Source organism: Streptomyces sp. O3, from assembly GCF_054788135.1.
This window is the reverse complement of record NZ_JBTVYK010000011.1, coordinates 1-57,671: the sequence shown is the minus strand read 5'-3', so window position 1 is coordinate 57,671 and position 57,671 is coordinate 1. Positions and strand designations below refer to the sequence as shown.

Below are 57,671 nucleotides of genomic sequence, written 5' to 3'. Positions count from 1 at the left end.
GTCGGCCTCGTCGAGGACGAGCCCGCGGATCTGGCTGAGATCCAGCTTGCGCTGACCGGCCAGGTCGAGCAGGCGTCCGGGGGTGCCGACGACCACGTCGACGCCCTTCTTGAGCGCCTCGACCTGCGGCTCGTACGCGCGGCCGCCGTATATGGCCAGGACGCGCACATTGCGCACCTTGCCCGCGGTGAGCAGGTCGTTGGTGACCTGCTGGCAGAGCTCACGGGTGGGGACGACGACGAGCGCCTGCGGGGCGTCGGTGAGCTGCTCGGGCTCGGCGCGCCCGGCCTCGACGTCGGCGGGGACGGTGACGCGCTCAAGGAGCGGCAGACCGAAGCCGAGCGTCTTGCCGGTGCCGGTCTTGGCCTGGCCGATGACGTCCGTGCCGGAGAGGGCGACGGGGAGGGTCATCTCCTGGATGGGAAAGGGGGACGTGATGCCGACGGCTTCCAGGGCTTCGGCTGTCTCGGGGAGAATCCCGAGCTCTCGGAACGTAGTCAGGGTGCTGCCTCTTCTGTGAGACGCGGCGCGAGGCGAACGCAGGGGGTCGTGACCGTGCCGCCAGGTGCGGAGAACACGCGTCCGGCCGCATCTCGCGAGGCCGGATGGCGCGGGACCACTGCCGTCGCTCGAGCGCTCGTGCCGCTGAGGGTCCCTCCTGTGGGGCACGCGGGGAACGCGCGCCGCCCGGAGGGCTGTCGGGTCGGAGCCGATCGGGCCACCGACCGGGCATCCTCATACGGGATGGCCCACCGATGTGCACGGCACACTCCTCCGGCGGGCGCTTTATCACTGTACCCTGGATCGGCGCAGGCATGTCGGCCGAATTGGTCACGTTGTCGTCGTCACAGTCACTGACCAGGTACTTCCAGGCCGTGGACCGCGGGCTATTGTGCGGCTATGGGAACGCCTGACAACGCTACGGACGCAGCCGCCGCACACACCGGGATCGCCGCCCAGGACTGGGCGACGGCGTCCTCTGAACCGCAGTACCGCGCGGCGGTGGTGGATCTGCTCGGGGCGCTCGCGTACGGCGAGCTGGCGGCCTTCGAGCGGCTCGCCGAAGACGCCAAGCTGGCGCCGACGCTCGCCGACAAGGCGGAGCTGGCGGCGATGGCGTCGGCCGAGTTCCACCATTTCGAGCAGTTGCGGGACCGGCTCGCGAAGATCGACGCGGAGCCGACCGCGGCGATGGAGCCGTTCGCCGCCGCGCTGGACGACTTCCACCGGCTGACCGCGCCGTCCGACTGGCTGGAGGGCCTGGTCAAGGCGTACGTCGGCGACTCGATCGCGAGTGACTTCTACCGTGAGGTCGCGGCCCGCCTGGACTCCGACACCCGAGCCCTGGTGCTCGGGGTGCTGGACGACACGGGGCACGCGAGTTTCGCCGTGGAGAAGGTACGGGCGGCCATCGAGGCGGACCCGCGGGTCGGCGGGCGGCTCGCGCTGTGGGCGCGGCGGCTGATGGGCGAGGCGCTGTCGCAGGCGCAGCGGGTGGTCGCCGAGCGGGACGCGCTGTCGACGATGCTGGTCGGCGGGGTCGCGGACGGGTTCGACCTGGCGGAGGTCGGCCGGATGTTCTCCCGTATCACCGAGGCGCACACCAAGCGCATGTCAGCGCTGGGCCTGGCGGCGTAGCGCCCTGGCCGTCAGGCCGTGGCTGATCGTGAGCGGTGGAGGTTTCCGGACGGGCGCAGCAGCAGCGAGATCAGTGTCACCGACAGGGCGAGGGCCCCGATGAGCGTGGCCACCGGCGATGTGGTCACGGCCGAGTGGGTGATGAAGGCGCCGAGCAGCGCACCGGTGGCGCCGGTGGCCAGGACCAGGGAGCGCGCGGGCAGCCGGTTCGGCAGCCTGCGGGCCGCGAGCCAGGCCAGGGCCAGGCCGAGCAGTACGGAGCCGAGCGCTTCCAGGATCATGAGCCCTCCCGTGTGCGGCCGAGCGTGCGTCGTCGGATCGTCCTAGCCCGTCTTACCCGGAGTGGGCGGAACGCAACCATCCGCACACAACGCGTGGGAGCGGCCCGGTGGTTGAACCACCGGGCCGCTCCCATCGCTGCCTGCCGGACCCTTCACCGGGCCGCGGCCCGACTCAGAGTGCGCTGAACCCCACCTTGCGCGCGGTCGGCTCGCCGAGCTCGACATACGCGAGCCGGTCGGCCGATACCAGGACCTTGCGGCCGTGGTCGTCCACGAGGGAGAGCAGCTCGGACTTGCCGGTGAGCGCCTCGGACACCGCCTTCTCGACTTCCTCGGGAGCCTGTCCGCTCTCGATAACGATCTCGCGGGGCGCGTGCTGCACGCCGATCTTGACCTCCACGGCTATGTCCCTCCGACGGTCAGTCTGTGCGCGGCCGTCCGCGCCGTACATGCGACACATTAGCCCGGTGAGGGGACCCGCCAGCCCGCGGCACCGCACGCTGGCAGCGAACACCCCCGCGGAATACCCGGCCGCGGGCCGGCCACGGCGCGTGCCGAGGCCGTGCCGAGGGCGCTCAGCGCTGCTCAGCGCTGCTCGGCGTTGTGTTCCGCGCCGTGCAGCGGGAAGCCCGCGATGCCGCGCCAGGCGAGCGAGGACAGCAACTGCACCGCCTTGTCGCGGCCCACCGTGCTCTCGCTGTGCAGCCAGTACCTGGCCACCACCTGCGAGACCCCGCCGAGCCCGACCGCCAGCAGCATCGCCTCGTCCCTCGGGAGCCCGGTGTCTTCGGAGATCACCTCGGCGATCGCCTCGGCGCACTCCAGGGTGACCTTCTCGACCCGTTCGCGGACCGCGGGCTCGTTGGTCAGGTCCGACTCGAAGATCAGCCGGAAGGCGCCGCCCTCGTCCTCGACGTAGGCGAAGTAGGCGTCCATGGTGGCGGCGACGCGGAGCTTGTTGTCCGTCGTCGACTCCAGCGCCGTACGCACCGCCTGGAGCAGCGACTCGCAGTGCTGGTCGAGCAGGGCCAGATAGAGCTCCAGCTTGCCCGGAAAGTGCTGGTAGAGCACCGGCTTGCTGACGCCCGCGCGCTCGGCGATGTCGTCCATCGCGGCCGCGTGGTACCCCTGGGCGACGAAGACCTCCTGGGCCGCGCCCAGGAGCTGGTTGCGGCGGGCCCGGCGCGGCAGGCGCGTGCCCCGCGGGCGCGCTGCCTCTGTCTGCTCGATGGCTGTCACGCCGCCTCCCACTGTGGTGAACTTCGGATGTGCGGTGAGCGCCGCTTCGCCATCGTACTTTTCGGTAACCGTGGCGTGTGCGGTGCGGACGCAGAATATTTCACGCGGCCGCCGTGTGCGGGCGCGTCTCACATGCTCGGACGGGGTCCGCGGTGGTACTCAGCGGTAGTCGTCCTCGTCCAGCTCGACCACCCTGGCCTGCTCCGCGGCGTCGGCGGGGTTGGCGGTGCTCGGGTCGTAGTGGGGGAGCGGTTCGTCCTGGTGCTGCCGCAGCTCGGTGTGCTGCTCGGCGGCGTCCGCCTCCGGGGTCTCCGCGGCTACGGTGTCCGCGTCGTCCTCTTCCTCGAAGGTATCCGGATCGGTAGGGTCGACGGTCATGGCTCCCGCTCTCTTCTCTTGGCGTGGAAGGAAAGGGGGCCGGGGCGTGGGCCCTCTCCTCCGAGCCTAGGAGACACCGGTGCGGGGCGCTACGCGATCTGTGACCGCGAACACGTGAGCTATCGCGTGATCGTCTCGTAACATTGCCCGCATGTCTTCGACCGAGCAGCCGGGAGCCCTGACCGCCACGGCCACCCGAGAGCCGCTTCCGGTCCGGGTCGCGGAGGGGGAGCGGCTGCGTTCGGTCACCCTGCCCGGACTGACCCTGGCCGTACGATCCAGGCCACCGGCCCGCTCCGGACTGCCGCCCGCGCTGTATGTGCACGGGCTCGGCGGGTCGTCCCAGAACTGGTCGGCGCTGATGCCGCTTCTTGAGGACGCGGTGGACGGCGAGGCGCTCGACCTGCCGGGCTTCGGCGACTCGCCGCCGCCGGACGACGGCGACTACTCGGTCGCCGGGCACGCGCGCGCCGTCGTCCGCTATCTCGACGCGTCGGGCCGCGGTCCCGTGCACCTGGTCGGCAACTCGCTGGGCGGCGCGGTCGCCACGCGGGTCGCCGCGGCGCGGCCGGATCTCGTACGGACGCTGTCGCTGGTCTCGCCCGCGCTGCCGGAGCTCCGGGTGCAGCGCACGGCGGTGCCGACGGCGCTGCTCGCGGCGCCGGGGGCCGCGGCGCTCTTCGCGCGGCTCACCAAGGACATGACCGCCCAGCAGCGCACCCGCGGGGTGCTGGGGCTCTGCTACGGGGATCCGCGGCGGGTCACCGCGGAGGGCTTCGCGAACGCGGTGCACGAGATGGAGCGGCGGATGCGGCTGCCGTACTTCTGGGACGCGATGACGCGTTCGGCGCGGGGCGTCGTGGACGCGTACACGCTGGGGGGACAGCACGGGCTGTGGCGGCAGGCCGAGCGGGTGCTGGCGCCGACGCTGCTGGTGTACGGCGGGCGGGACCGGCTGGTCTCCTTCCGGATGGCGCAGAGGGCGGCGCGTGCCTTCCGGGGCTCGCGCCTGCTGACGCTGCCGGACGCGGGGCATGTGGCGATGATGGAGTACCCGGAAACGGTGGCCACGGCGATCCGCGAACTCCTTTCCGACGCCGGCGAACCGGGCTTCGGCGCGGGCGCGGGAGGCTGAGCGGCGGGTGGGACGTCACAGGCGCGGGGCGACGAGCACGGGTGACACCGGGGGGATGCCGGTAGTACCGGTGGACGGCGCGGCACGCGGCGCGCGCCGCGCGGAGGGTCCGGGCGGCCAGGCCGACCCGGCCAATCCGGCCAATCCGGCCAATCCGGCCGATCCGGCCGATCCGGCCAATCCGGCCAATCGGGGTCCGGGCAAGGGCCGCCGCAGGCGCGGCTCGCGCCCCCCGGAGAGCGCGTCAGGGCCGGGGGCTCCGTCCGTACCCGCGCCGGGCGGGACTCGCGGGCCGTCCGCCCCACCGGGAACTCCGGCGCACGGCGTCCCACGAATACCGGACCAGACCGGCCCCACGCCGCCCCACCAGACGACTCCGGTCCACGGCACACCGGACCTCCGCGATCCGGGCACCCCCGCGCACGGCGTGCCGGGATTCCCGGACCCAGGTACGTCCGCCCACGGCGCACCGGACCTCCGCGATCCGGGCACCCCCGCCCATGGGGTGCCGGGTTTCCATGATTCGGGTACGCCTGCTCATGGCACACAGGGTTTCCATGATTCGGGCACGCCCGCGCACGGCACGTCGGGCCTCCGGGGCCCAGGCGCGCCCGCGTACGGCACGTCGGGTTTCCCGGACCTGGGCACGCCCGCGCACGGCACCCCAGGTTTCCGGGATCCGGGTACGCCCGCGGGTGGCGTGCCCCGTTTTGTTGACTCGGGGGCCGCTGCGCGCGGGGTTCCGCAGACGCGGGGGGCCGCGGGGGTGCGCGGTGGGCATCCGGAGCAGCGGGAGGCCGGTGGCGGCTGGGGCGCCGTCGGCGCACCCCTGGCCGGGCCGCCCGGCGCGGCGCACGCGCGAATACCCGGCCCGCGGCGGGAGTACCTCGCGGCGTTCGACGACGACCCCGCCACCGCTGACCCCGACCCGTACGCGGCCGTCACCGCCTGGGACTACGGCGTACCCGACCAAGACGGCCGAGGCCGCGGCCGCGCGGGCGTGACCGCCGCGGGGCCCGACGGGCCCGACGGCCCGCACGGCGGCCCGAGCCGCGCGCCGTCCGCCGACGGCCTCGCCGCACCCCGCGGCGGCAAGGGCCGGGTGTTCACCGGCCTCGCGGCCGCCGCTGTGACCGTCGTGCTCGCCGTCGTGGTCGCCGGACAGGCGGCCGACGAACCGTCCGCCGACGGACCGTCCGGCGACACCCGGACACAGGCGCAGACGCGGACACAGACGTCGGACGCCGACGACTCCGCCGCGGGGTCCGACGGCCAGCCGGACCCCGACGGCTCCACGGCCGCCTCGTCCCCCGATGCCTCCCCGGCGAAGCCGTCCCCGGCCACGTACGAGGAGAAGATGGGCGAGAAGAACCCCATCGACCCCAAGCTGAAGGGAAGCGGCGAGTTCGAGGCGATCGGCGGGCTCGACAAGGCGCCGGGCAAGGGCCGGAAGTTCCGCTACCGCGTCGACGTCGAGAAGGGCATCGGGCTCGACGGGGAACTCTTCGCCACGGCTGTGCAGAAGACCCTGAACGACGACCGCAGCTGGGCGCACGGCGGCGGCCGCACCTTCGAGCGGATATCCAGCGGGAAGCCGGACTTCGTCATCACGCTGGCCAGTCCGGGCACGACCGGCGTCTGGTGCGCCAAGTCCGGGCTCGACACGACCCAGCAGAACGTGTCCTGCGACTCCGCCGCCACCGAACGCATCATGATCAACGCCTACCGGTGGGCGCAGGGGTCTCAGACGTACGGCGACGCGATCCACGCCTATCGCCAGATGCTGATCAACCACGAGGTGGGCCACCGGCTCGGCTTCGGCCATGTGAACTGTTCACGGGACGGCGCGCTGGCCCCCGTCATGCAGCAGCAGACGAAGTTCCTGTCGCGTGACGGCATCACCTGTAAGGCCAACCCCTGGGCCTATCCGGGGCGCTGAACCACCCGTCCGCCCGTCCGTCCGCCGCACCTGTCCGCCGCACCTCCAAAGGGAGGCCCGTGCCTGACGTTCCGTGACGAATCGCCTGTCTAGCGCGACAGAACGCGACCTGCGCGGGAAAGTTACGAGCGTTCACCCCTTTTGGTGGTGCGACGGACAACCGTCCGTCGCGCCACCGCCCGTACCGCTTACGTTCTTCCCGCTGCGGGCGACCGGACCAACGGTGGCCCCCCATACGGGAGATCGGGGGTGTACGAGTGCGCATCGGACTGCTTACGGAGGGTGGCTACCCGTATGTCACGGGTGAGGCCAGACTCTGGTGCGACCGGCTCGTGCGCGGGCTCGAACAGCACGCGTTCGACGTCTTCGCACTGAGCCGGAGCGCGCACCAGGAAGAACAGGGCTGGGTCGAACTCCCGCCCCAGGTTCACCAGGTGCGTACGGCTCCGCTGTGGACGGCCGAGGACGACGGCGCCGCTTACGGCCGCCGCGAGCGGCGCAGGTTCCGCGAGCACTTCGGGGAACTCGCGGCCGAGATCTGCGCCGTCGAGGGCCAGGCGGACCGTTTCGCCAGCGCGCTGTACGGGCTTGCCGACCTCGCCCGCGACGCGGGCGGACTGGCCGGGGCGCTCCGCTCCGAGACCGCCGTACGCGCCCTGGAGCGCGCCTGTCGCGCACCCGGCGCGCCGCGCGCCGCGCGCCAGGCGCGGGTGCCGGACCTGCTCGCCGTCGCCGGGCTCCTGGAGCGTGCGCTGCGGCCGCTCTCGCTCGACTGGTACGAGGACGCCGACGGCGGCCTCGGCGGCGTCGACCTGTGCCACGCGGCGTCCGGCGGCACGGCGGCGCTGCCGGGGCTGCTCGCCGGGCACTTCGCGGGGGTGCCGCTGCTCGTCACCGAGTACGGGGTCCAGCTGCGCGCCCAGTACCTGGGCGCGGCGGGCGAGTTAAGCCCCCCGGCCCGTGCGCTGCTGGCCGCCTTCCACGGGCGGCTGGCCGCCGAGGTGTACCGCGAGGCCGCGATCGTGACGCCCGGCAACACCCATGTCCGGCGCTGGCAGGAACGCTGCGGCGCGGACCGCGGCAAGCTGCGTACGGTCTATCCGGGCATGGCGGCGGCCCGCTTCGCCGACGTCGGCGAGAGCGGGGACGCGCACGACCCCGACACGCTCGTCTGGGTCGGTCGGGTCGAGCCGGCGAAGGACCTGATCTCGCTGCTGCACGCGTTCGCCGAGGTGCGCAGGGCGGAGCCGGGGGCGCGGCTGCGGATCGTCGGCGCGCCGGCCGACGGCGGCGACGCGGCGGCGTATCTCGCGCACTGCAAGGGGCTGGCCGCGCAGCTCTTCCCGGACGAGGCGGACGGCGCGCACGCGGTGGGCGCCAACCCGGTGTCGTTCGACGAGGTCGGCGGCCCCGAGGTCCCGGACCTCGCCGACGCGTACGCGTCGGGCGGTGTGGTGGTGCTGTCCAGCGTGGTCGAGGGCTTTCCGATCAGCCTGGTCGAGGCGATGTTCTGCGGGCGCGCCACGGTGTCGACGGATGTCGGCGCGGTGGTCGAGGTCATCGGCGGCACGGGGCTCGTGGTGCCGCCGCGCAATCCGCGGGCGCTCGCCGACGCGTGTGTGGCACTGCTGCGCGACCCGGAGCGGCGGGCGCGGCTCGGTGCGGCGGCACGCGCGCGTGCCGTCGAACTCTTCACGGTCGAACAGAACGTCGAGGCGTATCGCGGCATTTACCTGGAGATCGTCGCGAACTGCCCGGTGCGGCGCGACGCGGTGGACGCGGCGGGAGAGCCGCTGCCCTTCGCGCACCCGGCCGAGTCCCATGTGCCGGGCCGCTGGGCCGCGGCCAGGGGCACCGCCCGACACCTCCGCCCACGGCGCACACCACAGCCTCCAACCCCTCCCGGCCCAAGCTGGGCGACGGCCCAGGCCGAGCTGGCGGGCGCGGCGGACCGGGACACGCCGGTGGGTGTGGCGGACCGGGGCGAGCTGGCCGGTGTGGTGGACCGGGGCGAGCCGGTTGGTGTGGCTGGCTGTGGTGGGGCAGGTGGTGTGGCCGTCGCCGCGGGGGTCGGCGCTGGCGCGGAGAAGGGGGAGTCATGAGCGGCAGGTCTTCCGTCGGCAGGGCCGCTTCGGACGCGCCGTCGACGCCCGTCAGCCCAGAAGCCTGGGGCGCCCACCCCGACGAGCCGCCCCGCGAGCCCGTGCCGCCGCGCACCTCGCGAGACGCCCAGCGGGGCACTCGGCAAGGCACTGACCGACGCACCCCACAGGGGATACCGCGGGAGCCGCTGCGGGCCTCCTCGCGGGGCGTGCCGCAGGACACCGGGCGAGACGCGTCGCAGGCCGCGCCGCAGGAAACCGGGCGAGATCCCTCGCCGCACGACCCTGGGCAGGGCACGGCGCGGGGCGACGGGCGCGGCGTCTCGCAGGGAGTGGCGCGGGAGGCCGGGGCGCGTGGGGGCAACTTCCGCGGGCGGGCGGGAGTGGACCCCGTGAAAGTCCTGATGCACCGGCACCGCGAGCTGTGCGCACGCGCCGTCGACCCCCTGGAGATCGCGGCCGGTCTTGAGGCGCACGGTGTGACCGACAGGACCGCCGCGCGGTTCCGGCACCGGGACGTCTTCTCGCTCGCCGAGGAGATGTACGCGCGCGTACCGCGCGACACCCCGCCCCTGACCGACGTACCCCTGACCGACGCGCGACCCGCGTACGGGCCCAGGACCGCCGGAACACCGCGCGCCCCCGCCGCATGGGCGGCCCTGGCGCTGCTGCCGGGGGCCGTCTGCGCGGCCGCCGTCACTCTGGAGCGGCTCACCTCGGGCCACGCGCGCGTCGCCGTGATCCTCGTCGGCGCGCTCGCCGTCGCGGGCGCGCTCCGGCTGGTCCTGCGGCACGGACCGCTGCGCGCCCGCGGGCGTACGCTGCCCGCGACCCGGTGGTGGGTCTGCTGGCTGCTCGGGTACGCGCTGCTCGGCGACGGGCTGCTGCGCGCCGCGCTCACCGGAGACCTGGCGGACCCCTGGCCGATGCGGCACACGGCCGTGCTCGGGCTCGCCCTCGCGGTGGCGCCCGCGGCCTGGTGCGCCCGGCTCTTCGGCGTCCGCGCCGAGCGCAGGCTCGCCGTGAGCCGAGGCCTGGCGGACTTCGCCACGGCCGTACGACCCGTGCTGATCGGCGTGTTCCTGCTCTTCCTCGCCGCGCTCGCGACCCTGCTCCAGCTCACCGGCCGCCTGCTCGGCCAGGGGCAGGGCCACGGCGGCGTCCCGCTCGCCGCGTTGACGCTCGGCGCGCTGCTGCTGCTCGCCCGACTGCTGACCGCGCACGGGTTTCCGGGCGCACCGGCCGCCGCGCTCGGCGGCGTCTGCGCCGCCGAGGCCCTGACCCTGGCCGCGGCCGCCGCCGGGCAGCTGCCCGCGCTCGCGTTCCTCGCCACACCGGTCGACACCGCCGTACAGACCTGGGGCACCGGTGTGGTCCCCGCGACGGCCTGCGGGGCCGCGGCGCTCGCGCTCCTGGTCCACGCGGCCCGCACCCTCACTCGGGCGTCGGCCCACGCGCACTCGGGGGCGACCTCGTGAGCCGCCCCCGCTCTCCCGAACCCCCCAGTTCCCCACCTCCCACACCTCCCGCGGGGCCGACACCGCGGGCGCCCCGCGAGACCCCACGGCACCACCCCGAAGGAGAAAGCACGCGATGACCGCCCTTCCCCCCGACCACCGCCGAGACACCGCCCAGGGGGCCGTCCGATGAGGGTGCTGCTGCTCGGAGCCAACGGATACCTGGGCCGCTTCGTGGCCGACCGGCTGCTGGCCGACCCGGCCGTGCAGCTCACCGCGCTCGGGCGCGGCGACGACGCGGACGTACGTTTCGACCTCGCGGGCGGCAGCCCCGGCGCGCTGACCCGCTTCCTGGACGCCGTACACCCCGGCGTCGTCGTCAACTGCGCGGGCGCGACCCGCGGCGGCGCCCGCGACCTGACCCGGCACAACACCGTGGCCGTCGCCACCGTGTGCGAGGCGCTGCGCCGCAGCGGCTGCGGCGCGCGCCTGGTGCAGATCGGCTGCGCCGCCGAGTACGGGCCGAGCCAGCCGGGCTCGTCGACCGCCGAGGACGCGGTGCCGCGCCCCGGCGGCCCGTACGGCGTCAGCAAGCTCGCCGCGACCGAGCTGGTGCTCGGGTCGGGCCTGGACGCCGTGGTGCTCAGGGTGTTCTCGCCCGCGGGCCCCGGCACCCCCGCGGGCTCCCCGCTCGGGCGGCTCGCGGAGGCCATGCGCCGCGCCATGCAGTCGGGCGACGGCGAACTCAAGCTGGGCGGGCTCGGCGTGCAGCGCGACTTCGTGGACGTACGGGACGTCGCGCGCGCCGTGCACGCCGCCTCGCTCTCGGCCGCCCAGGGCGTGGTCAACATCGGCTCCGGGCGCGCCGTACGGCTCCGGGACGCGGCCGCCGTACTGGCCAGGGTCGCGGGCTTCGGCGGCGCCCTGCACGAGCTGGACGTGCCCCAGGGGCGCGGCCCGCTCGGACACCCGCGCGCCGCCGAGCCCGAGCACGGCGGCCCGGCCGTCTACCCCTACCCGGACGGCTGCGGCAGCTGGCAGCAGGCGGATGTGCGCACCGCGCGCGACCGGCTCGGCTGGCGTCCCCGGATCAACCTCGAAGAGTCGCTCGCCGACATCTGGATGGAGGCCGCATGCCGCATCTGATCTCCCCGGCCACATGCCGCCCGGCCGAGTCCGAGTCGGCGGTCGGACTCGGCGTACCCGGCTACGCGCACCCCCTGGTGGCGCCGGTCGAGTGGGCCGCCGCGACGGCCAGGGCCGCGGTCGACACCACCCACTGGGTCGTGCTGAACGTCGCGGGCGGTTCGCCGTCCGGGGCTGCGGGCGGGTCGGCGGGCGGGCCTGGTGTCCGCCCCGACCCGCACTGCCTGGAGGCCGCCGGGCGGCTCCGTAACGCCGGGGTGCGGGTCCTGGGCCAGCTCGACCTGGCGTACGGCGCCCGCCCCTTCGGCGACCTGGTACGGGACGCGCACCGCTACCTCGACTGGTACCGGCCAGGCGGCTTCTACCTGGACCGCTGCCCCACCGAGCGATCCGCGCTGGCCGACGTCCACCGGGTGACCGCGACCCTGCGGGCCCTGTGTGACGACGGCCACCTGGTGCTCGGCCACGGGACGCACCCGTACCCCGGCTACGCGGAAGCGGCCGACCAGCTGGTGACCTTCTCCGGCGGCTGGTCCGACTACCGCTGGTCCCAGGTCGCGGAGTGGACCGCGGCCCATCCGCCGGAGCGCTTCTGCCACTTCGTGTACGGAGTGCCGCGCGGCCATCTGGAGGAGGCGCTGCGGATCGCCCGCTGGCAGGGCGCGGCCACCGTCTACTTCACCGACCGCACCGACTGGGGCGGAACCGTCGACCCCTTCGCGGCACTGCCCGGTTACTGGGACGAAATCGTCTCGCGGATCGGACGGTGTGTCTCGGAATGAAGGAGGGTGTGGCAGCGTTACAGCCAGAACAACTGTTCCGAATACCGACCAACGGAGCCCCCGTGTCGCTGCCACCCCTGGTCGAGCCAGCATCTGAGCTCACCGTCGACGAGGTCCGCAGGTACTCCCGCCACCTGATCATCCCGGATGTCGGGATGGACGGGCAGAAGCGGCTGAAGAACGCCAAGGTGCTGTGCGTCGGCGCCGGCGGCCTCGGCTCGCCCGCCCTGATGTACCTGGCCGCGGCCGGTGTGGGCACCCTGGGCATTGTGGAGTTCGACGAGGTCGACGAGTCGAACCTGCAGCGCCAGATCATCCACAGCCAGTCGGACATCGGCCGCTCGAAGGCCGAGTCCGCCAAGGACTCGGTCCTCGGCATCAACCCGTACGTCAACGTGATCCTTCACGAGGAGCGGCTTGAGGCCGACAACGTGATGGACATCTTCGGGCAGTACGACCTGATCGTCGACGGCACGGACAACTTCGCCACCCGTTACCTGGTCAACGACGCTTGCGTGCTGCTGAACAAGCCGTACGTCTGGGGCTCGATCTACCGCTTCGACGGTCAGGCCAGCGTCTTCTGGAGCGAGCACGGCCCCTGCTACCGCTGCCTCTACCCGGAGCCCCCGCCGCCGGGCATGGTCCCGTCCTGCGCCGAGGGCGGCGTACTCGGCGTGCTCTGCGCCTCCATCGGCTCCATCCAGGTCACCGAGGCGATCAAGGTGCTCGCCGGGGTCGGCGACCCGCTGGTCGGCCGCCTGATGATCTACGACGCCCTGGAGATGCAGTACCGGCAGGTCAAGGTACGCAAGGACCCGGACTGCGCGGTCTGCGGCGAGAACCCCACCGTCACCGAGCTCATCGACTACGAGGCCTTCTGCGGCGTCGTGTCGGACGAGGCGCAGGAGGCGGCGCTCGGCTCGACGATCACTCCCAAGCAGCTCAAGGAGTGGATCGACACGGACGAGAAGATCGAAATCATCGACGTCCGTGAGCAGAACGAGTACGAGATCGTCTCGATCCCCGGCGCCCGGCTGATCCCCAAGAACGAGTTCCTGATGGGCAACGCCCTCCAGGACCTGCCGCAGGACAAGAAGATCGTCTTGCATTGCAAGACGGGTGTCCGATCCGCGGAAGTCCTCGCGGTGCTCAAGTCCGCGGGCTTCGCCGACGCGGTGCACGTGGGCGGCGGCGTGATCGGCTGGGTCAACCAGATCGAGCCGGACAAGCCGATCTACTGAGCCTCGGCAGCCTCGGCGGTTCGTTGAGCTGAACGGAAGGGTCCGGCCCCCGCGGGATGGGGGCCGGACCCTTCGTCGTACCGCGTCCCGCTACGAGCAGGTCTTGCCGTCGGCCGGGGCCTCGCCGTCCAGCAGATGCCGGTCGACCAGCTTGGTGGCGCAGGAGTTCACGCCGTACGTGCCATGGCCCTCGCCCTTGACGGTCACATGGATGCCGACGCCGTCACCGAGCGCGTCGGCCATCTTCTGCGCGCCCTCGTACGGGGTCGCCGGGTCGCCGGTGTTGCCGATGACCACGATCGGGGCGGCGCCGTCGGCGCTCACCTCGGGGGTCTTCCGCTCCCCGTCGACCGGCCAGTCCGTACAGCCGATCAGGCTCCAGGCCAGCGCCTCACCGAAGACGGGGGACGCCCGCGTGAACTCCGGCAGGCGTCGCTTCACGTCGTCGACCGTGAGGCGCTCGTTGGAGTCGGCGCAGCGGATCGCGGCGCCCGCCTCGTTGCTGTTGTCGTAACGACCCTGCTCGTCGCGGCCGTTGTAGAAGTCGGCGAGCAGCTGGAGCACATTGCCGGTGCCCGCCGTCATCACCTCGGTCAGCCCCTGGGTGAGGTACTGCCAGGACTCCTTCGAGTACAGCGACGCGGCGATGCCCGTGAACGCCTGGCCGTGGGTGAGCTTGCGGCCGTCGTCGGTCGGCAGCGGCTCGTCCTCCAGGCGCTTGAGCAGCGCCGCGACGTCCTCGCTGGTCGGGTAGGCGTGCGGTCCTGGCGACTTCAGATAGTTGTCCAGGGCCAGCTGGAAGCCCTTGGCCTGGCTGAGCGCCCCGGCGACGGTGTCCGCGGTCGGGTCCACGACGGCGTCGAAGACCGTACGGCCGACGTTCTCGGGGAACAGGTGGGCGTAGACGCCGCCGAGTTCGGTGCCGTAGGAGATGCCGAAGTAGTTGAGCTTGTCGTCGCCGAGCGCCCGGCGCATCAGGTCCATGTCGCGGGCCGTGTCGGTGGTGCGGACGTACGGCAGCACCTTGCCGGATCGCTTCTCGCACTGCGCGAAGTTCTTCTTGTTCTCCGCGAGGCCCTCGCTGATCTCGGCCTCGGTGCGCGGCGGACCCTCGTCGGCGGCGGCCTGCTTCTCGATCTCCTTGTCGTCCACACAGTCGACGGCGGCGCTCTCGCCCACCCCGCGCGGGTCGAAGCTCACCAGGTCGTAGCGTTCGTTCAGGGTGTCGTACTCCTCGGCGGCCAGCGGCAGGGTGGCGACTCCCGAGGCGCCGGGGCCGCCGAAGTTGAAGACCAGCGAGCCGATGCGCTCGCCCTGGCCGCCCGTGGCCTGCTTGCGGATCAGCGCGACGTCGACGGTCTCGCCGTCCGGCTTCTCGTGGTTGAGCGGAGCCTTCATGGCAGCGCACTGCCAGTCCTCGCCGGGGGCCTCGCCGCCGCCCTGGGCGACGGACGGGGCGGGGCAGTCGGTCCACTTGAGCTCGGGCTTGGCGCCGGACGCGGAGCCGGACCCGGACTTGGGCTTGGACTCGGACGCGGACGTGGAGTCGGTGGAGGTGGCTTCGGGGTCATCCGATCCGCCGGTACAGCCCGCCAGCAGGGCGGCGGCCAGGAGGGCGGCTGCCCCCGTGCGTATGGATGGGCGGATGGGCATGCCTGCTCCTGCTTTCGGCTGAGGTGTGCACTGAGGGTACGAGCTGAAGTGTGAACTGAGGGTGAACTGGGAGTGTGAGCTGAGGGTGTGAGCTGGGGTTTTCGAGTGGCGCGGCGTCGCGGGTCAGCCGCAGACCTTGCCGTCCTCGGGGATCTCGTGGTCGAGCAGATAGCCGTCTACGGTGTCGTTCACACAGAGGCTGTTGCCGTACGCGCCGTGTCCCTCACCCTTGTTGGTGAGGTGGACGCCGACGCCGTCACCGAGTTCGGCGGCCATCGTCCTGGAGCCCTCGAACGGCGTGGCCGAGTCGCCGGTCGTGCCGATGACCAGGATCGGGGCGGCGCCGGGCGCGCTCACCCGTGTGGTGTCGTGCTCCCCTTCGACCGGCCACTCATGGCACCAGCCCGCCGTGTCCCAGCCCAGGAAGGGCCCGAACACCGGGGAGATCCGCTCGAACTCGGGCAGCAGCTTCCTGGCCTCGGCGGGCGTCGGGCGCTGCTTGGTGTCGGAGCAGGAGATCGCCCGCTGAGAGTGCTGCGCGGTGCCGTAACGGCCCAGGGAGTCACGGTCGTTGTACTGATCGGCCAGCTTGAGGAGCGAGCTGCCGTCCCCGTCGCGGGCCGCGTCCAGGGCCTTGGTCAGCGTCGGCCAGTAGTGCGGGGAGTACAGGGCCTGGACGATGCCGGTGGTGGCGAGGTTCTCGTTCAGCTCGCGGCCGTCCGAGGCCGGCAGCGGCTCGCGGTCGACGCGGGCCAGCAGGTCGGCGATCTCGCGGGTGCCGGTCTCGGGGTTCGCGCCGGTGGACTTCAGATAGTTGTTCAGGGCCCGCTGGAAGCCCCTGGTCTGGTGCTTGGCGTGGCCGACCATGTCCGCGTTCGGGTCGACCACGGCGTCCAGGACCATCCGGCCGACGTTCTGAGGGAAGAGGTGGGCGTAGGCGCCGCCCAGCTGGGTGCCGTACGAGAAACCGAGGTAGTGCAGCTTGTCGTCGCCGAGTACCTGGCGCATCAGGTCCATGTCGCGTGCCGCGTCGGTGGTGCGGATGTGGCCCAGTACCTCGCCCGACTCGCGGGCGCAGCCCGCGCCGAAGTCCGCGGCGTCCTTGAAGTACGCCGCCTCTTCGGCGGGCGTGTCCGGGGTCAGGTCGACCTCGGTGTACGCCTGCTCCGTGTCGGCGTCCGTGCGGCAGTGCACGCCCCGGCTGGCGGCGACCCCGCGGGGGTCGAAACTCACCAGGTCATAGCGGGTGTTGAGCTTCTTGTAGCCGGGGCCGAACAGCGGCAGCCGCTCGACTCCCGAGCCACCGGGTCCGCCGAAGTTCAGCAGCAGCGAGCCTATGCGGCCGGACGGCTCGGTGGCCTTGGTGCGAATCAGGACGATGCCGATGACGTCGCCGTCGGGCTGGTCGTAGTCCAGGGGCGCCCGCATCGTGGCGCACTCCCAGCGGTCCTGGAATCGCTGGGGGGACTCGGGCGGCTCGCAGCGGCCCCAGTCCAGCTTCTGGCCGGTGAGGGCGGCGGGCAGGTTCGAGGCCGTCCGGCCGTCCGCGGAGGGCTTGGCCGCCGAGCTGGTGCCCGGCTTCGTCCCCTTCTCCCTCTCCCCGCCGCTGGAGGCGTCGCCGCCCGTACAGCCCACGGCGAGTACGGCCGCCGCGAGCGCCGCGGCGGCGGCGCGCAGGCCCCGTACCGGCCGCACCGGGCGGGACCGGCCCGTCGCGCCTGTCGCGCTCGCGTTGTCCGTCATGAACGACTGCCCCCTCGATGGCCGGTCCGATCATCTTACGGCGCGGTGGGTGCGGGATTAGGTGCAGACGGTTCCGGGCGACGGGGTCTCGCCGTCCAGCAGATAGCCGTTCACGGCGTCCTGGACGCAGCTGCTGCCGCTGTCGTACGCGCCGTGCCCCTGGCCCCGGTAGGTCAGCTCGACCCCCACCTTCTCGCCCAGCGCCTCGGCCATCTTCCGCGCGCCCTCGTACGGGGTGGCCGGGTCGCCGGTGTTCCCGATGACCAGGATCGGCGCCGAGCCGTCGGCGCTCACGTCGGGGTGGTCGGCGGCGCCGTCAACCGGCCAGCCGGAGCAGCCGAGCATGCCCCACGCCATGTAGTCGCCGAAGACCGGTGACGCCGCGCGGAACTCGGGGAGCTTCGCCTTCACGTCGGCGACGGTGTACCGGGCCTTGGCGTCCGCGCAGCTGATGGCCGTGTTGGCGGCCTGGATGTTGCTGTAGGTGCCGTCCGGGTTGCGGCCGTTCAGGGCGTCGGAGAGCGTCATCAGGATGCGGCCGTCGCCGTCGTACGCCTGCTCAAGGCCCTCGGTCAGGTACTCCCAGAAGTCCTCCGAGTACAGCGACTGGGCGATTCCGCTGGTGGCGGCGGTCTGCGTGAGCTCGCGCTCCCCGCTGCCGGGCAGCGGGGAGGCGTCGAGGTCGTCCAGGAGCTGGGAGATACGGTCCTGCACATCCTGGGCGGAGTCGCCCACCGGGCAGTCGTCGACCCGTGCCGTGCAGTCTTCGGCGTAGTTCTCCAGGGCCCGCTGGAAGCCCTTGGCCTGGCCGAGCGAGGCCTGCTCGGGCGTCTGCGTCGGGTCGACGACCGCGTCGAACACGGCGCGGCCGACGTTCTCGGGGAACAGATGGGCGTAGACGCCGCCGAGTTCGGTGCCGTACGAGATGCCGAAGTAGTGCAGCTTGTCGTCGCCGAGTACCTGGCGCATCAGGTCCATGTCGCGTGCCGCGTCGGTGGTGCGGACGTACGGCAGGACCTTGCCGGAGTTCTTCTCGCAGGCCTCGCTGTAGTCCCGTACGCCCTCGATGAGGGTCTTCTCCTCGGTGCTGTCGTCGGGTGTCGCGTCCTCCTGGTTGAGCGCGTCCAGCTGCTCGTCGTCCTCGCAGGTCACCGGGGCGCTGCGGCCGACCCCGCGCGGGTCGAAGCTCACCAGGTCATAGCGGGAGCGCAGCTTGGCGTAGCTCTCGCCGAAGGCGGGCAGGGTGGCCACCCCCGAGCCGCCGGGGCCGCCGAAGTTGAACACCAGGGAGCCGATGCGGTCCTGCTCCCGCCGCGCCTGAGCCCGGATCAGGGCGATGTCGATCGTGTCGCCGTCGGGCTCGCCCCAGTCCAGCGGGGCCTTCATGGTGGCGCACTGCCACTCGCCGCCCGCGGGCAGCGGCTCGGGGGCCTCGCCGCCGCCCTGCGCCGAGTCCGGCGCGGGGCACTCCTTCCAGGACAGGCTCTGGGACGGCAGGTCGCCGGGCCCGTCGTCGCCGCAGGCGGTGAGGGCGGCGGTCAGCGACAGCAGGAGCGCGGCGGCCAGGACGGCGGTACGGGGGCGGGGCGCGGGGGCCGGTGCGGGGGCCGGTGCGGGCGGCGGCGGGGTCGGCATGGCTCCATCCTGCGGGCGCGCCTGGCGGGACGCGCGGGGCGACGGCCGTAAGGGTTATCCCTGGGTTCCGCCCGCACGGCGGGCCTGGGGCCGGGTGCGGGTGCTGGGCCGAGCGCGTGCCCGGAGCCTGGGCGTGAGCCCGGACTCCGAGCGCGGGTGCGGGGCCGGGTGGGGGCTTAGAGGGCGACCAGGGTGATCTCGGTGGCCTTTACGCTCACCCAGACCTCGACGCCTTCCGCGAGGCCCAGTTCCGCGGCCGCCGACGGGGTGACCTCCGCGACGACTTCCGGGACCGCGTCGACCAGTACGCGCAGGCGGCCGCCGTGGGCGGCGAGTTCGCGGACCACACCCCGCCATACGTTGCGCGGGCTGCCCGAAGGGCGGTCGCGGTGCACGGACACCGCCTCGGGGCCGACCACGCCCATCGCGGGTGAGCCGTCCGCGAACCTCTCGTCGCGCGCGGTGGCGATGACCAGCTGGCCGCCGCCGGTCAGTTCCAGGCGGTCCGCGCGTACCGTGCCGGGCCAGGCGTTGCGGCCCAGCATCCGGGCCACCCAGGGGGAGCCGGGGTGCCGGGCGACCTCGGGGGTCTCGGCGTACTGGACCGGGCGGCCGTCCTCCAGTACGAGGACCCGGTCGGCGAGGGACACCGCCTCCACCGGGTCATGGGTCACGATCAGGCAGACGCCGGGGAACGCGCCGAGATGCGCGCGCAGGGCGTGCCGTACGCGGGCCCGTGTCGTCTGGTCGAGCGCGGCCAGCGGTTCGTCCAGGAGCAGCAGGCGGGGGCGCGCGGCCAGGGCTCGGGCCAGGGCCACGCGCTGGGCCTGGCCGCCGGACAGCTCGCCGGGCCTGCGGTGCGCGAGATGGCCGACGCCGAGCCGGTCGAGCCAGCCCTGTGCCGCTTCGCGCGCGTGGCGCTTGGGCACGCCCTGGGCGCGCAGCCCGTAGGCGGTGTTGGCGAGGGCGGTGAGATGCGGGAACAGGGCGCCGTCCTGCGGAACCCAGGCGATCTGGCGACGGTGCACGGGGAGGCCGTCGACCCGGAGCGAGCCGAGCCGCAGCGGGCGGGCGTCGGCGCGCGGGGTGAGGCCGAGCAGGGCGCGCAACAGGGTGGTCTTCCCGGCGCCGTTGGGGCCCACGACGGCGATGGTGGTGCCGGGGGCCGCGGCGAGCGACAGCTGGGTGTGGCCGGTGACGTCGGCGGTGAGCGGCCAGCCGTCGGCGTCGGCGTCGGCGTCGGCGTCGGTGTCGGCGTCGGCGTCGGTGTCGGCGTTGGTGTCGGCCGTGCCCGGCTCGGCCTGGGCGGCGGGACCGGCCGCGGACTCGGCCGTGGATCCGGTGGCGGGGTCGTGGAACTCGTCGGCGGTCGCGTTCGTTTCACCGTGCGTACGGGGCGTGGCGCCCGCCCCGCCGCCAGCGTCAGCCAGCCCCCCGCCACGGCCGCCGCGCCCGGTCCCGCCGCCGAGCCAGCGTCCCCGCAGGGCCACCAGTACCGCCGTAGCGACCACCAGCAGCAGAAGGGAGACCGCCACCGCGCCGTCCGGGTCGTTCTGCAGCAGCAGATACACCTGGAGCGGCAGCGTCTGGGTCGTGCCGGGCAGGTTCCCGGCGAAGGTGATCGTTGCGCCGAACTCCCCGAGCGCACGGGCCCAGCACAGCGCCGCGCCCGCGATCAGTCCGGGCGCGACCATCGGCACGGTCACCGTGCGGAAGGTCCGCAGCGGTGACGCGCCCAGGGACAGCGCCGTCTCCTCGTACCGCTCGTGCAGGGAGGCGATCGCCCCCTCCAGGCTGATCACCAGGAACGGCATCGACACGAAGGAGGACGCGACGACCGCGCCCGCCGTGGAGAACGGCAGCGTGACGCCCAGGTCGGCCAGGTACGGGCCGAGCAGGCCGCGCCGTCCGTACCCCTGGAGCAGGGCGACGCCGGCGACCGTCGGCGGCAGCACCATCGGCAGCATCACCAGGACCCGGACCAGCGCCTTGCCGGGGAACTCCACGCGGGCCAGCAGCCACGCCAGCGGCACCCCGAGCAGCAGCGAGAGCCCCAGCGCCCACCCGGACACCACCAGCGAGAGCCCCAGCGCCTCGGTCACCTCGGGCGAGGTCAGCCGCTTCGGCAGCGAGTGCCAGGGGGCTCCGGCGAGCACGCCCGCGAGCGGCAGGAGGAGAAAGACGACCGCCAGCACGCCCGGCAGCGCGAGCGCCAGCGGCGCCCGGTGCCGCGCCCGGCCGCGCGCCCGGCCCCGCGTACGGCCCCGCGTACGGGATGGGCGGGGCGCGGTGCGGGACACGCGGGCCTTGGCGGTCACGGGGTCTGGAACCCCGCGTCACGCAGCAGCCGCTGGGCCGTGTCGGATGACAGCCACGTCACGAAGTCGGCCGCGGCGTCGGTGTTCCGGGAGCCGGTGAGGGTGGCCGCCGGGTAGGAGGCGATCGCGTTCTGGTCGTCGGGGACGGCGACCGTGGAGACCTTGCCCCCGGCGGCCGCCGCGTCGGTGGCGTAGACGATCCCGGCGTCCGCCTCGCCGAGCGCCACCTTGCTCAGCACCGCCCGGACGCTCGGCTCCAGCGACGCGGGCCGCGCGTCGACGCCCTGCGCGTCGAGGATCTGCCGACTGTAGCGGCCGACGGGCACCTCGGGGGCCGCGAGTACGACCTTGAGCCCGCTCCTGGCCAGGTCGGAGACACCGGTGATCCGCTCCGGGTTGCCCAAGGCGGTGGCGAGCGTGAGCCGGTTGCGCGCGATCACGGTCGCCGGGCCCGTCTCGGACTTCAGCCCGTCCATCGTCGCGGTGTCGGCGGTGACCAGCGCGTCGGCCGGGGCCCCCTGGCGGACCTGCGCGGCCAGCTCCTGCGAGCCCGCGAAGGAGAACGCGACCTTCGTGCCGGGGTGCTCCTTCTCGTACGCCGCGCCCGCCGCCTTGAACACGTCGGTGAGCGAAGCCGCGGCGAGCACGGTCAGCCGGATGCCGTCGGCGCCGTCCGCCCCGGCGTTCCGCTGGCCGCCGCACGCGGCGAGCGACGGCAACAGGGCGGCGGCCGCCAGAACGGCGACGATGGTGCGGCGCATGGGGACTCCCCGATCAGGCGCGGTACTGGTCACGCGCGGTACTGGTCACGCGCGGTCGATATGGACATTCGTCGACTTCACCCTCGCCACCGCCTCCATCCCGACCTCGAGCCCGAGCTCCTCCACGGCCTCCCGCGTCAGCAGCGAGACCAGCCGGTGCGGACCGGCCTGGATCTCCACCTGGGCCGCCACATCGCCGAGCCGCACGGCCGTGATGATTCCGGGGAAGGCGTTGCGCGCGGAGGTGTAGGGCTCGTCGTCGCCCTCGTCCGTCTGCCGCGCGAGCGTGACGGCGTACGCCGCCAGGTCCGGTCCGTCGATCAGCCGCCTGCCCGTGTCATCCCTGCGGGTCGGGATCCGCTCGGCGTCGGCCCAGCGCCGGACGGTGTCCGGGCTGACGCCGAGCAGCCGGGCCGCCTGCTGTGTGGTGTAGGACCGCATGTGCGGCAATGTAGGCACGTCGACATCGCATCTGCAAGGAAGACTGGGCGATGCTCCTCGCGGATGCGATGGGAATCGTATGAAGCTACAGTGCGCCCTTGCGGGTCAGATGGTTGAAGAACAGCCACCCCGGCAGCACCGGCAGCCACAGCGTGAGCAGCCGGTACAGCAGCACCGCGGGCGCCGCGACCTCCTTGGGCAGCCCGACCGCGACCAGGCCGAACGTCAGCGTCGCCTCGACCGCGCCCACACCGCCGGGCGTCGGCGCCGCCGACCCGAGCGCGTTGCCCGCGAGGAACACCACGGCGACGCTGGCGAGACTGAGCGACACCGTGCCCTCGGTGGAGAACGCCTTGACCGAGGCGTGCAGGCACATCACGAACAGGCCGGTCAGCAGCAGCATCCCGCCGATCCCGGCGAGCAGCTTCTGCGGCCGCTGCAGCACGTCGAGCATGCGCGGCACCACACCAGCGAACAGCGACCGCACCCGAGTGACCACGAACTTCCGCAGGAACGGGATCGCGGTCACCACGAGCACCAGCACCGCGGCGGTCAGCAGCCCGGCGATGACCGTACGGGACGGCGCGAAGTCCGGGGTCTTCTCGGTCCCGGTCAGATAGCCGAAGGTCAGCAGCAGCACGATGTGCGAGCCCAGCCCGAAGAGCTGCGACGCGCCCACACTGGCCACCGCGAGCCCGGAGCGCACTCCGGCGCGCTGGAGGAAGCGCGTGTTCAGGGCCACGCCGCCGACCGCCGCGGGCGCCACGATCTTCACGAACGACCCGGCGACCTGCGCGGCCACCGCGCGCAGGAACGACACCCGCTCCGGTACGAAGCCCAGCAGGCTCAGCGCCGCGGCGAAGTACGTCAGCGCCGAGAACCCCGCCGCGGCCGCCACCCAGCCCCACTTGGCCTCGGCGAACAGCTCGTTGAAGTCGATGTCGGTCAGCTGCGTGAGCAGGAAGTACGCGCCGAACGCGCCGGCGATGAAACTGATCAGGGTGCGCGGCTTGATCCGCTCCAGCTGGGCGGGCTCGACCGGCGCCTGCGGCTTGATCCGCAGCACCTGGTGGCGGATCTGGGTGAGCAGGTCCTCCTCGCGGGCCTCGCTCAGCGCCGCGTCCATGGCCCGCTTCTCGGCCTGCTTCTCCGCCTTCAGGGCCTTGCGGTCGAGGGCGCCGTGCTCGTCGGCGCGTGCCTGCTTGGTCCGGTTGGCCGCCGCCAGGACCGCCTCGCGTTCCCGCTGCGCCCGCTCGCGGCCCAGCCTGCGCAGCGTGGCGCGGGTGTTCCGGGACAGGGCGAGCGGCTGGAGCAGCGGCATACAGTCGGCGACCGTGTCGGGGCCGAGCACCGCGACCGCCGCCGCGGCCGCGCGCTCCGCTCCGGTGCGCAGCCCGAACGTGGTCAGCAGCTGGGCGGTGTCCATGCGCAGCAGCAGGTCGCCCGCCGCGATCTCGCCGCCGCGCAGATCGGTGATGATCACCTTGCCGGAACGATCCACCAGGATCGCGTCGCCCTCCAGCCTGCGATGCGCGATCCGCCGCGACTGCAGCGCCGCCACCTGTCGCCAGGTGTCGCGCATCAGCCCGTCGGTGAGCTCGTCGTCGCCCAGCTGGTCGAGGGAGCGGCCGCCGAGGTGCTCGTACACCAGCATGACCGCGTCCGGGCCCAGCTCGGAGGTCGCGATCAGCTTGGGCGCGTTGGCGCCGGCCGCGATCGCCGCGTACGCGAGCAGCGCCTCCTGCTCCAGGGCCTGGCGCAGCGACTGCAGACTGCGCCGGGTGGTGATGCCGCGCAGCGTGAGCCGCCGCCAGACCCGGTAGAAGAAGCCCTGCGCCTGCTGCTCCCGGTCCACCACGGTGACGTCCAGCGGCGGCCCGTCCTCCAGGGTGACGAAGTACCGCCTGCCCCGGTCGCCGAGGTCGGGCGCCTGCGGCAGGTCCTCGGCGCGTACCGCGCTCACCGGGTGGAAGCCGACGTGGCGCAGCCCGGCCAGGAGGTTCTGTCCGGTGGGCCGGACGTTGGGGGAGCCGACCGCGTACAGCGTGCCGTAGGCGACGGTCCAGCCGATCAGCACCGTGAGGACGATCGAGAACGGCGTGGTGTAGCCGACGATCAGCATCGACACGGCGTCCAGCAGCAGCACCGTCCACAGCAGGATGCGCCAGCGCGGCCTGCGGGCCATCCCGACGGCCGTCATATAGGCGATGACGGGCGCGAGATAGCCGTGCACCGGCGCGGTCAGCTCGCCTACGGCGCCGGTCGGCGACTGCTGGGTCAGCGCGTCCTGGATCGCGGCCGGGGCGCTCTCGGTCACCCACAGGTCCGTGGCGAGCGTCACGCCGTGCGCGAGTACGGCCGCGAGCACGCCGTCGGCGATGCGCAGCCCGTCCCGTTTGATCAGCCGCTCGATCGCGAAGGCCACCGGGACCAGCAGCACCGCGATGCTGGAGGCCAGACCGGCGAACTTGCTGAGCAGGTCGGGGGCCCGTCCGGTGCCCTTGGTGATGTCCTCTTCGAGGCCCGCGGCGGTGCCGTGGGCGAATCCGGCGATGGCCAGCACCAGGGCGATGCCGAGGATGCCGACCAACATCCGCATCAGGTCGGACGGGCGGTGCACGCGGGCGGGCAGCAGCGGCTCGTCGCGGTCTACCTGGTCGACGGGCCTGTCCGCCGGGTGGGGCTCGGGCGGGTCTGGGCGCGACAGAGCGTCAGGAGTGCGCTCGCCGTCGCGAGTGCGCCCCTCCTGTGTGCGTTCTGTCTCTTTTTGCTTTCGTATCACCAGTCACCGCCCGCACGATGGTGGCACGACCGCTCGCCGGACGTGGCCCCGAGGGGGCGCGCGAGCGGCGCGGTGTGCCGCGCGCCACACCGGAGAATCCCCGGCGAGGCTGCGGCAAGATAGGCCAGATGAGCGAAAATCGCGGGCCGGAGCCGCCTGGACTGCCGGAGTACGCGGATCGCGTCCTGGAGGTCGCGGAGCTGATCCCGGCCGGGCGTGTCATGACGTACGGAGACATCGCCGAGTGGCTCGGCGACGGCGGCCCACGGCAGGTGGGGCGGGTGATGGCGCTGTACGGCGGGGCCGTGCCATGGTGGCGCGTGGTCCGGGCCGACGGCGTGCCGCTGCCCGGCAACGAGCGGCGCGCCCTGGAGCACTACCGCGCCGAGGCCACCCCGCTGCGCACCACAGGCGACGGCGGACACCGCATCGACATGCGGCGGGCGCGCTGGGACGGCGGCGGCGCGGGGCAGCAGGCTCACATATGACAGCTTCCGCCATCCCGCCCCCGTACGGGCGACCGGTGGCCCGTACGAGCGATGCGCCGCGCGACGTTCCGGGCGATGCGCCGCGCGATGCGGCGAAGCCCCGCGCCCGACCCGTCGACTGGCGTAGCGTCGCACCCGGCGGTCACGTCGCACCCACCCAGCACACCCACCAGGACGCGAACCACGTGAGCTCCTCAACTTCCACTCGGCGCCTGCCGCGCCCCTCGATACGGCAGGGGAACCCCGGCGCGTACCGGCTGGTGCGTACCCCGCCGGTTCCGGAGAGCCCCCCTCGTCTGGACGCGGGGCAGCGCGCCGTGGTTGACCATGCGGACGGCCCGCTGCTGGTCCTGGCCGGTCCGGGCACCGGTAAGACCACCACACTGGTGGAAGCCGTGGCCGCGCGGATTGCCAAGGGTACGGACCCGGAGCGCGTTCTGGTGCTCACGTTCAGTCGCAAGGCGGCCGTCGAGCTGCGGGACCGGATGGCCGTGCGGATCGGGGCGGCGTCGGCGCCGCAGGCGACCACGTTCCACTCGTTCTGCTACGCGCTGGTACGCGCCCACCAGGACGCCGACCTGTTCGTCGAGCCGCTGCGGCTGCTGTCGGGCCCGGAGCAGGACGTCGTCGTACGGGAGCTGCTGGCCGGTCAGCTGGAGCTGGCCGAGGACGGCCACGCGCGCGTGCGCTGGCCGGACGAGCTGCGCGCGTGCCTGACCACGCGCGGGTTCGCGGACGAGGTGCGCGCGGTGCTGGCGCGCAGCCGCGAGCTGGGCCTCGGACCGGGGGCGCTGGCCGACTTCGCCCGCCGCACAGGACGCCCGGACTGGGGCGCGGCGGCGTCCTTCCTGGCCGAGTACCTGGACGTACTCGACGCGCAGGGCGTCCTGGACTACGCGGAACTGGTGCACCGCGCGGTGCTGCTCGCGCGCCGCCCCGAGGTCGCCGCGCAGCTGACCGCGCGCTATGACGCGGTGTACGTCGACGAGTACCAGGACACCGACCCGTCCCAGGTGCGCCTGCTGCACGCGCTGACCGGCAGCACACGAGGACGGCGGGGCACGCGCGCGGAGACAGACACGGGTACGGGTACGGGGCCGATGGGGACCGGCGGGCGGACGCTGGTCGCGTTCGGCGACCCGGACCAGTCGATCTACGCGTTCCGCGGCGCGGACGTGAACGGCATCCTGGACTTCCCGCGGGACTTCCGGCGCGCGGACGGAAGCCCGGCGCCAGTCGAGGCGCTGACCGTGTCACGGCGCGCGGGCGCGGGGCTGCTGGCCGCGACCCGCCTGGTCACCCGGCGGATGCCGATGAGCAGGCTGCCCGCCGAGCAGGTGCGCCGCCACCGGGACCTGACCCCGGTCAGGGACGGCGGAACCGTCGAGGTCCACACCTACCCCACGGCCGGCGCCGAGCTCGACGACATCGCGGACATCGTCCGCCGCGCCCACCTGGAGGACGGCGTTCCCTGGCGCGAGATGGCCGTCCTGGTGCGCGCCGGCGGCCGCGCGATACCGGCGGTGCGGCGTGCCCTCACGGCGGCGGGCGTGCCTCTGGACATCGACGGCGACGACGTGCCGCTGCGCCACGAACCCGCCGTCGCCCCGCTCCTGACGGCCCTCCGCGCCGCCGCCGAGGCCGCCCCCGAGCCGCTCGCGGACGGGCTGGCCGCCCCCGAGCCGCCCGCGGACCCCGCCGTGGGGCCCGCCGTGGACCCTGCCGGGCGGGCGTGGCTCGACACCGAGACCGCGCTCACGCTGCTCGCCTCCCCGCTGGCCGGTCTCGACGCCGCTGACCTGCGGCGGCTGGGGCGGGCCCTGCGCGAGGAGGAGCGGGCCGCGGGCAACCGGGTGCCGCCGCCGTCCGACGAACTGCTCGCCCGAGCGGTGGCCGAGCCGGAGCGGCTGGCCGCGCACGACCCGGCCTACGCGCGCGGGGCGCGGCGGCTGGGCGAGCTGCTGCGCACGGCGCGCGCCCTGCTCGCCGGGGGCGGCACGGCCGAAGAGGCCCTGTGGGAGCTGTGGAACGGCACCCCCTGGCCGAGCCGCCTCCAGCGCGCCGCACACCGCGGCGGCGCGGCGGGGCGCAACGCCGACCGCGACCTCGACGCGGTGTGCGCCCTGTTCGCGACCGCCGCCCGCGCCGAGGAGCGCACCGGCGGCCGCGGCGCGCTCAACTTCCTCGCGGAGGTCGAGGCCCAGGACATCGCCGCCGACACCCTCACCCAGCGCGCCGTACGCCCCGACGGCGTACGCCTGATGACCGCGCACCGCGCCAAGGGCCTCCAGTGGCGCCTGGTCGTCGTCGCGGGCGTCCAGGAGGGCCTGTGGCCGGACCTGCGGCGCCGCGGCTCGCTGCTCGAAGCCGACCGGATCGGACGCGACGGCCTCGCCGAGCCGCTCACCCCCGGCGCCCTGCTCGCCGAGGAGCGCCGCCTGTTCTACGTCGCCGCCACACGCGCGCGTGAACGCCTGGTCGTCACCGCGGTCAAGGCTTCGGCCGACGACGGCGACCAGCCCTCGCGCTTCCTCACCGAACTCGGCGTCGAACCGAAGGACGTCACCGGCCGTCCGCGCCGCCCGCTGTCGGTCGCCGCGCTGGTCGCCGAGCTGCGCGCCACCACCGTCGACCCCAGGGTCTCCGAACCGCTCCGCGAGGCCGCCGCGCAGCGCCTGGCCCGGCTGGCCGCGCTCAGCGACGACGAGGGCCGCCCCCTCGTGCCGTCCGCGCACCCGTACCGCTGGTGGGGCATGCACGAGCCGACCCACAACGAAGTCCCGCTACGGGACCGGGAACGCCCCGTCGCGCTCTCCGGCAGCGCCCTGGACCAGCTCGCGGGCACCTGCGCCCTGCAGTGGTTCCTGGGCCGCGAGGTCAGGGCGGACACCCCGGCGACCGCCGCCCAGGGCTTCGGCAACGTCGTGCACGTACTCGCCGACGAGGTCGCGTCCGGACGCACGCCCGCCGACCTCGCCGTCCTGATGGAGCGCCTGGACTCGGTCTGGGACGCGCTCGCCTTCGACGCCCCCTGGAAGTCCGCACAGGAGAAGGACCACGCGCGCGTAGCGCTCGAACGCTTCCTTCGGTGGCATGTGAGCGACCGCGCGGGCCGCACCCCGCTCACCAGCGAACACGACTTCGACGTCACGCTCGGCGCGGGCGAGTACGAGGTGCGCATCCGGGGCTCCATGGACCGGGTCGAGACCGACGCCGAAGGCCGCGCCTACGTCGTCGACTTCAAGACCGGCAAGAACGCCCCGACCGCCGCCGACGTCGCCCGCCACCCCCAGCTCGCCGTCTACCAGCTGGCCGTCCGCGAGGGCGCCCTGGACGCGCTCCTGGACGGACGCCGACCGGAACCGGGCGGCGCGGAGCTGGTGCAGCTGCGCCAGGGCGCCGCCCAGCGGGACGGCGGCGACACCCTGCCCAAGGTGCAGCCCCAGCAGCCCCTGGAACCAGGGTCAGGCGACTGGGTCGGCGAGCTGCTGGCCACCGCCGCCGGCAAGGTGCTCGACGAGCGCTTCACCCCCGCCACCGGGCAGCACTGCACGCACTGCGCCTTCCGCGCCTCGTGCAGCGCGCGGCCCGAAGGCCGCCACGTCGTGGAGTGACCCCGAGCCGGGTGACGCCGTTCACATGGGGCGGGCGGGGAGCAGGCGCACGCCGTCCGCACCCGTAGAGTTCCCGAGGTTACTGACGTATCGGCGAGGAGAAACACATGGCAGCCCACCGGAGATACCTGACGGCGGCGGTGGTCTCCGTGGCCGCGCTGGTCGGCCTCACCGGCTGCTCCAGCGGCGTGTTCGGCGGCGACGACGACAAGGGCCCGTTCGCCGGGATGAGCGCCGAAGACATCGCCGAGAAGGCCAGCAAGGCCACCAGCGGCGCGGGGTCCCTCAAGATCGACATCGAGGCGACCGAGAACGGCAAGAAGAGCCAGGTCAACTACGAGGTCGCCGCGACGGGCGTCTGCAAGGGCACCATGAACATGGCGGACCTCGGCAAGGTCGAGCTGATCGCCGTGGACAAGGCCTCCTACACCAGGGGCGGCGACGCCTACCGCGAGCGCGTCCTGGGCAGCGAGGAAGCCGCGAAGAAGACCAAGGGCAAGTGGCTGAAGGCCCCCGAAGAGCAGACGGCGGCGACCTGCGACCTGGACGCCATGTTCAAGGCCTCCGACCTCAAGGACGCCAAGCGGGGCGACGACTCCGAGGTCGACGGCACGAAGACGGCCACCCTCGTCAAGGACGGGGAGAACGGCGAGAAGGTCACCTTCCACATCGCGGCCGAGGGCGAACCGTACTTCGTCAAGATCGACAGCACCGGCGGATCCGGTCCGAGCACCCTGAAGCTCTCCCAGTTCGGCAAGAAGTTCCAGGTCACCGCCCCGCCCGCGGACCAGGTCACCGACCCGAAGGCCGTCATCAAGGGCTCCTGACACGGCCGGAGCCAGGCCTGGCCCGGCTTGTCACAGCGGCCACCGGCGACCCGGCGGGACCCGGTTGTCAGTGGCCGCCGCTAGCCTCTCTGAGGTGTCCGCACGCATCACCGACCCCGAGCAGCTCAAAGAACTCCTCGGCATCCCGTTCACCCCGGAGCAGACGGCCTGCATCACCGCGCCGCCCGCCCCGCAGGTCATCGTGGCCGGAGCCGGTTCCGGCAAGACCACGGTGATGGCCGCGCGCGTGGTGTGGCTGGTCGGCACCGGACAGGTCGCCCCCGAGCAGGTACTCGGCCTCACCTTCACCAACAAGGCGGCGGGCGAGCTGGCCGAGCGGGTACGGACCGCACTGGTCAAGGCCGGGGTCACCGACCCCGACGCGATCGACCCCGACCACCCGCCCGGCGAGCCGGTCATCTCCACCTACCACGCCTTCGCGGGCCGCCTGCTCACCGACCACGGCCTGCGCATCGGCCTGGAGCCCAGCACCCGGCTGCTCGCCGACGCCACCCGCTTCCAGCTCGCCGCGCGCGTCCTGCGCGAGGCGCCGGGCCCGTACCCCGCACTGACCCGCTCGTTCCCCGACCTGGTCAGCGACCTGCTCACACTCGACGGCGAACTCGCCGAGCACCTGACCGACCCCGAGCGGCTGCGCGCCTACGACACCGAGCTGCTCGCCGCCCTGGACGGCGTCAAGCTCAGCAACCCCGACCTGCGCAAGGTCCCCGAAGCCGCCGCCGCCCGCCTGGAGCTCGCCGAGCTCACCGGCCGGTACCGCGCCGCCAAGCGCGCCGGGGACCTGCTCGACTTCGGCGACCAGATCGCGCTGTCCGCGACCCTGGCCCGCACCCGGCCCGAGGTCGGCCGGATACTCCGCGACGAGTTCCGCGTCGTCCTCCTGGACGAGTACCAGGACACCTCCGTCGCCCAGCGCATCCTGCTCGCCGCGCTGTTCGGCGGCGGCACCGGACACGCGGTGACCGCCGTCGGCGACCCCTGCCAGGCGATCTACGGCTGGCGCGGCGCGTCCGTCGCCAACCTGGACGACTTCCCCGAGCACTTCGCGCACGCCGACGGCCGCCCGGCCGCCCGGTACGCACTCAGCCAGAACCGCCGCAGCGGCGGCCGCCTGCTCGACCTCGCCAACGGCATGGCGGCCCCGCTGCGCGCCCTGCACGAGGGAGTCGAGGCCCTGCGCCCGGCGCCCGGCGACGAACGGAAGGGCGTCGTGCGCTGCGCCCTGCTGCGCACCCACGCCGAGGAACTCGACTGGCTCGCGGACTGCATCGCCCACCTGGTGGCCATCGGCACGGCGCCCGGCGAGATCGCCGTCCTGTGCCGCACGGCCGCCGACTTCGCGCAGATCCAGGGCGCGCTGGTCGCCCGCGACATCCCGGTCGAGGTGGTCGGCCTGTCCGGGCTGCTGCACCTCCCGGAGGTCGCCGACCTCGTCGCCGTCTGCGAAGTGCTCCAGGACCCCGGCGCGAACGCCTCGCTGGTACGGCTGCTGACCGGCCCCCGCTGGCGGATCGGCCCGCGCGACCTGGCCCTGCTCGGGCGGCGCGCCCGGTCCCTGGTCCAGCACACACGCGTGGGCGACGACGACCCGGAGGCCGACCCGCAGGCTGCCCAGGACCGTCGCCTGGCCGAGGCCGTCGAGGGCGTCGACCCGTCCGAGATCATCTCGCTCGCCGACGCCCTGGACACCTTCCTGGACGGCGACGACGGCGACGACGGCCTGCCGTTCTCGACCGACGCGCGCGTACGGTTCGCCCGCCTCGCCACCGAGCTGCGCGACCTGCGCCGCTCCCTGGCCGACCCGCTGATGGACGTGCTGCACCGGGTGCTGTCCGCCACCGGCCTGGAGGTCGAGCTCTCCGCGTCCCCGCACGCCCTGGCCGCCCGCCGCCGCGAGACCCTCGCGAACTTTCTGGACGTCGCCGCCGCGTTCGCCGCCCAGGACGCCCAGGCCTCGCTGCTGTCCTTCCTCGCCTTCCTGCGCACGGCGGCCCAGTACGAGAAGGGCCTGGACAGCTCCCTGCCGGGCGGCGAGAACACCGTCAAGGTGCTGACCGCGCACAAGGCCAAGGGCCTGGAATGGGACGTGGTGGCCGTCCCCGGCCTGGTCACCGGCACCTTCCCGAGCACCCAGGGCCGCGAGAAGTGGACCGCCCAGGCCAGGGTCCTGCCACACGCGCTGCGCGGCGACGCGGACACCCTGCCCGATGTCGGGACCTGGGACAGCAAGGGCCTCAAGGCCTTCCACGCGGCCATGAAGGAACACCAGCGCACCGAGGAACTCCGCCTCGGCTATGTCACGTTCACCCGCCCGCGGTCCCTGCTGCTCGGCTCGGGGCACTGGTGGGGCCCGTCCCAGAAGAAGCCCCGCGGCCCGTCGGACTTCCTGCGCGCCCTGTACGACCACTGCGCGGCGGGCCACGGCGAGATCGAGGCCTGGGCCGAGGAACCCGCAGCGGACGAGGAGAACCCCGCCCTGGGCGAGGCGGCCGCCGAGCACGCCTGGCCGCTGCCGCTCGACACGGCGTCGATGGCGCGGCGGCGCGCGGCGGCGGCCGCCGTACTGGCCTGCCTGGACCGCCTGCCGACCACCACCGGCTCCGGGCCTGAGCCCGCCCCCGCCTCCGCCCACGACCAGGCGCACCCCGCGACCCGCGACGCCGGGGACCCGACGCGCGGCGCGTACCGGGCGGGCGGCGCGGACAGGGCGTACGACCCGTACGGCGCGTACGACCCGTACGGCGCGTACGACCCGTACGGCGCGTACGACCCCGACTGGCCGCCGCCCCCTGACGACGAGGACCCGTACGCCAGCGAGCCCGCCCCCGATCCCGAGCACGCACCCGAGCACACACCCGACGAGGACCCCACCGCCTGGGACACCTGGTCGGCACACCGCCCGGACCCCCCGGCCATCCCGCACCCCACGAGCGAGCCCGACCCGCTCACGCCGGAAGAACCACCGGCGCAGGCGGCCCCGGAGCGCCTCACCCCGGAAGAGCTCCGCACCCTCGACTCCTGGGATCGCGACTTGGAGGCCCTCGCCGCCGAGCTGCACCGCTCCCGCGAGGCCGTCCGCGAGGTCCACGTCCCGCCGACCCTCACCGCGTCCCAGGTCCTGCACCTCGCCGCCGACCCCGACGACTTCGCGCGCGAACTGGCCCGCCCCATGCCCAAGCCGCCCCGCCCCGCGGCCCGCAGGGGCACCCGGTTCCACGCCTGGGTGGAGTCCCGCTTCGAGGCGCTGGAACTCCCCCTGCTGCCCCCCGACGACCTGCCCGGCAGCACATCCGAGATCGCCGACGAGCAGGACCTGGAGACCCTGAAGGAGGCCTTCGAGCGCACCCCTTACGCCCACCGCACCCCGTACCGTGTCGAGGCGCCGTTCCAGCTGACCATCGCGGGCCGCGTCATCCGGGGCCGCATCGACGCGGTCTACCGCGCGGAGGAGCCCGGCGCGGTCGAGGAGCCCGGCGCGGTCGAGGAGTCCGGCGCGGTCGAGGAGTCCGGCGCGGTCTACGAGATCGTCGACTGGAAGACCGGCCCCGCCGAATCCGCCGACCCGCTCCAGCTGGCGGTCTACCGGCTGGCCTGGGCCGAACAGCACGGCCTGCCCCCGGAGGCGGTCCGGGCCGCGTTCGTCCACGTACGCAGCGGCGAGACCGTACGGCCCGCGAACCTGCCGGACCGCGCGGGCCTCGAACGCATCCTGCTAGGCCCGGCCTCCCCGGTCTCCGCGGATCAGCCCGCGGAGACCGGGGAGACCGGGGAGACAGGACCTGGCCGAACCGGGCGACAAGCCGCCCCCAGCAGCCGGATAGGCTCGGAACCATGAGCCAGCCCATTGACAACGCGGTCAACGGGGTCAGCGCGGTCGGTGCGGCCGACGCGGCCCGCACGGCCAGCGCCGTCCGCGCGTACATCGAGACCCACCGCCCCGCCTTCCTCGACGACCTCGCCGACTGGCTGCGCATCCCCTCCGTGTCCGCCCAGCCCGAGCACGCGCCCGACGTGCGACGCAGCGCCGACTGGCTCGCCGCCAAGCTGAAAGAGACCGGGTTCCCCACCGCCGAGGTCTGGCAGACGCCCGGAGCGCCCGCCGTCTTCGCCGAATGGCCCTCCGACGACGCGGACGCGCCCACCGTCCTGGTCTACGGCCACCACGACGTACAGCCCGCGGCCCGCGAGGACGGCTGGGACACCGACCCCTTTGAACCGGTGACCGCCGGAGACCGCCTCCACGCGCGCGGCGCGGCCGACGACAAGGGCCAGGTCTTCTTCCACACCCTGGGAGTGCGCGCGCACCTCGCCGCCACCGGACGCACCACCCCCGCCGTCCACCTCAAGCTGCTGATCGAGGGCGAGGAGGAGTCCGGATCCCCGCACTTCCGCGCCCTGGTCGAAGAGCACGCCGACCGCCTCGCCGCCGACGTCGCGATCGTGTCGGACACCGGTATGTGGTCCGAGACCACCCCCACCGTCTGCACCGGCATGCGCGGCCTGGTCGAGTGCGAGATCGAGCTGCGCGGCCCGGACCAGGACATCCACTCCGGCTCGTTCGGCGGCGCCGTCCCCAACCCGGCGACCGCCGCCGCGCGCCTGGCCGCTGCCCTGCACGACGACCACGCGCGCGTGGCGATCCCCGGCTTCTACGACGGGATCACCCCGCTCACCGACCGCGAGCGGGAACTCTTCGCCGAACTCCCCTTCGACCAGGACGCCTGGCTGCGCACGGCCAAGTCGTACGCGGCACACGGCGAGGACGGCTACTCGACCCTGGAGCGCGTCTGGGCCCGCCCCACCGCCGAGGTCAACGGCATCGGCGGCGGCTACCAGGGCGCGGGCGGCAAAACGATCATCCCGTCCTCGGCGTTCCTGAAGCTCTCCTTCCGGCTGGTCGCGGGCCAGGACCCGCGGCACATCGAAGCGGCCGTACGCGACTGGACGGCCGCGCGGATCCCGCCCGGCATCCGGCACACACTCACCTTCAGCGGCGCCACCCGCCCCTGCCTGACGCCGCTGGAGCACCCGGCGCTCCAGTCCGTCGCCCGCGCCATGGGCCGCGCCTTCGGCCAGCCGATCCGCTTCACCCGCGAGGGCGGCTCGGGACCGGCCGCCGACCTCCAGGACGTACTCGGCGCGCCCGTGCTGTTCCTGGGCGTCTCCGTACCGTCGGACGGCTGGCACGCGCCGAACGAGAAGGTCGAACTCGACCTGCTCCTCAAGGGCGTCGAAGCCACCGCCTACCTGTGGGGCGACCTCGCCGACACCTGGCGTCCGCCCCACCGCGCCGAACCCGCGTGAGGCCCACGGAACGCCACTGCCTCGCACCATCTGCCGAGCACCGATCCCATCGGGGGAGTTGGAAGCACTCGTGACCACCTGGACCGACCGCACCGCCGACCGGCCCCTGTCGCTGACCGCACCGAGCGGCATCGACCGCGCGGCCCACCACCGCCTCGACGAGGCCTGGCTCGCCGCGGCCTGGAGCCACCCCACGACCCGCGTCTTCGTGGTCTCCGGCGGTCAGGCCCTCATCGACGACACCCCCGACGGCCGTACGGAGCTGGTCACGACCCCCGCATTCGAGGCCCCGGTCACCGAGACCCACCGCTATTTCCTCGGCACCGACGAGGACGGCGTCAGCTACTTCGCGCTGCAGAAGGACGCCCTGCCCGGCCGCATGGACCAGTCCGCGCGCCCCGCGGGCCTGCGCGAGGCGGGGCTGCTGCTCTCGCCGCGCGACGCGAGCCTGATGGTGCACGCCGTGGCGCTGGAGAACTGGCAGCGGCTGCACCGCTTCTGTTCGCGCTGCGGCGAGCGCACGGCCATCGCCGCCGCCGGGCACATCCGCCGCTGCCCCGCCTGCGGCGCCGAGCACTACCCGCGCACCGACCCGGCGGTGATCATGCTGGTCACGGACGAGCACGACCGCGCGCTGCTCGGCCGCCAGGTCCACTGGCCGGAAGGACGGTTCTCGACGCTCGCGGGCTTCGTCGAGCCCGGCGAGTCGATCGAGCACTCAGTCCGCCGCGAGGTCTGGGAAGAGGCGGGCGTCAAGGTGGGCGACGTCGAGTACATCGCCAGCCAGCCCTGGCCGTTCCCGTCCAGCCTGATGCTGGGCTTCATGGCGCGCGCGACCTCGCCGGAGATCACCGTGGACGGCGAGGAGATCGAGGAGGCCCGCTGGTTCTCGCGGGACGAACTGACCGCCGCCTTCGCGTCGGGCGAGGTGCTGCCCCCGTACGGCATCTCGATCGCGGCCCGGCTGATCGAGCTCTGGTACGGCAGGCCGCTGCCCAAGCCCGTACCCTGACAGACCCCAGACCCCGAGCCACCCGGACGGGCAGGACGGACAAGAGAGGCGCCCCGTGGCCGACTACCGCATCGAGACCGTCCGCACCGGGTACCGGAACTGGACGGCCCGCAACGACCGCGGCGCCGAGGTCAAGATGGCCGCCGCCGACGACACCGGAGCCCAGCCGTCGTTCACGCCCGTCGAACTGCTGCTCGCGGCGCTGGGCGGCTGTGGCGGTCTGGTGCTCGACCGCACCGCGCGCGCCGTCGACCACGACGACCTGCGCATCGTGGTCGAGACCGTCCCGACCCCCGACAACGGCGACGGCGACGACGGCCGCATCGGCAAGGTCCGCATCAGCTACGAGCTGGACATCCCCGCGGACGCCAACGGCGGCCGGGCGGCCGAGGTCTTCGCCCGCGGCGTACGCCTGACCCACGAGAAGCACTGCACCGTCAGCCGCACCGTGGAACACGGCGCCCAGGTCGAGGCGATCCTCCCGGACGGCACCACCGGCTTCACCAGCGCCTGAACACACGCGAGCCCCCGCACCGTGACGGGGGCTCGCGAGACACGCACCGCGCGCCGGGTCAGACGCCGACCTTCTGCTTGACCTGCGCCAGCGACGGGTTCGTCAACGTCGAACCGTCCGCGAACAGCACGGTCGGCACCGTCTGGTTGCCGCCGTTCGCCTTCTCCACGAAGGCCGCGGAGTCCGGGTCCTGCTCGATGTTGATCTCTGTGTACGCGATGCCCTCACGGTCCATCTGGCTCTTCAGCCGACGGCAGTAGCCGCACCAGGTGGTGCTGTACATCGTCACAGTGCCCGGCATGTCGGGTGCTCCTTGGGTGTGCGCTGGCGGACGGGGTGTGCGCTCCGGTACCGGCGCGCACCAGACTGGAACACGGGGAACGGGGTCGCCATTCCCGCCGTATGAGTACGACCAATTTAGTACGACCAATACTGTCCCCCTGTGGACAACCGGCTCAGGGGTCTCCGGCGACCTGGCAGCATGGCAGGGTGACAGCAGCAACGCACTCCACTCTCTTCCCACAGGTGCCGGATTCCCCCGACGCCGTGCTGGCCGGGCTCGACCCGGAGCAGCGCGAGGTCGCCACCGCCCTGCACGGGCCGGTGTGCGTACTCGCGGGGGCGGGCACCGGCAAGACCCGCGCGATCACCCACCGGATCGCGTACGGCGTGCGCGCCGGGATACTCCAGCCCACGAGCGTGCTGGCCGTCACCTTCACCAACCGCGCCGCGGGCGAGATGCGCGGCCGACTGCGCCAGCTCGGCGCGCAGGGCGTCCAGGCGCGCACCTTCCACTCCGCGGCCCTGCGCCAGCTCCAGTACTTCTGGCCCAAGGCGGTCGGCGGGCAGCTGCCCCGGCTGGTCGAGCGGAAGGTCCAGCTGGTCGCCGAGGCCGCGGCCCGCTGCCGGATCCGCCTGGACCGCACCGAGCTGCGCGATGTGACCGGCGAGATCGAGTGGTCCAAGGTCACCCAGACCGTGCCCGCCGACTACCCGGTCGGCGCGGCGAAGGCGGGCCGCGAGATGCCCCGCGACCCGGCCGAGATCTCGCAGGTCTACGCGATGTACGAGCAGCTCAAGCAGGACCGCTCGGTGATCGACTTCGAGGATGTGCTGCTGCTCACCGTCGGCGTACTCGAGGACCGGTACGACATCGCCGAGCAGATCCGCTCCCAGTACCAGCACTTCGTGGTGGACGAGTACCAGGACGTCAGCCCGCTCCAGCAGCGGCTGCTCGACCTGTGGCTCGGCGACCGGGACAGCCTCTGCGTGGTCGGCGACGCCAGCCAGACGATCTACTCCTTCACCGGGGCGACCCCCGACCACCTGCTGAACTTCCGCACCCGCCACCCCCAGGCCACGGTCGTGAAGCTGGTCCGTGACTACCGCTCCACACCCCAGGTCGTCCAACTGGCCAACGGCCTGCTCAGCCAGGCACGCGGCCGCGCCGCCGAACACCGTCTGGAACTGCTCTCGCAGCGCGATCCGGGCCCCGAGCCCCGCTACACGGAGTACGGCGACGAGCCCGCCGAGGCCGAAGGCGCCGCCCGCCGCATCCGGGACCTGATCGCCTCCGGAGTCCCCGCCGGCGAGATCGCGGTGCTGTTCCGTACGAACGGCCAGTCCGAGCTCTACGAACAGGCCCTGGCGGACGTCGGCGTGGCCTATCAGCTGCGCGGAGCGGAGCGGTTCTTCGAGCGCACCGAGGTGCGCGAGGCGGGCGCCGCACTGCGCGGCGCGGCCCGCTTCGGCGGCAATGACGCGCTCCTGGACGACACCGTGGACGTGCCGTCCCAGGTCCGCGCCGTGCTGTCGACCAAGGGCTGGACGACCGAGCCGCCGACCGGCTCCGGCGCGGTCCGGGACCGCTGGGAGTCCCTGGCCGCGCTGGTGCGCCTGGCCGAGGACTTCGCGCGGGCCAAGCCCGATGCGACCCTCGCGGACCTGGTGGCCGAGCTCGACGAGCGCGCCGCCGCCCAGCACGCCCCCACGGTCCAGGGCGTCACCCTCGCCTCGCTGCACGCGGCCAAGGGCCTGGAGTGGGACGCCGTCTTTCTGGTCGGCCTCGCCGAGGGCATGATGCCGATCGCCTACGCCAAGACCGACGAGCAGGTCGAGGAGGAGCGCCGCCTGCTCTACGTCGGGATCACTCGGGCCAGGCTGCACCTGTCGCTGTCGTGGGCGCTGTCCCGCTCGCCCGGCGGCCGCGCCTCGCGCCGCCCCAGCCGCTTCCTGACCGGTCTGCGGCCCGGCTCCGCCGCCATCGCCCCCCGTGCCGCGGGTGGCTCCGGATCCGTGGAGCGCGGCGGCGCGGGGCGTGCCAGGCGCGGGCCGCGCGGCCCGGTGTCCTGCCGGGTGTGCGGGCGGACCCTGACCGACGCGGGCGAGATGAAGCTGATGCGCTGCGAGGACTGCCCGTCCGACATGGACGAAGGCGTCTACGCGCGGCTGCGCGACTGGCGCGCGGACCGCGCTCGGGAGCTCGGGCAACCCGCGTACTGCGTCTTCACGGACAAGACCCTGATGGCGATCGCCGAGTCCGTGCCGGAAGCCGACGCCGAGCTCGCCCGAATCCCCGGAGTCGGGGTGCGCAAACTCAACCGCTTCGGAGCCGATGTGCTGGCCATCTGTGCAGGTCAGGAGCTGGCTGAGGAGCCCGCGCCGGCCGTCGGCGACAACTGAGACGAACTCGTCGAAAAAATAGTTTGCGCGCGCCCCGACACTCCCCATAGGTTCTTAACCACGGAAACAGCGGCTTCTCCGAAGCCCTGGTTCCGTGCTGTACTTGAAGACCTTCGGGCCGTTTCACCACGGCCCCAGAGACGCCGAGAGGAGGCGAGTCCAGTGATCACCATCAACGCCAGCACCACCAAAATGACCGTTGCCGATCGCTCGGTCGTCGCCACCTGCCCGCTCGGAATCTCGATCCAGGCCACCGGTCTGTCCGGCGTCAGCGCCGTGCGTCCGGAACCGCGCCCGGAGCCTCTCTCCCTTCTCACCGTCCTGCCGGTCAGCGAGGGCAACGAAGGCAATGAGCGACCGACCAAGGCATCGGCGGCAGCAGTAGCAACGGCACAGGCGCATGCCTGCGCCTTTGCGGCAGCCGGTGCCGGCTCCCGGAAGCAGACGACGAAGCAGTACATGTGGGCCTACCGCGGGCTCGAACCCTGGAGTGATCCAGCCTGATCCAGGATCAGGCCGGCGCCTTCAGGGCCGCGGAACCCCACCCGGGATCCGCGGCCCTTCTGTTTTCCCCGAACGGGGAGAGCGGAGCGAAGGGGCCATCGGACCAGCAGTACCTGGTACCAGCCGCCACCCGGCCAACCGGCCGGAACGACCAGACGAGGAAGCCGCCACCGTGCCGACCGAGACGCACGCACCGTCCGTACCCCCTTCAGAGACGAACCCGCCCCCCGGCCTGGAGAACTCCTTGACCTCGCTCAGCCCGCTCACTCCGCTCACCGCCCTCGACGACGCCATCGAGAACCTCGGCGAGGCCGTGCCCTGCCGCGGCTACGACCCGGAGGTCTTCTTCGCCGAGTCGCCGGCGGACGTCGAGTACGCCAAGTCCCTCTGCCGTACCTGCCCGCTGATGGAGGCCTGCCTGGCCGGCGCCAAGGAGCGGCGCGAGCCGTGGGGCGTCTGGGGCGGCGAACTCTTCGTCCAGGGCGTGGTCGTGGCCCGCAAGCGGCCGCGTGGCCGCCCGCGCAAGAACCCGGTCGTCGCATGAACACCTCCGGAACCATCGATCGCCCCCTCACGCACGACCCCATGAAGCAGGCCCCGATGAAGCCCGTCAGCTCCGAGCCCGTCGGCTCCGCGACCTCAGACTCCACTTACTCCGGCGCGAACGCCTCGCGTCAGAACAGGACCCGTGAAATGCAACTCCAACCAGAAGCCCTGGCCCGTGCGCATATGCACGACCAACTGCGCGCCGCCGAGACGGAGCGCCGTGCGCTGCGCCTGGTGACCGCCCGGCGGATGCAGCGCCGCGCCGAGCGCGCCTCGCTGCGTGCCCGCCGTGCCCTGGCCATGGCGGTCATGAACTGACCGCCCAGGCCGACCGCCCCCACCACGGGGCCGCCGCACGCCCTGGCTGACCATCCCGCGGGGGCCGCTGCCGAACGCAGCGGTCCCCGCGGTGCGTTGCGCTCCCCGAACGGTCACCGCAGCGATATCGTCGCCCAGTGAACCAGTCCACTCCTCACCCCGACCCCGCGCGGCAGCCGGGCGCCGGGAGCATCGAGTGTTCCCGCTGCGGCGCCGTGGCCGAAGGCCCGCCGCTCACCTGGACCTGCTCCGTCGAGAACGGCGCGCGCCGCTACTTCTGCGAGACGTGCGCCCGCGCCAACCTCAGAGCGATCGAGGGCAGGCTCGACTCCAACTGGTGGTGACCGCCATGCTGCTGGTGACCACCGCCCCGGTGGTGACGCCGACGGCGCGCACCGCCGCGCGCACCGTCAGGCTTCGGCGGCGGCGGGTCCCTCGATGTCTTCGGCCAGGAATCCGGGCACCCAGGTCTCGAGCTCGTCCCGCAGCCGTACCGTCGCGCCGAGTTGGCAGAGCACACCGATGGTGCTGAGCGTCACCCGGTGAATCAGCAGATACGACGGCGGCAGGTTCAGCTGCTTGCCCAGCTGATGGGCGGGGGAGCGGGGGTCGCCGATCCGCGTCGCCTGCGCGCGCAGCCAGTCCCGCGTGAACACGAACTCCTCGGCGTGCACCGGCTCGATGATCGGCACCAGGTAGTCCAGGACCTCGTTCGGGTCGAGCGTGATCGACTCCTTGACGAACCCCTCCGCGCACAGCAGGTCGTACACCGCGTCGGCCTCGCCGCTGATCGCCATCCGCAGCGATTCGCCTATCGGTCCCGGCAGCCCTCCGGGCAGCCGGTCCACCGTGCCGAAGTCCAGCACCCCGAGCTGCCAGCCCTCCGTGCCGTCCTCCTCGCGCACCGGCAGCAACCGGAAGTTGCCGGGGTGCGGATCGGCGTGCAGCAGCCCGGTGCGCGCGGGGCCGGAGAACAGGAACCGGGCCAGCAACTGCCCCGCACGGTCCCGCTGCTCGGCGGTGCCGTCGGCGATCACCTCGGACAGCGGTACCCCGTCGAGCCACTCCGTCACCAGCACCTGGTCGGCCTGGTGCACCACATCGGGCACCCGCACATCGGGGTCGGCGGCGAACTCCTCGGCGTGGTCCCGCTGCGCCTGGGCCTCCAGGGAGTAGTCGAGCTCCTCCGACACCCGGTCACGCAGCTCGGCGATGAGGGGCTTGATATCCATCCCTGGAATCAGTGGTGCCAGCACCTTCGAGAACCGGGCGAGCTGGTTGAGGTCCGAGATCAGTGCCTCCCCGGCGCCCGGATACTGCACCTTGACCGCGACCTCTCGCCCGTCGTGCCAGACGGCCCGGTGCACCTGGCCGATCGACGCCGCCGCCGACGGCTTGTCCTCGAACTCCAGGAACCACTCCCGCCAGTCGGCGCCGACCTGCTCGGCGAGTACGGCGTGCACCGTGCTCGCGGGCATCGGCGGCGCCGCCTCCTGGAGCTTCGTCAGCGCGGCCCGGTAGGGCCCGGCGACCTCCTCGGGCAGCGCGGACTCGAAGACGGACAGCGCCTGCCCGAGCTTCATGGCACCGCCCTTGAGCTCGCCGAGCACCTTGAACAGCTGCTCCGCCGTGCGCTGTTGCAGCTCGCGCCCCACGATCTCGGCGGGCTTGCCGCCTATCCGCTTGCCGAGCCCCCAGGTCGCCCGGCCCGCGATGCCGAGCGGCAGCGCGGCCAGCTTGGCGGTACGAGTGACCGCTTTCCGGGGTAGATCAGACATACGCCCCTCCAAAACCCAGACAGCCGCGCCCTGTCGGGCGGTTACCGGGCCATTGTCTCGTGCCGCTCCCGAACCTCACTGGAGCCCTCCCGCCTAGCGCCCCGAGCCGCTCCACAGGGACAACCCGCGTGCGGCGCCACCCGGTGGGACGACCAGGCCAGGGCAGGCAGCGACACCTCGCACCGCGCCCCCGCACTCGTCGGCGACGCCCCGTCCACAAAGGCCAGCGCGTGCCCCGCGGCCAGCCCCGCCACCGCCGTCGACAGCGAGAGCTCACCGGCCGGCACCGGACGCTCCTGCCCCGAGCGCCACTGTGCCACGAGCCGCGGCCACAGCGGATCACGCTCCGCGCGCGTGCGTTCGAGACAGCCCGCGCAGGCCGACTCGCCCGGCAGGACCAGCGGCCCCACCACGCCCGTGCCCTCGATCACCCCCGCGTACAGGTGCGGTGTCCCGGTCGCCATCAGCTGCTCGGCGGCGGCCGGATCGGGCGCGTACCCGTCCAGACCCTCCCGCGGGGCCAGCACGACCAGCGAGAACCCAGGCTCCCCACGCCGCTCCGCGGCCGCGGCCGACCGCCGAGGCGGTATCGATCGGGGCAACCGGCCGGGTGCGCATCGGCGCACCAACCGTCGCGCGGCCTCCTCCCTGCGCCCCCCGACGGACTCGGCGGGCAGGCCGCCAGGCGCCACATCCCATGGCTCGACGCAGCCGCCGTCCCGTACGTCGACCCCGCCCACACCGGCCCCGGCGAGCACCGCGGCCACGCTCGCCCCGACCCGGCCCAGACCCCTGACCTGCACCCGCGTGGTGCGCCTGGCCGCCAGACGGCCCAGGGCCCCGTCCGGTTCACGGGCCGTGAGGGACAGCGCCGCCAGATCCGGGCGCAGGCGGTCCAGGGCGGGTCCAGCCCTGGACCGTAACTCCTGTGCCGCCGCGCCGCCGCCGGTCGCGTCATCCAGCAGACCCGCCGCGGCCAGCCGCGCCACCAGCCGGTCCAACTGCTCGTCGGGCAGCCCCGCGCAGCGGGCCTCCGCGCGCAGCAGCGGCAGCCCGCGGGTGCCGTCGAGCAGCGTCAGCAGTCGCGCGGTGACGGCGCCCAGCGGGCCCAGCGTCATCGCGTGCGCGGGCGCGACCCCGAACTGGGCGGTCCGCGGATCCCGCCAAGCGCGCCGCAGAGCGGGCTTCAGCATCGGATGCCTGACTGTGTGCATGGTGGTTCTCCCCGTCGGCGGTGGTTTCCTGCGATCCACCGTCAGCTTGCCCGCCCGGCCGAACGGCCGCGCAGAGTTATCCACAGGCGCGGGGCGATAGTCGTACAAGCGGTGGGTGGTGTGGGCGGATCGGCCGCGAACCGCCGCGGAGGGAGGACTTCCCCCGCCGCCAGCGGGTAACGTCAGGGCGTGCCCGCCGATCCACTGCACACCGGAAGAAGCCCGCAGCGCAGCGCGACAAGCCAGCCGCCACGCGGCTCGGCGGTGAGCGCGGTCGAGGTCCGCAGAAGCGCACGCCGACGGCGAACGGTCTCCGCGTATCGCGAGGGCGACCGGACCATCGTGCTGATCCCCGCCCGGATGTCCGAGGCGGAGGAGCAGCGCTGGGTGGGCGTCATGCTGGACAAGCTGGCGGCCCAGGAGAGCAAGCGGCTGCTCGGCGACACCGACCTGGCCGAGCGCGCGGAGCAGCTGTCCGAGCAGTACTTCGACAGCCGGGCCAGACCCACATCGGTCCGCTGGGTCACCAACCAGAACACCCGCTGGGGCTCGTGCACACCGGCCGAGGGCAGCATCCGGCTCTCGCACCGGCTGCAGGGCATGCCCGAGTACGTCGTCGACTACGTACTCCTGCACGAGCTGGCGCATCTGCTGGTGCCCGGACACGGCGCCGGGTTCTGGCAGCTCCTCGAGGCGTATCCGCGGACCGAACGGGCCCGCGGATACCTCGAAGGCGTGGTCGCGGCCGACCGGCTCCCGTACCTGCCCGCCGCGCGCGACGAGTGAGCGACGGCCCTGCCGCGACGAGTGAGCGACGGTTCTGTACCGAGTGGGTCCCGGCTTGGTTCGATGTCGCCGCTTGCCGATAGCCTGACGGACCGGACCGGGTTCACAGCCAGGACAGTCAGGATGGGGGATGGCAGGTACGCATGAGCAGGCAATTCCAACGCGGCCACAAGGCCAAGATCAGCGATCTCACCGCGGGCACGGACCTCTACGTCGGTGTGCAGATCTCGAGTCCGGGGCTGACCTTCGACATCAGCTGCTTCGGCCTCGACGCCTCCGAGCAGCTGTCCGACGACCGCTACTTCATCTTCTTCAATCAGCCGAAATCCCCCGAGGAATCCCTGCAGCTGCTCGGCGCGCAGGCGGGTGACACCGAGTCCTTCCGGGTGACGCTCGACCGGATTCCGCCGCAGATCCAGAAGCTGTCCTTCACCGCGACGATCGACGGCGCGGGCCAGATGTCGCAGATCGCCCCCGGCTACATCCGGATCGTCGCAGGCGGCGACGAGGTGGCCCGGTACGCCTTCGACGGCTCGGAGTTCACCACCGAGCGCGCGGTGATGCTGGGCGACTTCTATCTGAAGGACGTCTGGCGGTTCGCCGCGGTCGGCCAGGGCTTCGACGGCGGACTCGACGCCCTGCTGAGGAACTTCGGCGGCGAGGTCGCCGAGGAGGAGCCAGCGCCGCAGCAGCCGCAGGGCGCGGCCCCCGGTTTCGCCCCGCCCGCGCAGCCTGCCGCGCCCGCCCCGTCCTTCGGCGCACCGGCCCAGCCGGACCCGACACCGCCTCCGGCCCCCGCCCCGTCCTTCGGCGCACCCCCCGCCCAGGCCGGCCCCGTGCCCGCCCAGCCCCCGGCGCCGCAGCCCCCGGCCCCCGCCGCGCCGAACATGCACGCCGCGCCGACCATGGCCGCACCCCTGGCTCCGCAGGGCACACCTCCGCCGCCCCCGCCGCCCGCACCCGCGCCGTACGGGCAGCAGCCCCCGCAGCCGCCCCAGCAGCCGCAGTTCGGCCAGGTCCCCGGCCAGCCCGCGGCCCCCGGCCCGACCCCGTACGGGCAGCCTCCAGGCGCTCCTCAGGGCATGCCGCAGGGCGTACCCCAGGGCGGCGGCACCGGACTCGGCGTCAGCCTGGAGAAGTACCGCGAGGCTCCCACCGGCCAGCGCTGGGCCCTGCAGAACGGCCAGCTGGCCCGCGCCGACCTCGGCGTCGACCCGCGGCCCGTGCTCGCCCGGCAGGGCAGCATGGTCCTCTACCAGGGCAAGGTCGACTTCAGCTATAAGGGCGCCGGATTCGCCGGCCGCATCACCGGCAACGCCACCGGCCAGGAAATGCAGCTGATGCGCTGCACCGGCGGCGGTCAGGTGTTCTTCGCCGAGGACGCCGCGTATCTGCACCCGATCGAGCTCCAGGGCGACGCGATCTGCGTCTCCGCGGAGAACGTCCTCGCCTTCGACGAGTCCCTCCAGCACGAGGTGCGCCGCATCGAGGGCCACGGCATTCCCGGCGGCGCGCTCTACACCATGCAGTTCCAGGGCACGGGGACCGTCGTCGTGAAGACCAAGGGCACCCCGGTCGTGCTCCCGGTCACCCCGACGACCTTCGCGGACGCGGACGCCGTGGTCGCCTGGTCGGCCGCGTCCCAGGTGATCGTCTCCAGCCAGGTGCGGCTGCGCCGTCAGGCCTACCCCGGACACAGCGGGGAGAGCGTGAACCTGCAGTTCCGCGGCGCGCCCGGCAACTTCATCGTCGTCCAGCCCTACGAGGTCTGAGGAGCCCGTCATGACGCAGCAGCCCATCGCGGGCTTCGCCCCGACACCGCCAGCCCAGCGCATGGAGAACCACGGCAGCAACATGCTCAAGGTCGCCATGCAGAGCGGCTACGACCTCTTCGCGCGCACCGGCTCGATGGTCGCCTACGAGGGCTTCGTCCAGTACGAGCCCAACCCGCCCGCCGTCCGGCAGATGGCCTCCCAGTGGCTCACCGGCGAAGGCGCCCCGCTGATGCGCTGCCACGGCGACGGGCTGCTCTACCTCGCGGACTACGGCGCGGATGTCGTTGTCCTCAACCTCGCGGGTGACAGCCTCTCCGTCAACGGCACCAATGTGCTGGCCTTCGACGCCCAGCTCCAGTGGCAGGTCGAGCGGGTCAAGGGCATGGCCAAGTTCAGCGGGCAGGGCCTGTTCAACGTCTCGATCACGGGCAACGGCTGGGTCGCCCTGACCTCCCGCGGCACCCCGATCGTGGTCGACTGCGGACGCGGCGATGACGAGACCTATGTGGACCCGGACGCCCTCGTCGCCTGGTCCACGAACCTCAAGGTCAAGGGCAAGCGCAGCTTCAAGGCCTCCTCGATGATCGGCCGCGGCAGCGGCGAGGCCTACCAGCTGGGTTTCTCCGGCCAGGGATTCGTCGTCGTACAGCCCAGTGAGGACAGCGCCGACCGCCTCCGGGCACGCGGCTGAGGGAGCGCACACATGCAGAGTCCGCTTTTCGCACACACAGAGGTCCAGACACAGGACCGTTACGCGCTCCAGAACGAGAGGCTGCTGCGCGTCTCCCTGTCCGGCCACGAGGACGTGCTGGCCCGCCAGGGCAGCATGGTCGCCTACCAGGGGATGCTGGAGTTCGACGGCGAGTACCAGAGCCGCGGCCAGCAGCAGGCGCGGGCCGTGACCGGTGAGGGCCTGAGCCTGATGCGCTGCTCGGGGCAGGGCACCGTCTACCTCGCCAACCTCGCCCAGAGCATCCACATCGTCGACGTCGGCCAGGACGGCCTGACCGTCGACGGCGCGTATGTGCTGGCCCTGGACTCCCATCTGCACTGGGACGTCATCAGCGTCGACAGCCAGTACGGGATCTCCGGCTCGGGCAAGTACAACCTGGCCATCACCGGCCAGGGCAAGGTGGCCCTGATGACCTCGGGGCAGCCCCTGATGATGCGGGTCACGCCCGAGAAGTACGTCAACGCCGACGCGGACGCGGTGGTCGCCTGGTCGACCTCGCTGCGGGTGCAGATGCAGTCCCAGACGAGCTCGTCCGGGGTGTGGCGCCGCCGGGGCGCCACCGGGGAGGGCTGGGAGCTCAGCTTCATGGGAGAGGGCTTCGCCCTCGTCCAGCCCAGTGAGCTGCTGCCGCCGCAGAACGCCGTGATCGGCCAGGGCCTGGCCGCGCAGTTCGGCATGGGGCAGCAGGGCGCGCGGGGCCAGAACCAGGGCAACGCCTGGAGCTGACCCGTACGGGTCCGGACAACGGGAAACGGTAAGGGGCGATCGCCAGGCGACCGCCCCTTACTCGTACGTCAGACCGTCAGACCGTCAGGCGGTCGCGGGCGGCCGCCAGCAGCCGCCCCACCGAACCGTCGCTCACCTCGGCCACTTCGTCATAGGCGAACCAGCGCAGGTCCAGTGACTCCTCGCTGATCCGCTCGACCGCACCGGCCGGAGCCAGCGCGGCGTACTGCACATCGAGATGCCAGTGGCAGGGCGCCGGGATCGGATGCCGGTCCAGCGTCACCGGGCCACCGGGCAGCAGAGTCAGCCCAGGGACCCCCGACTCCTCGGTGGCCTCGCGCAGCGCGGCATCGGCGAGCGTGGCGTCCTGCGGCTCGCAGTGCCCGCCCATCTGCAGCCACATCCGCAGCTTCTTGTGCAGAGTCAGCAGCACGCGCCCGCGTGCGGGGTCGATGACCAGCGCGCTCGCCGTCACATGCCCGGCCGTGCAGGCCTTCCACATGCCGTCCGGGTGTGCGGCCAGGTGGTCCAGATAGAGCTGGCGCAGCTCTGCCTGCTCTCCGTGCCGCGTCTCGTAGCCCTTCAGTACGAGTACGGCGTCGTCGTGGAGGCTCACTCGCCGTCCCCGCTCTTGCGCTCGCCGCCGTCCTCGTCGTCCTTCCTGAGGTCCGGCTTGCCCGCCGGGCCGCCGCCCGCCGCCTCGCCGAGCATCTTGTCCAGCTCGGAGAAGTCCAGCTGCTCGTGGTGGACGAAGCCGTCCGGGTCGTCCAGGTCCTGGGCGGTCGGCAGCATGTCCGGGTGCTCCCACAGGTGGTCCCGGCCGTCCACACCGCGCGCGTCCGTGAGCGAGGCCCACAGCCGCGAGGCGTCCCGCAGCCGACGCGGCCGCAGCTCAAGCCCGATCAGCGTCGCGAACGTCTGCTCCGCGGGGCCGCCCGTGGCACGCCGCCTGCGCAGCGTCTCACGCAGCGCCGACGCCGAGGTCAGCCGGTCCTTGGCGGCCTCGTGCACCACCGCGTCCACCCAGCCCTCGACCAGCGCGAGCGCCGTCTCCAGGCGGGCCAGGGCGGCCTTCTGCTCCGGGGTGTCCTCAGGCTGGAACATGCCCTGCTGGAGCGCGTTCTGCAGCTCCTCCGGGTTCTGCGGGTCGAACTGACCGACCACGTCCTCCAGCTTCGAGGTGTCGACCTTGATGCCGCGCGCGTACCCCTCCACCGCGCCGAACAGGTGCGAGCGCAGCCACGGCACATGGGAGAACAGCCGCTGGTGGGCCGCCTCGCGCAAGGCCAGATACAGCCGGACCTCGTCCAGGGGCACCCCCAGGTCCTTGCCGAACGCCGCGATGTTCACCGGGAGCAGCGCGGCCTTGCCCGCCGGGCCCAGCGGCAGCCCGATGTCGGTCGAGCCGACCACCTCGCCCGCGAGCACGCCCACGGCCTGCCCGATCTGCTGGCCGAACATCGCGCCGCCCATCGAGCGCATCATCCCGAGCAGCGGACCGGCCATGGCCTGCATCTCCTCGGGCAGTACGTCGCCCATCGCGGCCCCGACCCGCTCGGCCACCGGGTCGACCAGCTCCTGCCACACCGGCAGCGTCGCCTCGACCCACTCGGCCCGAGACCACGCCACCGCCGCGCCCGCCCCGGAGGGCAGCGAGGTCGCGCCGTCCAGCCACAGGTCGGCCAGCCGCACCGCCTCCTCGACGCCGGACCGCTCGGCGGGGCCGACACTGGCGTCCTTGCCGCCGTCAGAGGTGCCCTGCGAGACGGTCTGCCGGGCGATCTGCTTGGCCATGTCCCAGTTCACCGGGCCGCCCTCGTACGACAGCATCTGGCCCAGCTGCTGGAAGGCGGCGCCCAGGTCGCTCGGGTCCATGGAACCGAACATCGCGGCGAACGGGTTGTCGCCCCCCGCGCCGCCGGCGCCACCGAGGCCGAAGCCGAACGGGCCCGCGGGTCCCTGGGCGTCGCCGCCCTGTCCCCCACCGGGGGTGCCCTTCTTCTTGCCCTCGTCGCCGTCTTCCGGCTCCTCCGGCGGAAGGCCGAATCCGAATGGGGTGTCACTCACGGGAATCCTCGGCTCGTAGGGCCGTCGGCCACTGGCCGACGGCGGCTGCCCGACTTTTGCCATCCAGCGTAGACACCCGAGCGGCTTCGGGGCTCGGTGCTCCGCTGCCGCGCGGGCTGCGGCAGGATGGACGCCACCTGGTCCATACGCGTCTTTCGCGTACGTACTGAAGACAACCGCTGGAGACGCCCGGTGAGTTCCCCAGATCCGCAGGTTCGCGCAGCGCGAAACCATTCAACCGTCACCCACCCGACATCCGGTCACCAGCCGTCGGCCGAGCCAGGACGCTCCGGCGCCCCCGCGTCCGCGCGCGGCCCCGTGGTGGCCGTCACGGGCGCCGCGTCCGGTGTCGGCGCGCTGCTGACCGAGCGCCTGTCCGCGTCCGACGCGATCAAGCAGGTCCTGGCCATCGACGAGCGCAGGGGCGAGTGCGCGGCGGCGCAGTGGCACATCCTCGACGTCCGCGACCCGGCCATCGCCGAGAAGCTGCGGGGCGTGGACGTCGTCGTCCACCTCGCGCTCGATCTCGACCTGGACACCGACCCCGCGGCCCGCACGGCCTACAACGTCCGCGGGACGCAGACCGTCCTCACGGCCGCGGCGGCGGCCGGGGTGCACCGGGTGGTGCTGTGCACGTCGGCGATGGTCTACGGGGCGCTGCCGGACAACGAGCTGCCGCTCGCCGAGGACGCCGAGCTGCGGGCGACCGCGGAGGCCACCGGCGTCGGCGACCTCCTGGAGGTCGAACGGCTGGCTCGCCGCGCGCCCCGCGCGCACCCTGGGCTCAATGTCACCGTGCTGCGCCCCACCGTCCTGGTGGGCGGCACCGACACCGCGCTGACCCGCTACTTCGAGTCGCCGCGCCTGCTGGTGGTGGCCGATTCACGCCCTGTGTGGCAGTTCTGCCATGTCGACGACCTGTGCAGCGCGCTGGAGTACGCCGTACTGGAGAAGGTCGAGGGCGAGCTGGCCGTCGGCTGCGACGGATGGCTGGAGCAGGAGGAGGTGGAGGAGCTCAGCGGCATCCGGCGGATGGAGCTCCCCTCGGCGGTCGCCCTGGGCGCGGCCGCCCGGCTGCACCGGATCGGCCTCACCCCCTCGCCGGCGGGTGACCTCGCGTACACGATGCACCCCTGGGTGGTCAGCGTCACCGGACTGCACGACGCGGGCTGGCGGCCGCAGTGGACCAACGAGGAGGTGCTCGCCGAGCTGCTCGACGAGGTCTCCGGGCGGCACACCGTCGCGGGGCGGCGGCTGGGCCGCAAGGACGCCACGGCCGCGGGCGCGGCGGGCGCGACGGTCGCGCTGCTGGGCACGGCCGCCCTGGTCCGCAAGGTCCGCAAGTGGCGTGGCATGTGATCGCAGGCCACGCGCGCGGCTTGGACGGCGCGTTTCTGTAGGAGGCTCCATACGACGGGCATGCGGGCCGGTCGAAAACGCTATTCCGCGATGTCAGTCCCGTGCGGCACCATGGTCGGCATGGCAGCAGCACGGTATGACCACCCCGGCGAGCAGGCGGCACAGGACCCGATCCGGCTGCTCGCCATCCGCGACACCCCGCTCTCGCTCGACGAGGTCTTCAAGGCGGCCGGTGACGACGCCGCGGGCGGCACGGCGCTGTTCGTGGGCACGGTCCGCAACCACGACGGCGGCGCCGACGTCGACGCGCTCGGCTACTCATGCCATCCCACGGCCGAGGCGGAGCTGCGGCGGGTGGCCGAGAAGGTCGTCGCCGAGCACCCGGTGCGCGCCCTGGCCGCGGTGCATCGCGTCGGCGACCTGGTGGTCGGGGACCTCGCGGTGGTCGTCGCGGTGTCCTGCCCGCACCGCGCGGAGGCCTTCGCCGCCTGCCGTCAGCTGATCGACGACCTGAAGCACGAGGTGCCGATCTGGAAGCACCAGACGTTCTCGGACGGCACCGAGGAGTGGGTGGGCGCCTGCTGACGCCCCCTGTCTGACGCCCCTGCCTGATGTGCCCCCTGGGGGCTTCCGGTTGCGTAACCGGGAGGCTCCGGTGAGCGTTGACGGTGCGGAGAGTTCATCTGTTTATCAGTTGCGTTCGCTCAGGGGCCAGGAGGACGGCGTGGCAGTACTTCTGTGGTTGCTGATTCCCCTGGTGGCCGCGGTCGGCGCCGGGCTGTGGGGCAGCTGGGCCGCCAGCCACCGCCGTACGGGAGACGGCTCCGGGCTTGACGGCTACGCGCGGTTCAGGGCCGCGATGGAGAACCGCGCCGTGCGCGAGACGTCCGGATCCGGCACGGACGCGGGCTGAGCCGCGCCGCACACCGGAGCCGGACCCGGACCCGGAGGGCCGACACCGGGCGCTGGTACCGGGCGCTGATGCCGGGCGTCGGGGCCGACCACCAACGGACCGGCCCCAGGGGTGCGCGCACAGGCCCGTCCCGTACTGTCGTTCCATGCCACGCCGCACCGCGACGATGCTCGCCTCGACCCTGATGCTGATCGCTCTGCTCATCACGGGACTGCTGTTCAACGTGCCGTACTCGGAGATGACGCCGGGGCCGACGGAGAACACGCTGGGCGCGAAGAGCGGCGAGCCGGTGATCAAGATCACCGGACGGGAGTCCTACGAGACGAGCGGCAACCTCAACATGACCACGGTCCGGGTCACCAGCGCGGATTACCCCATGACGCTCTTCAAGGCGGTGTACGGCTGGCTGGCGGACGACAACCTCGTCGTACCGCACGACACGCTCTATCCCGACGGCAAGACGGAGGAGGAGTCGACCCAGGAGAACGCCGAGGAGTTCACCCAGTCCCAGGAGTCCGCCAAGGTCGCGGCCCTGCGGGAGCTGGACATCCCGGTGGGCTCCCAGGTCGTCGTCGCCACGGTCGTCAAGGGCGGTCCGTCCGAGGGGAAGCTGCACGCGGGCGACGTCATCGAGAGGGTGGACGGCGCGGCGGTGAACGAGCTGTCGGACGTGGCGAAGTTCGTCACCGAGCACCAGCCGGGCGAGGACGTCGTCCTCACCATCGTCCCCGCCAAGGAGGCCGCGGCCGCCGAGAAGGAGGACCGGAAGCCGACCGTGACCCAGCAGGTCACCGTCACCACCGCGAAGGCCGGGGAGGACGACCACGCGATCGTCGGGATCACGGCGGGCCGGGACTACACCTACCCGTTCACGATCGACATCACGCTGCCCGACGTGGGCGGCCCCAGCGCGGGGCTGATGTTCGCGCTCGGCATCGTCGACAAGCTGACCCCCGACGACCTCACCGGCGGGAAGTTCGTCGCCGGGACGGGCACGATCGACGAGGAGGGCGAGGTCGGCCCGATCGGCGGGATCGGGATGAAGACCGTGGGCGCGCGCAGGAGCGGCGCCGAGTACTTCCTCACCCCCGAGGACAACTGCGCCAGCGCCCTGAAGAACGTCCCCGACGGTCTGACCCTGGTGAAGGTCAAGACCATCGACGACGCGCGTGAGTCCGTCGAGGACATCGCCGCGGGCCGGGTCGCCGACCTGCCGCGCTGCACCAAGAGCTGACCGGCCAGGCGCGCCGCGTGACGTCCGGCACGCGGAGCGCCCGGCTCAGGCGACGAACGTCGCGGCCAGCGCGTCGGCGAGGCCCGGAACCAGATCGGCCCCGGTGAGCACCTCGGTCGGCGAGTCCTTCTCGCGCAGCCGCAACGCCGACTCACGCGCGCCGTCCCGCAGCACCGCGACCGTCATCCGGACCTCCTGGCGGTCCGGGTGCTTCGCGACCCACTTGGCGAGCTGCGCCTCGTTCAGGCCGTCCGGCACCGAGGCCTCCGCGGACGGCGGCAGCATCATCCGCTCCACGGTGAGGGCGCAGCCGGTCACCGCGTCCGGCCAGGCGATGGTGCCGAGGAACTCGTCCAGCGGGCTGCCGGCCGGGAGCTCCTCCTGCTCGATGGGGGTGAGGTCGGCGGCGGACTCGTCGCCGGTCAGGCCGAGGCGCTCGGCGAGCCCCGGCTCCTGGGCGCGCAGCTGAGCGCTGTCCACCAGAGCGAACAGTCGTGCGGGCTGATCCCAGCCGAGTCCGGCGATGTAGTCGTCGATCTCGAGCACGGCGCGGGTGAGTGGGCTCGCGGCCATCGGGGGGCCGGAGGGGGAATGGTTGGGCATAACCAACATCCTGCCTCGTTCGCCCCCCGAATCGGGAACTGAGTAAAGCTTCGGTAAGTTGCATCAGTGGGCTCTACGATCGCTGAGCCTGATCTACCGACAGCGACTCCACAGCGAACTTAGAGGTGCGCACCTTGGCTTTCCAGATGCCGGACCGCGGCGGAGGCCCATCCGGGCCACGGATCAAAGTGGGCCGACCCTCCCGTCGGGTCCGGAACCTGCTCCTGACGTTGGGCGTGCTGGCCGTCCTGGCCATGCTCTTCGTCATGTTCGCGGGCTTCTGGACGGACTGGCTGTGGTATAGGTCCGTCGAATACTCGTCTGTCTTCACCAGGACTCTGTGGACCAAGATCGGGCTGTTTGCCGTCTTCGGGCTGCTGATGTCGGCGGCCGTGGGCGTCAACATCTGGCTCGCCCACCGGCTGCGGCCGCCGCTGAGCGCCATGTCGATGGAGCAGCAGAGCCTCGACCGGTACCGCATGAGCATCGCGCCGTACAAGAAGTGGATCCTGCTGTCGATCACCGCCCTGGTCGGGCTGATCGCCGGCGCCTCCGCGACGGGCCAGTGGCGGACCTGGATGCTGTGGGTGAACGGCACGTCCTTCGGGAAGACGGACCCGCAGTTCAAGATGGACATCTCGTTCTTCATGTTCGATCTGCCCTGGTACCGCTTCCTGCTCGGTTTCGGGTTCGCCGCCACGGTGCTCGGGCTGATCGCCGCCGCGCTGACCCACTACCTGTACGGCGGGCTGCGCATCACCACGCCGGGTTCGCGGGCCACGGCCGCCGCCACTGGTCACCTCTCGGTGCTGCTCGGCATCTTCGTGGCGCTCAAGGCCGTCGCGTACTGGTTCGACCGCTATGGCCTGGTCGTCAAGTCGGGAGACATCAAGAGCGCCGACAACTGGGTCGGCCTGCGGTATGTCGACGCCAACGCCTATCTGCCCGCCAAGACGATCCTGTTCTTCATCGCGGTCATCTGCGCGGTGCTGTTCTTCGCCACCCTGTGGCGGCGCACCTGGCAGCTGCCGCTGATCGGCTTCGGCCTGATGGTGCTCTCCGCGCTGCTGATCGGCGGCCTGTACCCGGCGATCGTGCAGCAGTTCCAGGTCAAGCCGAACGAGCAGGCCAAGGAGACGCCGTACATCAAGAAGAACATCGACGCGACCCGTGAGGCCTACGGCATCGCCGATGTGAAGCCGGAGGACTACGCGGACGGGGAGGGCAAGGAAGGCGAGCAGGGCCCCGAGGGCCTGCGCAAGACCGCCGACGCGACGGCCAGCTACCGGCTGAACGACCCGAACGTCGTCTCGCCGACCTTCCAGCAGCTCCAGCAGGAGCGTAAGTACTACCAGTTCCCGACGACGCTGGACGTGGACCGGTACAACGGTCAGGACACCGTCATCGGTCTGCGTGAGCTGGACCTCGCCCGAGTCGACAAGCGCAACTGGATCAACCAGCACTTCATCTACACCCACGGCTACGGCGCGGTCGCGGCCAAGGGCACGGAGATCGAGGAGCACTCCGAGGGAACCCCGGACTTCACCTCGTCGGGTCTGCCGACCACCGGTGACTTCCCGAAGGACTACCAGCAGCGGATCTACTTCGGCGAGAAGACCACCCAGTACTCGATCGTCGGCGGTCCGCAGAAGGAGCTCGACTACGAGCAGGCCGGTGGCCAGAAGACCTACAGCTACGACGGCAAGGGCGGGATCGACCTCTCGAACCCGATCAACCGCGCGGCGTACGCGGCGGTCTTCAGCGAGCCGCAGATCCTGTACTCGGGAGCGATCGGCGAGGGTTCGGAGATCCTCTACAACCGCACGCCCAAGGAGCGAGTGGAGGCCGTCGCCCCGTGGCTGACCATCGACGGCGACGCCTACCCCGCGGTGATCGGCGACAAGATCCAGTGGATCGTCGACGCGTACACCACCAGCAACAACTACCCGTACTCGTCGCGCACCACCCTGGGTGACACCACCGCGGACTCGCTGACCGACGACGACAGCCAGCGGGCCGTCCTCGCCCAGGAGAACCGGGTCAACTACATCCGCAACTCGGTGAAGGCCACCGTCGACGCCTACGACGGCACGGTCAAGCTCTACACGTGGGACACGGACGACCCGGTCCTGAAGACCTGGAAGAAGGCGTTCCCCGGCACCGTCGAGGGCAAGGACAAGATCCCGGCGGAACTCATGGAGCACCTGCGCTACCCGCAGGACATGTTCAAGGTCCAGCGTGAGCTGCTGAGCACCTACCACGTCACCAGCGCCACGCAGTTCTACAACGCGAGTGACGTGTGGCAGGTGCCCAACGACCCGACGAGCAAGGGCGACACGGCCGTCCCGCCGTACTACCTGTCGCTGCGGATGCCCGGCGACAGCGCCCAGAAGTTCTCGCTGACCAGCACCTACACCCCCAGCGGACGCCCGCACCTGGCCTCCTACATGGCGGTGGACGCGGATGCCAGCAGCGACGACTACGGCACCATAAGGCTGCTGCGGGTCAAGGGCGACAACGTCGACGGTCCCGTCCAGTGGCAGAGCAAGCTCAGCTCGCGGCCGGAGGTACAGGAGTTCACCCGGAACGCCGAGACGTCGAAGTCGAACATGCTCTTCGGCAACCTGCTCGCCGTGCCGATGAACGACGACTTCCTCTACGTCGAGCCGATCTACGTCCAGGGCAGCAACGCCCAGTACCCGCTGCTGAAGAAGGTCGCGGTGTCGTACGGCGGTGAGACGGCCTTCGAGGACAGTCTCAAGGAGGCGCTGGACAAGGTCTTCGGCGCCAACGGAGAGGAACCGAAGGAGCCGGAGAAGCCGGATGAGCCGGATGAGCCGACCGAGCCCGGTGAGCAGCCAGGTACGGACGAGCCCAAGGACCCGACGGTCGAGAAGGCCTTCGACGACGCCCAGAAGGCGTACGAGAAGGGCCAGAAGGCGCTGAAGGACGGCGACTTGGCGGAGTACGCCAAGGCGATGGACGAGCTGGAGAAGGCCCTGGAGCGGGGCCGCGAGGCCCGTGACAAGGAGGCCGGATCGGGCGGCGACTAGGCCCGCTCTGACGTGTCGGGGCTCCTGCTCGCGCCGTGGTACGGTTTGTACACAACGGCGCGGGGTGGAGCAGCTCGGTAGCTCGCTGGGCTCATAACCCAGAGGTCGCAGGTTCAAATCCTGTCCCCGCTACTGACGACGAAGGCCCGGACTCTCAACGGAGAGTCCGGGCCTTCGTCTTGTGGTGCGCGGCGGGGTGACCATGCGGTTGTGCGGGCGACCGGTGCTGCGCGTGGGGGGAGTTGGCAGATCTGTGTTTGACTTATCTCTCTGTGGGCATGTCGACAAAACGCTGAAGTGACCTCACTGGCCGCGGTATACCAGGTGTACCCGTGTTGCAGGTGGTGCGACGATGGATGGTATGGGGGACAGGGCGACTCTGTTGGAGACAGGGCGACTTACACGGTCGGCCGACCGGGACGAACCCGGCGAGGCCGAGGATGAGGTGCGCCACCGCAGCGCCGCCGACGCGGGTGACACCGCCTCGATGAGCGTCCTCGGGGCCCTGCTGCTGCGCCGTGGCGATCTCGACGGCGCCGAACCCTATCTGCGTGCCGCCACCGCCGACGGGGACCGTGCCGCCGCGAACAACCTCGGGGTCCTGCTCCACCAGCGCGGATACGCGGACGAGGCGGCCGGGTGGTGGCGGGTCGCCGCCGTGGCCGGTTCCGCGGCCGCCGCGCACGCGCTCGGACGTCACCACCGCGAGCGCGGCGACGAACCGGCCGCCGAGTACTGGCTGCGCCAGTCCGCCGAACAGGGCCATGTGCTGGGCGCGTACGCGCTGGCCGACCTGCTGGAGCACCGCGGCGACGTCAGCGCCGAGCGCTGGATGCGCACCGCGGCGGAACACGGGCACCGAGAGGCGGCGTACCGCCTGGCCCGCGCGCTGGAGCGGCGGGCCGCCGCGGGCGGCCGCGGCCCGGCGC

At 72.7% G+C, this 57,671-nt stretch carries 48 protein-coding genes and 1 tRNA gene (1 of these 49 running past the window's edge); 31 read left to right on the top strand and 18 right to left on the bottom strand.

The window, feature by feature from the left end; all coding sequences use genetic code 11:
- Positions 1 to 411 carry the beginning of a DEAD/DEAH box helicase gene (locus ACX6XY_RS08145; protein ID WP_460327887.1) on the bottom strand. Its footprint begins 1,701 nt before the window's first position, so the window shows 411 of its 2,112 coding nt (coding positions 1-411); the start codon lies at positions 409 to 411; its stop codon lies off the left edge, out of view.
- 489 nt (positions 412 to 900) lie between these two features.
- Here ACX6XY_RS08145 and ACX6XY_RS08140 point away from each other — a divergent pair, with 489 nt between their 5' ends.
- Positions 901 to 1,638, top strand: a complete 738-nt coding sequence (locus ACX6XY_RS08140; RefSeq protein WP_460327886.1) for a ferritin-like fold-containing protein — start codon at positions 901 to 903, stop codon at positions 1,636 to 1,638.
- A gap of 11 nt (positions 1,639 to 1,649) precedes the next feature.
- Here ACX6XY_RS08140 and ACX6XY_RS08135 read toward each other — a convergent pair whose 3' ends face one another.
- The 4 genes from ACX6XY_RS08135 to ACX6XY_RS08120 form a co-directional block, all read right to left on the bottom strand.
- Positions 1,650 to 1,919 (bottom strand): hypothetical protein, encoded by a 270-nt coding sequence (locus ACX6XY_RS08135; protein WP_460327884.1) that lies wholly within the window; start codon positions 1,917 to 1,919, stop codon positions 1,650 to 1,652.
- Positions 1,920 to 2,091: 172 nt separating this feature from the next.
- On the bottom strand, positions 2,092 to 2,319 hold the full coding sequence (locus ACX6XY_RS08130; RefSeq protein ID WP_460327883.1) for a DUF3107 domain-containing protein: 228 nt from the start codon (positions 2,317 to 2,319) through the stop codon (positions 2,092 to 2,094).
- A gap of 185 nt (positions 2,320 to 2,504) precedes the next feature.
- Positions 2,505 to 3,158 (bottom strand): TetR/AcrR family transcriptional regulator, encoded by a 654-nt coding sequence (locus ACX6XY_RS08125; protein ID WP_460327882.1) that lies wholly within the window; start codon positions 3,156 to 3,158, stop codon positions 2,505 to 2,507.
- Positions 3,159 to 3,317: 159 nt separating this feature from the next.
- Positions 3,318 to 3,536 (bottom strand): hypothetical protein, encoded by a 219-nt coding sequence (locus tag ACX6XY_RS08120; protein ID WP_460327881.1) that lies wholly within the window; start codon positions 3,534 to 3,536, stop codon positions 3,318 to 3,320.
- Between the two features lie 151 nt (positions 3,537 to 3,687).
- On the opposite strand from ACX6XY_RS08120, the gene ACX6XY_RS08115 reads away from it, so the two are divergent.
- From ACX6XY_RS08115 to moeZ, 7 genes are all read left to right on the top strand, one after another.
- The gene (locus ACX6XY_RS08115; protein WP_460327880.1) at positions 3,688 to 4,671 is read left to right on the top strand and encodes an alpha/beta fold hydrolase; all 984 of its coding nucleotides are present in this window, start codon (positions 3,688 to 3,690) and stop codon (positions 4,669 to 4,671) included.
- A 640-nt stretch (positions 4,672 to 5,311) separates the two neighbouring features.
- Positions 5,312 to 6,610, top strand: a complete 1,299-nt coding sequence (locus ACX6XY_RS08110) for a DUF3152 domain-containing protein (protein ID WP_460327944.1) — start codon at positions 5,312 to 5,314, stop codon at positions 6,608 to 6,610.
- Between the two features lie 257 nt (positions 6,611 to 6,867).
- A complete protein-coding gene (locus ACX6XY_RS08105; RefSeq protein WP_460327879.1) occupies positions 6,868 to 8,712 on the top strand; it encodes a DUF3492 domain-containing protein in 1,845 nt (614 codons plus the stop codon).
- Positions 8,709 to 10,190 (top strand): hypothetical protein, encoded by a 1,482-nt coding sequence (locus tag ACX6XY_RS08100; RefSeq protein ID WP_460327878.1) that lies wholly within the window; start codon positions 8,709 to 8,711, stop codon positions 10,188 to 10,190. The genes ACX6XY_RS08105 and ACX6XY_RS08100 overlap by 4 nt, the downstream gene beginning before the upstream one ends.
- 168 nt (positions 10,191 to 10,358) lie before the next feature.
- The gene (locus ACX6XY_RS08095) at positions 10,359 to 11,315 is read left to right on the top strand and encodes an NAD-dependent epimerase/dehydratase family protein (RefSeq protein WP_460327877.1); all 957 of its coding nucleotides are present in this window, start codon (positions 10,359 to 10,361) and stop codon (positions 11,313 to 11,315) included.
- Positions 11,303 to 12,097, top strand: coding sequence for a spherulation-specific family 4 protein (locus ACX6XY_RS08090; RefSeq protein ID WP_460327876.1), 795 nt, complete (start codon positions 11,303 to 11,305; stop codon positions 12,095 to 12,097). Before ACX6XY_RS08095 ends, ACX6XY_RS08090 begins: the two co-directional genes overlap by 13 nt.
- Positions 12,098 to 12,159: 62 nt before the next feature.
- Positions 12,160 to 13,338 carry an adenylyltransferase/sulfurtransferase MoeZ gene (gene moeZ, locus ACX6XY_RS08085; RefSeq protein WP_460327875.1) on the top strand — a complete coding sequence of 393 codons (1,179 nt, stop codon included), beginning with the start codon at positions 12,160 to 12,162 and terminating at the stop codon, positions 13,336 to 13,338.
- A 90-nt stretch (positions 13,339 to 13,428) separates the two neighbouring features.
- Here moeZ and ACX6XY_RS08080 read toward each other — a convergent pair whose 3' ends face one another.
- From ACX6XY_RS08080 to ACX6XY_RS08050, 7 genes are all read right to left on the bottom strand, one after another.
- The gene (locus ACX6XY_RS08080) at positions 13,429 to 14,991 is read right to left on the bottom strand and encodes an alpha/beta hydrolase (RefSeq protein ID WP_460327874.1); all 1,563 of its coding nucleotides are present in this window, start codon (positions 14,989 to 14,991) and stop codon (positions 13,429 to 13,431) included.
- Positions 14,992 to 15,114: 123 nt separating this feature from the next.
- Positions 15,115 to 16,734, bottom strand: a complete 1,620-nt coding sequence (locus ACX6XY_RS08075) for an alpha/beta hydrolase (RefSeq protein ID WP_460327872.1) — start codon at positions 16,732 to 16,734, stop codon at positions 15,115 to 15,117.
- Positions 16,735 to 16,791: 57 nt separating this feature from the next.
- Positions 16,792 to 18,369: an alpha/beta hydrolase gene (locus ACX6XY_RS08070; protein WP_460327871.1), complete on the bottom strand. Its 1,578-nt coding sequence runs from the start codon at positions 18,367 to 18,369 to the stop codon at positions 16,792 to 16,794.
- A gap of 176 nt (positions 18,370 to 18,545) precedes the next feature.
- Complete coding sequence (locus ACX6XY_RS08065) at positions 18,546 to 20,687, bottom strand: ABC transporter permease (RefSeq protein ID WP_460327870.1); 2,142 nt, start codon at positions 20,685 to 20,687, stop codon at positions 18,546 to 18,548.
- Positions 20,684 to 21,448 (bottom strand): molybdate ABC transporter substrate-binding protein, encoded by a 765-nt coding sequence (gene modA / locus ACX6XY_RS08060; protein ID WP_460327868.1) that lies wholly within the window; start codon positions 21,446 to 21,448, stop codon positions 20,684 to 20,686. Before modA ends, ACX6XY_RS08065 begins: the two co-directional genes overlap by 4 nt.
- 45 nt (positions 21,449 to 21,493) lie before the next feature.
- Positions 21,494 to 21,889 carry a TOBE domain-containing protein gene (locus ACX6XY_RS08055; RefSeq protein WP_460327867.1) on the bottom strand — a complete coding sequence of 132 codons (396 nt, stop codon included), beginning with the start codon at positions 21,887 to 21,889 and terminating at the stop codon, positions 21,494 to 21,496.
- A gap of 85 nt (positions 21,890 to 21,974) precedes the next feature.
- Positions 21,975 to 24,671, bottom strand: coding sequence for a lysylphosphatidylglycerol synthase domain-containing protein (locus tag ACX6XY_RS08050; protein ID WP_460327866.1), 2,697 nt, complete (start codon positions 24,669 to 24,671; stop codon positions 21,975 to 21,977).
- A 128-nt stretch (positions 24,672 to 24,799) separates the two neighbouring features.
- On the opposite strand from ACX6XY_RS08050, the gene ACX6XY_RS08045 reads away from it, so the two are divergent.
- The 7 genes from ACX6XY_RS08045 (at position 24,800) to ACX6XY_RS08015 (ending at position 36,451) form a co-directional block, all read left to right on the top strand.
- Complete coding sequence (locus ACX6XY_RS08045) at positions 24,800 to 25,159, top strand: MGMT family protein (RefSeq protein ID WP_460327865.1); 360 nt, start codon at positions 24,800 to 24,802, stop codon at positions 25,157 to 25,159.
- A 185-nt stretch (positions 25,160 to 25,344) separates the two neighbouring features.
- A complete protein-coding gene (locus ACX6XY_RS08040) occupies positions 25,345 to 28,773 on the top strand; it encodes an ATP-dependent helicase (protein WP_460327864.1) in 3,429 nt (1,142 codons plus the stop codon).
- A gap of 107 nt (positions 28,774 to 28,880) precedes the next feature.
- The gene (locus tag ACX6XY_RS08035) at positions 28,881 to 29,600 is read left to right on the top strand and encodes a hypothetical protein (protein ID WP_460327862.1); all 720 of its coding nucleotides are present in this window, start codon (positions 28,881 to 28,883) and stop codon (positions 29,598 to 29,600) included.
- 94 nt (positions 29,601 to 29,694) lie between these two features.
- Positions 29,695 to 33,456, top strand: a complete 3,762-nt coding sequence (locus tag ACX6XY_RS08030) for a UvrD-helicase domain-containing protein (RefSeq protein ID WP_460327861.1) — start codon at positions 29,695 to 29,697, stop codon at positions 33,454 to 33,456.
- A complete protein-coding gene (locus ACX6XY_RS08025; protein ID WP_460327860.1) occupies positions 33,453 to 34,925 on the top strand; it encodes a dipeptidase in 1,473 nt (490 codons plus the stop codon). The genes ACX6XY_RS08030 and ACX6XY_RS08025 overlap by 4 nt, the downstream gene beginning before the upstream one ends.
- 70 nt (positions 34,926 to 34,995) lie before the next feature.
- Entirely contained in the window at positions 34,996 to 35,937 is a 942-nt protein-coding gene (nudC, locus tag ACX6XY_RS08020) for an NAD(+) diphosphatase (RefSeq protein WP_460327859.1), read from the top strand.
- 55 nt (positions 35,938 to 35,992) lie between these two features.
- On the top strand, positions 35,993 to 36,451 hold the full coding sequence (locus ACX6XY_RS08015) for an OsmC family protein (RefSeq protein ID WP_460327858.1): 459 nt from the start codon (positions 35,993 to 35,995) through the stop codon (positions 36,449 to 36,451).
- 58 nt (positions 36,452 to 36,509) lie between these two features.
- Here the strand turns inward: ACX6XY_RS08015 and ACX6XY_RS08010 are convergent, their stop codons facing one another.
- Positions 36,510 to 36,752 carry a mycoredoxin gene (locus ACX6XY_RS08010; protein WP_460327857.1) on the bottom strand — a complete coding sequence of 81 codons (243 nt, stop codon included), beginning with the start codon at positions 36,750 to 36,752 and terminating at the stop codon, positions 36,510 to 36,512.
- A gap of 101 nt (positions 36,753 to 36,853) precedes the next feature.
- Here ACX6XY_RS08010 and ACX6XY_RS08005 point away from each other — a divergent pair, with 101 nt between their 5' ends.
- The 5 genes from ACX6XY_RS08005 (at position 36,854) to ACX6XY_RS07985 (ending at position 40,845) form a co-directional block, all read left to right on the top strand.
- Positions 36,854 to 39,133, top strand: coding sequence for an ATP-dependent DNA helicase UvrD2 (locus tag ACX6XY_RS08005; RefSeq protein WP_460327856.1), 2,280 nt, complete (start codon positions 36,854 to 36,856; stop codon positions 39,131 to 39,133).
- 162 nt (positions 39,134 to 39,295) lie between these two features.
- Complete coding sequence (locus tag ACX6XY_RS08000) at positions 39,296 to 39,637, top strand: hypothetical protein (protein WP_460327855.1); 342 nt, start codon at positions 39,296 to 39,298, stop codon at positions 39,635 to 39,637.
- Between the two features lie 172 nt (positions 39,638 to 39,809).
- A complete protein-coding gene (locus tag ACX6XY_RS07995; RefSeq protein WP_460327854.1) occupies positions 39,810 to 40,181 on the top strand; it encodes a WhiB family transcriptional regulator in 372 nt (123 codons plus the stop codon).
- On the top strand, positions 40,178 to 40,501 hold the full coding sequence (locus tag ACX6XY_RS07990) for a hypothetical protein (RefSeq protein ID WP_460327853.1): 324 nt from the start codon (positions 40,178 to 40,180) through the stop codon (positions 40,499 to 40,501). The genes ACX6XY_RS07995 and ACX6XY_RS07990 overlap by 4 nt, the downstream gene beginning before the upstream one ends.
- Before the next feature lie 137 nt (positions 40,502 to 40,638).
- Positions 40,639 to 40,845: a hypothetical protein gene (locus tag ACX6XY_RS07985; RefSeq protein WP_460327852.1), complete on the top strand. Its 207-nt coding sequence runs from the start codon at positions 40,639 to 40,641 to the stop codon at positions 40,843 to 40,845.
- A 66-nt stretch (positions 40,846 to 40,911) separates the two neighbouring features.
- Here ACX6XY_RS07985 and ACX6XY_RS07980 read toward each other — a convergent pair whose 3' ends face one another.
- Together ACX6XY_RS07980 and ACX6XY_RS07975 are read right to left on the bottom strand one after the other, a co-directional pair.
- Complete coding sequence (locus ACX6XY_RS07980) at positions 40,912 to 42,279, bottom strand: ABC1 kinase family protein (protein ID WP_460327851.1); 1,368 nt, start codon at positions 42,277 to 42,279, stop codon at positions 40,912 to 40,914.
- A gap of 41 nt (positions 42,280 to 42,320) precedes the next feature.
- The gene (locus tag ACX6XY_RS07975) at positions 42,321 to 43,493 is read right to left on the bottom strand and encodes a TOMM precursor leader peptide-binding protein (protein WP_460327850.1); all 1,173 of its coding nucleotides are present in this window, start codon (positions 43,491 to 43,493) and stop codon (positions 42,321 to 42,323) included.
- Between the two features lie 189 nt (positions 43,494 to 43,682).
- On the opposite strand from ACX6XY_RS07975, the gene ACX6XY_RS07970 reads away from it, so the two are divergent.
- From ACX6XY_RS07970 to ACX6XY_RS07955, 4 genes are all read left to right on the top strand, one after another.
- Positions 43,683 to 44,279: a M48 metallopeptidase family protein gene (locus ACX6XY_RS07970; protein WP_460327848.1), complete on the top strand. Its 597-nt coding sequence runs from the start codon at positions 43,683 to 43,685 to the stop codon at positions 44,277 to 44,279.
- Positions 44,280 to 44,422: 143 nt separating this feature from the next.
- Positions 44,423 to 46,051 carry a TerD family protein gene (locus ACX6XY_RS07965; RefSeq protein ID WP_460327847.1) on the top strand — a complete coding sequence of 543 codons (1,629 nt, stop codon included), beginning with the start codon at positions 44,423 to 44,425 and terminating at the stop codon, positions 46,049 to 46,051.
- Between the two features lie 10 nt (positions 46,052 to 46,061).
- On the top strand, positions 46,062 to 46,745 hold the full coding sequence (locus ACX6XY_RS07960; RefSeq protein WP_460327846.1) for an AIM24 family protein: 684 nt from the start codon (positions 46,062 to 46,064) through the stop codon (positions 46,743 to 46,745).
- A 12-nt stretch (positions 46,746 to 46,757) separates the two neighbouring features.
- The gene (locus ACX6XY_RS07955; protein ID WP_460327845.1) at positions 46,758 to 47,513 is read left to right on the top strand and encodes an AIM24 family protein; all 756 of its coding nucleotides are present in this window, start codon (positions 46,758 to 46,760) and stop codon (positions 47,511 to 47,513) included.
- A gap of 76 nt (positions 47,514 to 47,589) precedes the next feature.
- On the opposite strand, the gene ACX6XY_RS07950 is transcribed toward ACX6XY_RS07955, so the two are convergent.
- Positions 47,590 to 48,129, bottom strand: a complete 540-nt coding sequence (locus tag ACX6XY_RS07950) for an NUDIX hydrolase (protein WP_460327844.1) — start codon at positions 48,127 to 48,129, stop codon at positions 47,590 to 47,592.
- Positions 48,126 to 49,580: a zinc-dependent metalloprotease gene (locus ACX6XY_RS07945; RefSeq protein ID WP_460327842.1), complete on the bottom strand. Its 1,455-nt coding sequence runs from the start codon at positions 49,578 to 49,580 to the stop codon at positions 48,126 to 48,128. Before ACX6XY_RS07945 ends, ACX6XY_RS07950 begins: the two co-directional genes overlap by 4 nt.
- Positions 49,581 to 49,772: 192 nt before the next feature.
- Between ACX6XY_RS07945 and ACX6XY_RS07940 the strand changes: the two genes are divergently transcribed.
- From ACX6XY_RS07940 to ACX6XY_RS07925, 4 genes are all read left to right on the top strand, one after another.
- Positions 49,773 to 50,939 carry an SDR family oxidoreductase gene (locus tag ACX6XY_RS07940; protein ID WP_460327841.1) on the top strand — a complete coding sequence of 389 codons (1,167 nt, stop codon included), beginning with the start codon at positions 49,773 to 49,775 and terminating at the stop codon, positions 50,937 to 50,939.
- 120 nt (positions 50,940 to 51,059) lie between these two features.
- Positions 51,060 to 51,524, top strand: a complete 465-nt coding sequence (locus ACX6XY_RS07935) for a molybdenum cofactor biosynthesis protein MoaE (RefSeq protein WP_411056277.1) — start codon at positions 51,060 to 51,062, stop codon at positions 51,522 to 51,524.
- A gap of 139 nt (positions 51,525 to 51,663) precedes the next feature.
- Positions 51,664 to 51,852 carry a hypothetical protein gene (locus ACX6XY_RS07930; protein ID WP_460327840.1) on the top strand — a complete coding sequence of 63 codons (189 nt, stop codon included), beginning with the start codon at positions 51,664 to 51,666 and terminating at the stop codon, positions 51,850 to 51,852.
- Positions 51,853 to 51,997: 145 nt separating this feature from the next.
- The gene (locus ACX6XY_RS07925; protein WP_460327839.1) at positions 51,998 to 53,086 is read left to right on the top strand and encodes a YlbL family protein; all 1,089 of its coding nucleotides are present in this window, start codon (positions 51,998 to 52,000) and stop codon (positions 53,084 to 53,086) included.
- 45 nt (positions 53,087 to 53,131) lie between these two features.
- Here the strand turns inward: ACX6XY_RS07925 and ACX6XY_RS07920 are convergent, their stop codons facing one another.
- Positions 53,132 to 53,689, bottom strand: coding sequence for a PPA1309 family protein (locus ACX6XY_RS07920; RefSeq protein ID WP_460327838.1), 558 nt, complete (start codon positions 53,687 to 53,689; stop codon positions 53,132 to 53,134).
- Between the two features lie 146 nt (positions 53,690 to 53,835).
- Between ACX6XY_RS07920 and ACX6XY_RS07915 the strand changes: the two genes are divergently transcribed.
- The 3 genes from ACX6XY_RS07915 to ACX6XY_RS07905 all read left to right on the top strand — a co-directional run.
- A complete protein-coding gene (locus tag ACX6XY_RS07915; RefSeq protein WP_460327943.1) occupies positions 53,836 to 56,742 on the top strand; it encodes a UPF0182 family membrane protein in 2,907 nt (968 codons plus the stop codon).
- Between the two features lie 58 nt (positions 56,743 to 56,800).
- Positions 56,801 to 56,874 (top strand) — tRNA-Met (locus ACX6XY_RS07910).
- A gap of 220 nt (positions 56,875 to 57,094) precedes the next feature.
- On the top strand, positions 57,095 to 57,671 hold a 577-nt coding region (locus ACX6XY_RS07905), incomplete at its 3' end, for a tetratricopeptide repeat protein (RefSeq protein WP_460327837.1).

What these genes read in the sequence shown, in the direction of transcription:
- ACX6XY_RS08010 (WP_460327857.1), bottom strand. Translation starts at nt 36,752, where the DNA reads ATGCCGGGCACTGTGACGATGTACAGCACCACCTGGTGCGGCTACTGC.
- ACX6XY_RS08075 (WP_460327872.1), bottom strand. Translation starts at nt 16,734, where the DNA reads ATGACGGACAACGCGAGCGCGACAGGCGCGACGGGCCGGTCCCGCCCG.
- ACX6XY_RS08005 (WP_460327856.1), top strand. Translation starts at nt 36,854, where the DNA reads ATGAGTACGACCAATTTAGTACGACCAATACTGTCCCCCTGTGGACAA.
- ACX6XY_RS08115 (WP_460327880.1), top strand. Translation starts at nt 3,688, where the DNA reads ATGTCTTCGACCGAGCAGCCGGGAGCCCTGACCGCCACGGCCACCCGA.
- modA (WP_460327868.1), bottom strand. Translation starts at nt 21,448, where the DNA reads ATGCGCCGCACCATCGTCGCCGTTCTGGCGGCCGCCGCCCTGTTGCCG.
- ACX6XY_RS08135 (WP_460327884.1), bottom strand. Translation starts at nt 1,919, where the DNA reads ATGATCCTGGAAGCGCTCGGCTCCGTACTGCTCGGCCTGGCCCTGGCC.
- ACX6XY_RS07920 (WP_460327838.1), bottom strand. Translation starts at nt 53,689, where the DNA reads ATGCCCAACCATTCCCCCTCCGGCCCCCCGATGGCCGCGAGCCCACTC.
- ACX6XY_RS07980 (WP_460327851.1), bottom strand. Translation starts at nt 42,279, where the DNA reads ATGTCTGATCTACCCCGGAAAGCGGTCACTCGTACCGCCAAGCTGGCC.
- ACX6XY_RS08090 (WP_460327876.1), top strand. Translation starts at nt 11,303, where the DNA reads ATGCCGCATCTGATCTCCCCGGCCACATGCCGCCCGGCCGAGTCCGAG.
- ACX6XY_RS08045 (WP_460327865.1), top strand. Translation starts at nt 24,800, where the DNA reads ATGAGCGAAAATCGCGGGCCGGAGCCGCCTGGACTGCCGGAGTACGCG.
- ACX6XY_RS08140 (WP_460327886.1), top strand. Translation starts at nt 901, where the DNA reads ATGGGAACGCCTGACAACGCTACGGACGCAGCCGCCGCACACACCGGG.
- ACX6XY_RS08070 (WP_460327871.1), bottom strand. Translation starts at nt 18,369, where the DNA reads ATGCCGACCCCGCCGCCGCCCGCACCGGCCCCCGCACCGGCCCCCGCG.
- ACX6XY_RS08035 (WP_460327862.1), top strand. Translation starts at nt 28,881, where the DNA reads ATGGCAGCCCACCGGAGATACCTGACGGCGGCGGTGGTCTCCGTGGCC.
- ACX6XY_RS07975 (WP_460327850.1), bottom strand. Translation starts at nt 43,493, where the DNA reads ATGCACACAGTCAGGCATCCGATGCTGAAGCCCGCTCTGCGGCGCGCT.
- ACX6XY_RS08100 (WP_460327878.1), top strand. Translation starts at nt 8,709, where the DNA reads ATGAGCGGCAGGTCTTCCGTCGGCAGGGCCGCTTCGGACGCGCCGTCG.
- ACX6XY_RS07915 (WP_460327943.1), top strand. Translation starts at nt 53,836, where the DNA reads ATGCCGGACCGCGGCGGAGGCCCATCCGGGCCACGGATCAAAGTGGGC.
- ACX6XY_RS07955 (WP_460327845.1), top strand. Translation starts at nt 46,758, where the DNA reads ATGCAGAGTCCGCTTTTCGCACACACAGAGGTCCAGACACAGGACCGT.
- ACX6XY_RS07935 (WP_411056277.1), top strand. Translation starts at nt 51,060, where the DNA reads ATGGCAGCAGCACGGTATGACCACCCCGGCGAGCAGGCGGCACAGGAC.
- ACX6XY_RS08095 (WP_460327877.1), top strand. Translation starts at nt 10,359, where the DNA reads ATGAGGGTGCTGCTGCTCGGAGCCAACGGATACCTGGGCCGCTTCGTG.
- ACX6XY_RS07965 (WP_460327847.1), top strand. Translation starts at nt 44,423, where the DNA reads ATGAGCAGGCAATTCCAACGCGGCCACAAGGCCAAGATCAGCGATCTC.
- ACX6XY_RS08080 (WP_460327874.1), bottom strand. Translation starts at nt 14,991, where the DNA reads ATGCCCATCCGCCCATCCATACGCACGGGGGCAGCCGCCCTCCTGGCC.
- ACX6XY_RS07925 (WP_460327839.1), top strand. Translation starts at nt 51,998, where the DNA reads ATGCCACGCCGCACCGCGACGATGCTCGCCTCGACCCTGATGCTGATC.
- ACX6XY_RS07960 (WP_460327846.1), top strand. Translation starts at nt 46,062, where the DNA reads ATGACGCAGCAGCCCATCGCGGGCTTCGCCCCGACACCGCCAGCCCAG.
- ACX6XY_RS08120 (WP_460327881.1), bottom strand. Translation starts at nt 3,536, where the DNA reads ATGACCGTCGACCCTACCGATCCGGATACCTTCGAGGAAGAGGACGAC.
- ACX6XY_RS07990 (WP_460327853.1), top strand. Translation starts at nt 40,178, where the DNA reads ATGAACACCTCCGGAACCATCGATCGCCCCCTCACGCACGACCCCATG.
- ACX6XY_RS08025 (WP_460327860.1), top strand. Translation starts at nt 33,453, where the DNA reads ATGAGCCAGCCCATTGACAACGCGGTCAACGGGGTCAGCGCGGTCGGT.
- ACX6XY_RS08055 (WP_460327867.1), bottom strand. Translation starts at nt 21,889, where the DNA reads ATGCGGTCCTACACCACACAGCAGGCGGCCCGGCTGCTCGGCGTCAGC.